At 62.7% G+C, this 55,679-nt stretch carries 59 protein-coding genes and 1 pseudogene (2 of these 60 cut by a window edge); 34 read left to right on the top strand and 26 right to left on the bottom strand.

Translation table 11 applies throughout. The features are described 5' to 3' along the window. Both C483_RS04555 and C483_RS04550 read left to right on the top strand, forming a co-directional pair. Positions 1–20, top strand: the 3' end of a protein-coding gene (locus C483_RS04555; RefSeq protein ID WP_006652181.1) for an ATP-dependent helicase. The gene continues 3,016 nt to the left of window position 1, outside the view; the window shows 20 of its 3,036 coding nt (coding positions 3,017–3,036); the start codon falls outside the window, past its left edge; its stop codon occupies positions 18–20. Positions 21–395: 375 nt separating this feature from the next. Next, complete coding sequence (locus tag C483_RS04550) at positions 396–1,277, top strand: amidohydrolase family protein (protein ID WP_049912428.1); 882 nt, start codon at positions 396–398, stop codon at positions 1,275–1,277. 318 nt (positions 1,278–1,595) lie between these two features. On the opposite strand, the gene C483_RS04545 is transcribed toward C483_RS04550, so the two are convergent. From C483_RS04545 to C483_RS04535, 3 genes are all read right to left on the bottom strand, one after another. Further along, positions 1,596–2,369, bottom strand: a complete 774-nt coding sequence (locus C483_RS04545) for an IclR family transcriptional regulator (protein WP_006652179.1) — start codon at positions 2,367–2,369, stop codon at positions 1,596–1,598. Positions 2,370–2,457: 88 nt separating this feature from the next. Next, entirely contained in the window at positions 2,458–3,045 is a 588-nt protein-coding gene (locus C483_RS04540; RefSeq protein WP_006652178.1) for an HD domain-containing protein, read from the bottom strand. Positions 3,046–3,052: 7 nt separating this feature from the next. Then, entirely contained in the window at positions 3,053–3,769 is a 717-nt protein-coding gene (locus C483_RS04535; protein WP_049912427.1) for an EthD domain-containing protein, read from the bottom strand. A gap of 244 nt (positions 3,770–4,013) precedes the next feature. Between C483_RS04535 and C483_RS04530 the strand changes: the two genes are divergently transcribed. Then, positions 4,014–4,982 (top strand): NAD-dependent epimerase/dehydratase family protein, encoded by a 969-nt coding sequence (locus C483_RS04530; RefSeq protein WP_006652176.1) that lies wholly within the window; start codon positions 4,014–4,016, stop codon positions 4,980–4,982. Positions 4,983–5,021: 39 nt separating this feature from the next. Here the strand turns inward: C483_RS04530 and C483_RS04525 are convergent, their stop codons facing one another. The 6 genes from C483_RS04525 to paaA form a co-directional block, all read right to left on the bottom strand. Beyond that, entirely contained in the window at positions 5,022–5,408 is a 387-nt protein-coding gene (locus C483_RS04525; RefSeq protein ID WP_006652175.1) for a PaaI family thioesterase, read from the bottom strand. Positions 5,409–5,552: 144 nt separating this feature from the next. After that, positions 5,553–5,729, bottom strand: coding sequence for a 1,2-phenylacetyl-CoA epoxidase subunit PaaE (gene paaE, locus C483_RS20355; RefSeq protein WP_006652174.1), 177 nt, complete (start codon positions 5,727–5,729; stop codon positions 5,553–5,555). Positions 5,730–5,731: 2 nt separating this feature from the next. After that, positions 5,732–6,160, bottom strand: coding sequence for a 1,2-phenylacetyl-CoA epoxidase subunit PaaD (paaD, locus tag C483_RS04520; RefSeq protein WP_006652173.1), 429 nt, complete (start codon positions 6,158–6,160; stop codon positions 5,732–5,734). A 7-nt stretch (positions 6,161–6,167) separates the two neighbouring features. Beyond that, positions 6,168–7,109 (bottom strand): 1,2-phenylacetyl-CoA epoxidase subunit PaaC, encoded by a 942-nt coding sequence (gene paaC / locus C483_RS04515; RefSeq protein WP_006652172.1) that lies wholly within the window; start codon positions 7,107–7,109, stop codon positions 6,168–6,170. Then, positions 7,109–7,426, bottom strand: coding sequence for a 1,2-phenylacetyl-CoA epoxidase subunit PaaB (paaB, locus tag C483_RS04510; protein ID WP_006652171.1), 318 nt, complete (start codon positions 7,424–7,426; stop codon positions 7,109–7,111). Before paaB ends, paaC begins: the two co-directional genes overlap by 1 nt. A gap of 2 nt (positions 7,427–7,428) precedes the next feature. Beyond that, positions 7,429–8,370, bottom strand: a complete 942-nt coding sequence (gene paaA, locus C483_RS04505; protein ID WP_049912426.1) for a 1,2-phenylacetyl-CoA epoxidase subunit PaaA — start codon at positions 8,368–8,370, stop codon at positions 7,429–7,431. A 95-nt stretch (positions 8,371–8,465) separates the two neighbouring features. On the opposite strand from paaA, the gene C483_RS04500 reads away from it, so the two are divergent. From C483_RS04500 to C483_RS19835, 3 genes are all read left to right on the top strand, one after another. Beyond that, positions 8,466–9,110, top strand: a complete 645-nt coding sequence (locus C483_RS04500) for a helix-turn-helix domain-containing protein (protein WP_006652169.1) — start codon at positions 8,466–8,468, stop codon at positions 9,108–9,110. A gap of 118 nt (positions 9,111–9,228) precedes the next feature. Continuing rightward, positions 9,229–10,518 (top strand): phenylacetate--CoA ligase PaaK, encoded by a 1,290-nt coding sequence (paaK, locus tag C483_RS04495; protein WP_006652168.1) that lies wholly within the window; start codon positions 9,229–9,231, stop codon positions 10,516–10,518. Positions 10,519–11,464: 946 nt separating this feature from the next. Beyond that, positions 11,465–12,292, top strand: coding sequence for a hypothetical protein (locus tag C483_RS19835; protein WP_152419821.1), 828 nt, complete (start codon positions 11,465–11,467; stop codon positions 12,290–12,292). 16 nt (positions 12,293–12,308) lie between these two features. Here C483_RS19835 and C483_RS20350 read toward each other — a convergent pair. Next, positions 12,309–13,062, bottom strand: a pseudogene (locus tag C483_RS20350) (IS6 family transposase). 107 nt (positions 13,063–13,169) lie between these two features. Between C483_RS20350 and C483_RS04490 the strand changes: the two are divergent. From C483_RS04490 to C483_RS04480, 3 genes are all read left to right on the top strand, one after another. Continuing rightward, complete coding sequence (locus C483_RS04490; protein ID WP_006652167.1) at positions 13,170–13,643, top strand: MaoC family dehydratase; 474 nt, start codon at positions 13,170–13,172, stop codon at positions 13,641–13,643. 5 nt (positions 13,644–13,648) lie between these two features. After that, entirely contained in the window at positions 13,649–14,437 is a 789-nt protein-coding gene (locus C483_RS04485; RefSeq protein ID WP_006652166.1) for an enoyl-CoA hydratase/isomerase family protein, read from the top strand. A 673-nt stretch (positions 14,438–15,110) separates the two neighbouring features. Next, the gene (locus C483_RS04480; RefSeq protein ID WP_006652165.1) at positions 15,111–15,650 is read left to right on the top strand and encodes an Lrp/AsnC family transcriptional regulator; all 540 of its coding nucleotides are present in this window, start codon (positions 15,111–15,113) and stop codon (positions 15,648–15,650) included. 90 nt (positions 15,651–15,740) lie between these two features. Here C483_RS04480 and C483_RS04475 read toward each other — a convergent pair whose 3' ends face one another. Then, on the bottom strand, positions 15,741–17,699 hold the full coding sequence (locus C483_RS04475; protein ID WP_049912425.1) for a 3-hydroxyacyl-CoA dehydrogenase/enoyl-CoA hydratase family protein: 1,959 nt from the start codon (positions 17,697–17,699) through the stop codon (positions 15,741–15,743). Between the two features lie 153 nt (positions 17,700–17,852). Then, on the bottom strand, positions 17,853–18,914 hold the full coding sequence (locus tag C483_RS04470) for a phosphotransferase family protein (RefSeq protein ID WP_006652163.1): 1,062 nt from the start codon (positions 18,912–18,914) through the stop codon (positions 17,853–17,855). A gap of 284 nt (positions 18,915–19,198) precedes the next feature. On the opposite strand from C483_RS04470, the gene C483_RS04465 reads away from it, so the two are divergent. Further along, positions 19,199–19,516 (top strand): hypothetical protein, encoded by a 318-nt coding sequence (locus C483_RS04465; RefSeq protein ID WP_006652162.1) that lies wholly within the window; start codon positions 19,199–19,201, stop codon positions 19,514–19,516. A 10-nt stretch (positions 19,517–19,526) separates the two neighbouring features. Here the strand turns inward: C483_RS04465 and C483_RS04460 are convergent, their stop codons facing one another. Further along, positions 19,527–20,240 carry an HAD family hydrolase gene (locus tag C483_RS04460; protein ID WP_006652161.1) on the bottom strand — a complete coding sequence of 238 codons (714 nt, stop codon included), beginning with the start codon at positions 20,238–20,240 and terminating at the stop codon, positions 19,527–19,529. Between the two features lie 303 nt (positions 20,241–20,543). Between C483_RS04460 and C483_RS04455 the strand changes: the two genes are divergently transcribed. From C483_RS04455 to C483_RS04445, 3 genes are all read left to right on the top strand, one after another. After that, entirely contained in the window at positions 20,544–21,344 is an 801-nt protein-coding gene (locus C483_RS04455) for an SDR family NAD(P)-dependent oxidoreductase (RefSeq protein ID WP_006652160.1), read from the top strand. A 69-nt stretch (positions 21,345–21,413) separates the two neighbouring features. Next, positions 21,414–22,424, top strand: a complete 1,011-nt coding sequence (locus C483_RS04450; protein ID WP_006652159.1) for a TIGR04024 family LLM class F420-dependent oxidoreductase — start codon at positions 21,414–21,416, stop codon at positions 22,422–22,424. A gap of 141 nt (positions 22,425–22,565) precedes the next feature. Next, on the top strand, positions 22,566–23,579 hold the full coding sequence (locus C483_RS04445; protein ID WP_006652158.1) for an AIR synthase family protein: 1,014 nt from the start codon (positions 22,566–22,568) through the stop codon (positions 23,577–23,579). Here C483_RS04445 and C483_RS04440 read toward each other — a convergent pair. Both C483_RS04440 and C483_RS04435 read right to left on the bottom strand, forming a co-directional pair. Beyond that, positions 23,567–24,730, bottom strand: coding sequence for an NAD-binding protein (locus C483_RS04440; RefSeq protein WP_006652157.1), 1,164 nt, complete (start codon positions 24,728–24,730; stop codon positions 23,567–23,569). The genes C483_RS04445 and C483_RS04440 overlap by 13 nt on opposite strands. 90 nt (positions 24,731–24,820) lie before the next feature. Further along, entirely contained in the window at positions 24,821–27,742 is a 2,922-nt protein-coding gene (locus C483_RS04435; RefSeq protein WP_006652156.1) for an AAA domain-containing protein, read from the bottom strand. A gap of 471 nt (positions 27,743–28,213) precedes the next feature. On the opposite strand from C483_RS04435, the gene C483_RS04430 reads away from it, so the two are divergent. Beyond that, positions 28,214–28,735 (top strand): SPW repeat domain-containing protein, encoded by a 522-nt coding sequence (locus C483_RS04430; RefSeq protein ID WP_241431472.1) that lies wholly within the window; start codon positions 28,214–28,216, stop codon positions 28,733–28,735. A 30-nt stretch (positions 28,736–28,765) separates the two neighbouring features. Here C483_RS04430 and C483_RS04425 read toward each other — a convergent pair whose 3' ends face one another. After that, entirely contained in the window at positions 28,766–29,110 is a 345-nt protein-coding gene (locus tag C483_RS04425) for a hypothetical protein (protein ID WP_006652154.1), read from the bottom strand. A 119-nt stretch (positions 29,111–29,229) separates the two neighbouring features. On the opposite strand from C483_RS04425, the gene C483_RS04420 reads away from it, so the two are divergent. From C483_RS04420 to C483_RS04410, 3 genes are all read left to right on the top strand, one after another. Next, positions 29,230–29,781 (top strand): hypothetical protein, encoded by a 552-nt coding sequence (locus tag C483_RS04420; RefSeq protein ID WP_006652153.1) that lies wholly within the window; start codon positions 29,230–29,232, stop codon positions 29,779–29,781. 157 nt (positions 29,782–29,938) lie between these two features. Beyond that, positions 29,939–30,427, top strand: coding sequence for a nuclear transport factor 2 family protein (locus C483_RS04415; protein WP_006652152.1), 489 nt, complete (start codon positions 29,939–29,941; stop codon positions 30,425–30,427). After that, positions 30,424–30,639 (top strand): hypothetical protein, encoded by a 216-nt coding sequence (locus C483_RS04410; protein WP_006652151.1) that lies wholly within the window; start codon positions 30,424–30,426, stop codon positions 30,637–30,639. The genes C483_RS04415 and C483_RS04410 overlap by 4 nt, the downstream gene beginning before the upstream one ends. A gap of 112 nt (positions 30,640–30,751) precedes the next feature. Here C483_RS04410 and C483_RS04405 read toward each other — a convergent pair whose 3' ends face one another. Both C483_RS04405 and C483_RS04400 read right to left on the bottom strand, forming a co-directional pair. Continuing rightward, on the bottom strand, positions 30,752–31,714 hold the full coding sequence (locus tag C483_RS04405; protein ID WP_006652150.1) for a zinc-dependent metalloprotease: 963 nt from the start codon (positions 31,712–31,714) through the stop codon (positions 30,752–30,754). 93 nt (positions 31,715–31,807) lie between these two features. After that, entirely contained in the window at positions 31,808–32,143 is a 336-nt protein-coding gene (locus tag C483_RS04400) for a hypothetical protein (RefSeq protein ID WP_006652149.1), read from the bottom strand. Positions 32,144–32,344: 201 nt separating this feature from the next. Between C483_RS04400 and C483_RS04395 the strand changes: the two genes are divergently transcribed. The 5 genes from C483_RS04395 (at position 32,345) to C483_RS04380 (ending at position 36,321) form a co-directional block, all read left to right on the top strand. Continuing rightward, positions 32,345–32,599, top strand: a complete 255-nt coding sequence (locus tag C483_RS04395) for an LSM domain-containing protein (protein ID WP_006652148.1) — start codon at positions 32,345–32,347, stop codon at positions 32,597–32,599. Next, complete coding sequence (locus C483_RS19355; RefSeq protein WP_004216919.1) at positions 32,596–32,772, top strand: 50S ribosomal protein L37e; 177 nt, start codon at positions 32,596–32,598, stop codon at positions 32,770–32,772. Before C483_RS04395 ends, C483_RS19355 begins: the two co-directional genes overlap by 4 nt. 402 nt (positions 32,773–33,174) lie before the next feature. Continuing rightward, on the top strand, positions 33,175–34,470 hold the full coding sequence (locus tag C483_RS04390; protein WP_006652147.1) for a threonine synthase: 1,296 nt from the start codon (positions 33,175–33,177) through the stop codon (positions 34,468–34,470). Positions 34,471–34,727: 257 nt separating this feature from the next. Beyond that, entirely contained in the window at positions 34,728–35,474 is a 747-nt protein-coding gene (locus C483_RS04385) for a class I SAM-dependent methyltransferase (RefSeq protein WP_006652146.1), read from the top strand. A 139-nt stretch (positions 35,475–35,613) separates the two neighbouring features. Then, positions 35,614–36,321, top strand: a complete 708-nt coding sequence (locus tag C483_RS04380; protein WP_006652145.1) for a phosphoglycerol geranylgeranyltransferase — start codon at positions 35,614–35,616, stop codon at positions 36,319–36,321. Positions 36,322–36,410: 89 nt separating this feature from the next. On the opposite strand, the gene C483_RS04375 is transcribed toward C483_RS04380, so the two are convergent. After that, positions 36,411–37,238 (bottom strand): SIR2 family NAD-dependent protein deacylase, encoded by an 828-nt coding sequence (locus C483_RS04375; protein ID WP_006652144.1) that lies wholly within the window; start codon positions 37,236–37,238, stop codon positions 36,411–36,413. Between the two features lie 87 nt (positions 37,239–37,325). On the opposite strand from C483_RS04375, the gene C483_RS04370 reads away from it, so the two are divergent. The 3 genes from C483_RS04370 (at position 37,326) to aspS (ending at position 39,419) form a co-directional block, all read left to right on the top strand. After that, positions 37,326–37,583 carry a DUF7557 family protein gene (locus C483_RS04370; protein WP_006652143.1) on the top strand — a complete coding sequence of 86 codons (258 nt, stop codon included), beginning with the start codon at positions 37,326–37,328 and terminating at the stop codon, positions 37,581–37,583. Then, positions 37,567–37,938, top strand: coding sequence for a type II toxin-antitoxin system VapC family toxin (locus C483_RS04365; RefSeq protein WP_006652142.1), 372 nt, complete (start codon positions 37,567–37,569; stop codon positions 37,936–37,938). The genes C483_RS04370 and C483_RS04365 overlap by 17 nt, the downstream gene beginning before the upstream one ends. Before the next feature lie 176 nt (positions 37,939–38,114). Next, positions 38,115–39,419 carry an aspartate--tRNA(Asn) ligase gene (gene aspS, locus C483_RS04360; protein ID WP_006652141.1) on the top strand — a complete coding sequence of 435 codons (1,305 nt, stop codon included), beginning with the start codon at positions 38,115–38,117 and terminating at the stop codon, positions 39,417–39,419. A 334-nt stretch (positions 39,420–39,753) separates the two neighbouring features. Here the strand turns inward: aspS and C483_RS04355 are convergent, their stop codons facing one another. Beyond that, entirely contained in the window at positions 39,754–40,734 is a 981-nt protein-coding gene (locus tag C483_RS04355; protein ID WP_006652140.1) for a hypothetical protein, read from the bottom strand. A gap of 169 nt (positions 40,735–40,903) precedes the next feature. On the opposite strand from C483_RS04355, the gene C483_RS04350 reads away from it, so the two are divergent. The 4 genes from C483_RS04350 to C483_RS04335 all read left to right on the top strand — a co-directional run bounded on the left by C483_RS04350 (position 40,904) and on the right by C483_RS04335 (position 46,665). Beyond that, complete coding sequence (locus tag C483_RS04350; RefSeq protein ID WP_241431470.1) at positions 40,904–41,590, top strand: helix-turn-helix domain-containing protein; 687 nt, start codon at positions 40,904–40,906, stop codon at positions 41,588–41,590. 82 nt (positions 41,591–41,672) lie between these two features. After that, entirely contained in the window at positions 41,673–42,512 is an 840-nt protein-coding gene (locus C483_RS04345) for a pantoate kinase (protein ID WP_006652138.1), read from the top strand. 349 nt (positions 42,513–42,861) lie between these two features. Further along, positions 42,862–45,798, top strand: a complete 2,937-nt coding sequence (locus C483_RS04340) for a DUF1508 domain-containing protein (protein WP_006652137.1) — start codon at positions 42,862–42,864, stop codon at positions 45,796–45,798. A gap of 90 nt (positions 45,799–45,888) precedes the next feature. Beyond that, complete coding sequence (locus C483_RS04335) at positions 45,889–46,665, top strand: 4-phosphopantoate--beta-alanine ligase (protein ID WP_049912423.1); 777 nt, start codon at positions 45,889–45,891, stop codon at positions 46,663–46,665. A gap of 218 nt (positions 46,666–46,883) precedes the next feature. Here C483_RS04335 and C483_RS04330 read toward each other — a convergent pair whose 3' ends face one another. Further along, entirely contained in the window at positions 46,884–47,534 is a 651-nt protein-coding gene (locus C483_RS04330; RefSeq protein WP_006652135.1) for a hypothetical protein, read from the bottom strand. A gap of 244 nt (positions 47,535–47,778) precedes the next feature. On the opposite strand from C483_RS04330, the gene C483_RS04325 reads away from it, so the two are divergent. The 3 genes from C483_RS04325 to C483_RS04315 all read left to right on the top strand — a co-directional run bounded on the left by C483_RS04325 (position 47,779) and on the right by C483_RS04315 (position 51,306). Continuing rightward, complete coding sequence (locus C483_RS04325; protein WP_006652134.1) at positions 47,779–49,056, top strand: DUF7344 domain-containing protein; 1,278 nt, start codon at positions 47,779–47,781, stop codon at positions 49,054–49,056. Positions 49,057–49,165: 109 nt separating this feature from the next. Beyond that, entirely contained in the window at positions 49,166–50,146 is a 981-nt protein-coding gene (locus tag C483_RS04320) for a tyrosine--tRNA ligase (RefSeq protein WP_006652133.1), read from the top strand. A gap of 212 nt (positions 50,147–50,358) precedes the next feature. Beyond that, entirely contained in the window at positions 50,359–51,306 is a 948-nt protein-coding gene (locus C483_RS04315) for a biotin--[acetyl-CoA-carboxylase] ligase (protein ID WP_006652132.1), read from the top strand. 36 nt (positions 51,307–51,342) lie between these two features. Here the strand turns inward: C483_RS04315 and C483_RS04310 are convergent, their stop codons facing one another. The 4 genes from C483_RS04310 to C483_RS04295 all read right to left on the bottom strand — a co-directional run bounded on the left by C483_RS04310 (position 51,343) and on the right by C483_RS04295 (position 54,661). Further along, positions 51,343–51,819 carry a universal stress protein gene (locus tag C483_RS04310; protein WP_006652131.1) on the bottom strand — a complete coding sequence of 159 codons (477 nt, stop codon included), beginning with the start codon at positions 51,817–51,819 and terminating at the stop codon, positions 51,343–51,345. Positions 51,820–51,904: 85 nt separating this feature from the next. Then, a complete protein-coding gene (locus C483_RS04305; RefSeq protein WP_006652130.1) occupies positions 51,905–52,948 on the bottom strand; it encodes an amidohydrolase family protein in 1,044 nt (347 codons plus the stop codon). A 104-nt stretch (positions 52,949–53,052) separates the two neighbouring features. Next, the gene (locus C483_RS04300) at positions 53,053–54,285 is read right to left on the bottom strand and encodes an HD domain-containing protein (RefSeq protein ID WP_006652129.1); all 1,233 of its coding nucleotides are present in this window, start codon (positions 54,283–54,285) and stop codon (positions 53,053–53,055) included. Between the two features lie 103 nt (positions 54,286–54,388). Further along, complete coding sequence (locus C483_RS04295; protein WP_006652128.1) at positions 54,389–54,661, bottom strand: DUF7385 family protein; 273 nt, start codon at positions 54,659–54,661, stop codon at positions 54,389–54,391. 169 nt (positions 54,662–54,830) lie between these two features. Here C483_RS04295 and C483_RS04290 point away from each other — a divergent pair, with 169 nt between their 5' ends. Together C483_RS04290 and C483_RS04285 are read left to right on the top strand one after the other, a co-directional pair. Further along, positions 54,831–55,091, top strand: coding sequence for a hypothetical protein (locus C483_RS04290; RefSeq protein ID WP_006652127.1), 261 nt, complete (start codon positions 54,831–54,833; stop codon positions 55,089–55,091). Positions 55,092–55,134: 43 nt separating this feature from the next. Next, complete coding sequence (locus C483_RS04285; RefSeq protein WP_049912416.1) at positions 55,135–55,365, top strand: Lrp/AsnC family transcriptional regulator; 231 nt, start codon at positions 55,135–55,137, stop codon at positions 55,363–55,365. A 34-nt stretch (positions 55,366–55,399) separates the two neighbouring features. Here the strand turns inward: C483_RS04285 and C483_RS04280 are convergent, their stop codons facing one another. Continuing rightward, positions 55,400–55,679 carry the 3' end of a Gfo/Idh/MocA family protein gene (locus C483_RS04280; protein ID WP_006652125.1) on the bottom strand. The gene runs 866 nt beyond the window's last position, so 280 of the gene's 1,146 nt are visible here — the last part of the coding sequence; its start codon lies beyond the right edge, outside the window; the stop codon is at positions 55,400–55,402.

The raw sequence follows: 55,679 nt of genomic DNA, 5'->3' as shown, positions 1-55,679 counted from the left end.
AACTTTCGTCCGGTTCGTAGCCATATGTGACAGATACTATTGCATGTCTGGTTAGTTATGAAATCTGCTGTGGACCAAGTCGATGGAGATTCTTTGAACGGTCTCAGAACACTGTACTACTGGTGTGTATGGGCCCAATTCCGCAGACAATCTATTTCGAAAACCTCTCGTAGATCGATTTGTGGATAGGGCAATCACAATCTGGTAGTTCCCCTTACAGCCCGAACTAAGCTATCTCTTGCGCTCCTTCCTCTTCTGGTACCCCTTTCACGCTTTCTGTGTCAATAGTATTTGCTTCTAGAGTACTATGAAAACATCTCTCTTGAATTATCGTATCTGGGTGCAGCAATACATTCGGCCGAAACTACATGTAGATGCGTGCCGTCGACCCGTACATGACCGTGCCGACGGTACTCGAGTCCGACGAGCCGCGCGCAATCGACATGCACGCCCACCAGCCGACCAGCGAGTTTCTCCACGACGCCGGCGGCCAGCTGATGCGCGACGCCGCCGACCGCTTCGGCGCGGATCTCGAGACGGACACCTACGAGAACATGCGCGCGGAGTACCATGAGGCCGGCGTCCGGAAGGCAATCCTGCTCGGCTGGGACGCCGAGACGAATACTGGCAACCCGCCCGTTCCGAACGACTACGTCGCCGACGTTCGCGACGAGTACGACGACTTCTTCATCGGCTTCGGCTCCGTCGACCCCCTCAAGGATGACTGCGTCGAGGAGGCGATTCGTTGCGTCGAGGACCTCGATCTGTCGGGGTTCAAGTTCCAGCAGATCGCGCAAGGGTTCGACCCCTCCGACCCCGAACACGAGGAACTCTGGGCGACGATCGAGGACCTCGGTGTCCCCGTCGTTTTCCACGGCGGCAACTCGACGCTCGGCGCGTGCTCGCCGGGCGGCCGCGGGCTAAAGATCAAGTACGGGAATCCGATGTTGATTGACGACGTCGCGGCAGAGTACCCTGATCTACAGATTCTCATCGCCCACCCGGCCTACCCCTGGGAGAAAGAACAGCTCGCCGTCTGCCAGCAGAAGGGCAACGTCTACATGGACCTCTCGGGCTGGATGCCGCGGTACATCGACGATCAGGTGCTCCACTACGCCAAAACGCTGCTCTCGGACAAAGTCATGTTCGGTACCGACTATCCGATGCTCGAACCCGAACCGTGGCTCGAGCAGTTCGCCGAACTGGAGTTCGACGAGGAAACCCAGCGGAAGATCCTCTGGGAGAACGCCGTCGACTTCCTCGGACTGGACGAGTGAACGGGGTTGTGGAGCGGGTACTCGAGTCCTTTCGGCTCACTCACCCTGCTACCACCCTGGGTTGTTCGAATAATGGGAACAGATCTGTGCCGAAATCAGGAGTCGCCGCCAGTGTCGGTATACAGTTCCAGTTGTGTACGCAGAGCAAGGCAGTATATTACGGATGTACACCTGTAATACGTGGGCGATTAAACGCCGGTTCTCGCGCGCAGATTACTGTTCTATCTGTTCGAACACACCTCCAGAATAGGGGACACTGGGGATCTAACTCGATCTTGCCACGAGTAGTGACGAAGCAGACACCCTGACGAGGCCCGTTCAGGCGTGAGCCAGATTGACCTCGACCTCGTTGACCGCACCGAGCAAGAGATCCGGCAGTTCCTGCGTGAGCAACTCGCCGCGAAGCCGGTTTGCGGGACCGGCGATGCTGATGGCCCCTATGGCGCGCCCATCCTCATCTCGAACCGGTGCACCCACCGCGTGAACGCCTGGGACCGACTCCTCGCGGTTGAGTGCGTAGCCCTGTTCGCGGATGGACTCGAGTTCGCCGCGCAATTCGCCTGGATCCGTAATCGTTTGCGGCGTCCGCTCGCTCAGTCCGTGGCCGTCGATAATCCGGTCGGTCTGTCCGTCGGGGAGGTTCGCGAGGATCGCTTTGCCGGCGGCGAACTGGTGTAAGGGCGTGCGATTACCGACGCGAGCGTGGGTCGTGACCGAGTGTTTCCCCGTTGCGCCGTAGAGGTGGACACCGATGTCGTCCTCCTCGATGACACACCAGACCTTCTCGTCAGTTTCGGCGGCGAGTTCGTCCACCTTCGGCCTGGCGAGGTCGTACAGCGGGTGTCGGTTCCGGACGTGAATCCCGTAGTCGAGAAACCAGGAACTGAGTCGGTAGCTGTCGCCTGCACGGACGATCAGGCCGCGGTCGACGAGCGTCTGGAGGTGGCGGTGTGCGGTGCTCTTTGCGAGTCCCAGTTCGGCTGCAATCTCGGTAACGCCCATGCCTGTCCGCCCGGCCTGTTTGAGCACGCCGAGCAGGTCAATCGCCGTCTCGACGGTTTCGACGGGCCGGTGATCCGAGTGTGCTGTCATAGCTGCACGCTCACGTGGAACTGCAAAAAGTGTGTTCCCGCTATTCGAACACGAGTGGTCTGTCCGCTCGTGAGCCGTCGGTAGGCAATCAGGACGTTTGCGAGTACTCCCCGACCCACTCCTGGAGCGTAATCCCCATCGCGGACTGCGTGATCGCGTTCGAGGACGCCGAGTTGGCGCTCTTGACGAGTTCGGCTTCGAGCGTTCTGGTCGGAACTTCGCCAAGGAAGTGCGGAATTGCACGCTGCACCGCGAGCGGACAGCCGACCTCGTGGGCGAGCGCGTAGCCCGAAATCGAGTGGGGAATCTCCTCGCTGACGTAGCGCGGATCGGGCTCGTCGAGCAGGTCGTCCGCGACGAACGGCGGATACTCGTAGCACTTGCCCACGTCGTGGAGGAGACACGCCGCGACGATGGTGTCGAGGTCGGGGTCGGCACCGTGGAACTCGCGTTGCTGGGCCGCCGAGTCGATCGCGATCCGCGTCACGCCGCGGACGTGCTCGACGTTGGTCACCTCGTCGATATTCCAGGCGTAGGGGATATCCGAGATATCCTGCCAGCCGCCGCGCTCGAGTCCGAGCGCCCACGCCTCGACGACCCGCTCGCGGAGGTCCTCGTCCTCGATGGACTCGAGTTCGGGGAAGACGTCACGGACCTGTGTTTCGAAGTCGGTCACCGTCTCGTCACCCCTCGTCTGTGACGAGTCGTTCGCGGCCGATGAGCCGCGGTCGCTCGTCGATTGCGAGGAAGTTGTTCACGTCTTCGCGGGCCTCCTTTGCCTTGCCACGGTCCGGATCGTAGTCGCGCGAGCCCTCGCTGCCGAGCGCGTCGTACAGCTTCTCGAGGTCGTCGAAGTAGAGTTCGGCCACGCCGTCGAACTCGGCGTTCTCGGGGTCGGTCGGGAGCACCGTGTTGTACTTCACGACGCCTTCGATCTCGCGGGCGATTGGGGTGTGGGTCTCCTGCCAGTAGTCGACGAACTCCTCGTGGGTCATCCCCTCCTGGCGGACGAGGAACGCCGAGTGCTTGTAGAGGCCGTTGGTATTGCTGTCAACCTCGTCTTTCTGGACGATTTCCTCGCCGATGAGCCGCGGTCGCTCGTCGATCGCGAGGAAGTTGTTCACGTCTCGCCGGGCCTCCGCCGCAACGTCTTTCGTCGGATCGTAGTCGCGCGAGCCAGGACTGCCAAGTGCAGCGTGTAGTTCCTCGAGTGTCTCGAAGTAGAGTTCGGCGATGCCGTCGAACTCGGCGTTTTCTGGGTCGGTCGGGAGCACCTGCTGGTAGCGAACGACGCCCTCGATTTCCTTCGCGATGGGTGTATGGTTGGTCTGCCAGTAGTCGACGAACTCCTCGTGAGAGAGGTCATCCTGCCGGACCAGGAGTGCGACGTGCTTGTACATCACGTGATCACGTTTCTTTTTCACGTACAGTGTCATAAATCGCACCGGCGAATTTCGTCTCGCGGTCGGATTTGATACCTGACCGAGCGTCGGTGGCGCCCTCGCTGGATGCACCCCACCGGTAGAGCAAAGTCACTAGCCAGCGACAGTGAGACCGTATGACAGAACCCCTCGCGCACAGCGGCTGTTCCGTTCGCGGGCCACTCCACACTGACCACAGTCGAGACGGCGTGGTGAGCGAGCGATGACGAGCGAGAACGCCACCGTACTGGTGACCGGCGGCACTGGTTTCATCGGGTCCTACGTCGCTCGTGACCTACTCGAGTACGGCCACGACGTGGTCGCCTACGATCTCTCGACGGACACGGAGATTCTCGAGAACCTCGGCGTCGCGGACGATGTCGAGGTCCGCCGCGGAGACATCTCGGAGCCGACAGAGGTCATCCGAGCGGTCAAAGAGACCGGCGCGACGCACATCATCCATCTTGCCGCGCTCCTGACGACAACGGCGCGCGAGAACCCGCGCGCGGCGGCCGACGTGAACATTCTGGGGACGAACAACGTCTTCGAGGCTGCACGCACGCTCGATGACCAGGTCGAGCGCGTCGCCTGGGCGTCCTCTGCAGCGGCCTACGCCCCGCCCGAGCACTACGACGCAGACTGGGTCGACGAAGGCGAACTTGTCTACCCGGACACGCTCTACGGTGCGACGAAGGAGTACAACGAGCACCAGGCGCGGGTCTACCACGAGGAGTACGGCCTCGACCACGTCGCGCTCCGCCCGACCGTCGCCTACGGTCCGTACCGCGAAACCGGCGGCTCGGCGTTCCTCGCGAATATCATCGAGAAGCCGGCGCTCGGCGAGCCCTACAGCGTCGACTACGGCGACCAGGCAATCGACTGGCAACACGTCGCGGATATCGCGCAGGCGTTCCGGAAGGCAGCGTTCACACCCGAGCACGAGCTCACTCAGCGCGTGTACAACGTCCGGGGCGTCCTCGCGACGGTTCGCGAGGCCGCCGAGGCGGTCGAAACCGTGCTCCCGGATGCCGAGATCGACGTCTCCGACGACGGCGAACTTCCCTGGACGCAGAATCTGGACATGACGGCGGCCCAGTCCGATCTGGGCTACGATCCCGAGTACGATCTCGAGTCCGGCTTCCGCCAGTATATCAACGTGCTTCGGGAGGAGCACGGACTCGATCCGGTCTGAGTCGCCGATTCTGATTGTGGCTGTTGTTGCTGTCGTGCGTTACCCCGTCTTGTACACACCGCGCGCATCCGCGACGTGTGTCTCGTCGTCGACCGCGTAGACGTCGACGTCGACCACGCCTACGTCGCTTCCACAGCGGACGACCTCTGCCTCGGCGTAGAGATCTCCCGTCCCGGCTGATAGGTAGTCGATCCGCATGTCGATCGTGGGCACGGGCTGGTCGACCAGCGAGACGAGCGCCGCCCCGCCGACGGTGTCTGCCAGCGTGAACGTGACCCCACCGTGGGCCATCAACTGGTCTTCGTTCCAGGAGAGGTCCTCGGTCATCTCGAGTTCCCCCTCGGCGTGGCCGTCGGCACACTCGGTGATAGTGATCCCAAGCAGTGATGCGAAGGGCATGCCCTCGAAGAAGGCTTCGGTGTCCATGCCTCACAGTGTCGTACGATCGATAATAAATGTGGCAGTCGAGTGGCTGGTTCTGCAGGCGGGTCGTGGCGCGTAGCACCGCTCTTGAGGCCGGCGAGTGATGCGGATTCGTAGTGGAACCGAGCGCGGCGGCGCAGTCAGCCTCTATCCGAACGCTTCGAACGGCTGCTCGCACTCGTTACAGTAGTGCATCGATCGACAGAGCGACGGCCCCTTCGGGTGTTCACGAACGGTGTTCGTCGAGTCACAGTACGGACACGTCGCGCCCGTCGTCTCGCCGCTCGTCGTCGTGCTCGGGTCCGGCCGGTTGTGTCCTCGCATGGTTAGATACTCAGCCCGAACTCCCGCAAATCTTCTTTCCCCTGTTCGGTTACCAGATCGACCGTCCACGGCGGATTCCAGACGAGCCGAAGGTCGGCGTCGTCGACGCCTTCGACCGCCGCTGCCGTCTCTTCGACCTCTTCGGTCAGCATCTCTCGCGCCGGACAGCCCGAGTAGGTGAGCGTCATGTCGACGGTCGCGACGCCCGCAGCAACACTGACGCCGTAGATCAGCCCGAGATCGACGATGCTGATCGGCATCTCCGGATCTTCGATCTCGTAGAGGGCGTCCCAGACCTCGGACTCGAGTCCGGTCGCGTTTGCACCAGTCGCTGGGAGCTCTGCGGCAACGTCGCCATCGGCCGATTGGTACTCGGTGTAGGCACAGGGCGTTGCGTCGGTCTCGGTCGGTTCTGGACTATTGCTACTCATTGTGGGCTCACTCCGGGATCTCCATGATCTTCGTTGGTTCGCTCCGCCCCAGTTCGCGGTAGGTGTGCGTGAAGTCGTCGTAGAGGTCGGCCCACGCGTCGGTGTGGGTGCCGTCCCGGCCGCGTTCGTCGGGGAGCATCTCCTGGGTGACCTCGAATTCGAACTCGCCGTCGCCGGTCTGCCCGCTCTCGGGAACGTCGAGGCCGAGCGACTCGAGGTATGGAACGACGATCGCGAGCCACTCCTCGCCGAGTTCCTCGAGTGTCGCGGTTCGGAGGCCGAGGTCGACGATGTCGGCCTCGACGTCGGAGCCGGCTGCTCGTGGCTTGTCGCCGCTCGCGTCGTTCGCGTCGTTCGCGCCGCGTGGCGGCGCGCACGACTCGAAGAGCGTCAGCGCATGCGGGAACAGCCGGTCGAGCGCCGCCTGCAGGCGTTTGTGGCCTTCTCCACCGTTGCTCTCGCCCTCGGCGAGCCGCTCGACCCAGTTCTGGGCGTGCTCGCGGTGATACCCCTCTTCCTGCTGAATCTTTGCAACCCGGTTCGCGATTGTCGGCGACGACGAGTCTTCGAGTGCCTCTAATCGAAGCTCCTCGGCCACGTCGTAGAGATACGACCGGAGCACCGCGTCCGCCCAGTCGCCATCTTCGAAGGGGAGCTCGACGAGCGTACTGTGGCGGAACTCCGCCGGATCGCGCTCGTAGACGAGTTCTCGCTCCGTGTATCCGAGGTCACCAAGCACGTCGTACCAGAGCCGAGCGTGTCCCAGTTCGTCCTGTGCGTTGTTCGCCAGCGCGAGATCCGACTCGAGTGTCGGCGCGCGGACCTGCCACTCGGTGTAGCGTTCGGCGAGGACGAACTCGTCGTCGGCGAGGCGTTTGATCAGGGACTCGAGTGCCCGGCGTTCGCGAGCGGTTAGTTCCTCGGGCTCACTGAAATCTGGTGTCGCCATCAGTCGTCACCTCGCTGTTTCTCGGCGGTCGCTTGCTCGTCTTCGGACTCGACGACCTCGCGAGCGTCGGTGCCGGTCGTGTTGTAGGCGGTCGCCCAGCGGTAGCTCTTGTCGGTCGTGCCGCCGAAGGCGACTTCGTCGCTGCCGATCTCGCCGATTTCTTCGCGTGGGACGACCCAGAGGCTGTTCGTGGGTTTGCGCCGGCCGTGTTGGATGGCGGCGAACTGTTTGGCCATCTCGCGGTCGGGTGCGTGGACGTTGCCACAGTGGGTGTGGTACTCGCCGGTCTTTGCCTGGCGGAAGACTTCCCAGATCATGGTCAGTCGGCCGCCTGTGGCTCGTGGCCACGGGCGGTGGCTGCGTCTGCTTCGATCGTCTCACAGACCCAGTCGACGGCCTCCTGAGCCTGCTTGCGGCCGTTGATCTGCCCCAGTCCTGGCTCGTACTCGTTCTTTGCGATGGTGAAGAACTCGTCCCAGTCGAGGTCGTCCTCCTCGACGGCGTAGGTGCCGTCGTCGCGCTCGCGAATTCGCGGCTCGTCGGGAATCTTGAGGCCGTACTTGCGCGCCTTCGGGATGTACTGATCGAGGAAGGCGTTTCGGAGGTCGTCGTTCGACTGCTGTTTCAGCCCGACCGAGGCGGCGAAGTCGTGGTGCGTGCTCTTGTCGTCCGTCGGGCCGAAGAACTGGATGATACGCGGCCACCACTCCTCGAAGGCCCCCTGAGTCAGCTGCTGCTCCTTTCGCGAGCCGGTCATCAGTTCCTTCAGGATGTCTTCGCCGTGTTTGACGTGGAATCCCTCCTCGAAGCACACCTTGTCCATAGCGTGGGCGTAGGGCTCCCAGCTGGTCCGTCGCAGGGTCGCCTGCCGGCGCATTGCGGCTCCGTCGACGAAGAACGAGATCATCGGCACTTCGACCCAGCTTTTAAGCGGGTAGTGGAAGCAGTTGAGGAATTTCCCGTCGCCGTTGGCGAGGTCATCTAGCATCTCCTCGCGGGTCTTCACACCGAGCGATTCCGCGGCGCGGTAGAGCAACTGCCCGTGGCCGATCTCGTCCTGGACCTTCGCAGAGAACGCCAGCTTGCGGTCGATGCTCGGCGACTGGCGGATGAACGGCCGCTCGAGGTACGCCCCCATAATTTCGCTGTTGGCGTGGAACTCGATCATCCGGGTTGCCGCCTCCCGATACTCCCTGGGAAGGTCGTCCGCGGGGCTGAACTCCCGCGGCCCCGCGCGCTCTTTTACTGTGTCAAGATCCATCATACCACACTAGTGGCCGGAAACGCCCTTAGCGATTCACTGCCATATACACGGGTTTTAAATATGCTAGCAGTGTCCGGTACACCACAGCGATCATGATTGAGGAGTGTCTCGCCGTCGAATTTCGCGTCCACCACGACGACTGCCCGCTCGCCGAGGCGACCCGCGCCGTCGGCGACGGGATCGACGTCGACGCCCGCCCGCCACAGCGACGAGACGACGGCTACGACCTCCTCCAGTTCAGTTCCACCCAGTCCGACGCGCTCGTCGAGCAACTCGAGTCCGACGATCGCATTCGCTACCTCCACGTCTCTCGAACGAACGGCCGATACCGGTACCGCTGTCTCTCGAAACAGCCCTGCGTGGTCCACCGGCTCGTCGACGCCGGTCTCATCGTCGAGACCCTGCAGTATCGCGACGGCGCGGCCATGATCTTCGGCGCTGTGGTCGGTCGGGACGTTCTCAAGGGCGTTATGGAGGCCGCGGGCGAGACGGTCGGCGTCCGACTCGAACGCGTCTACCCGCTGCAGGCCGAGGCCAGGGAGACGCCGACCCAGCGGTGGGACCTCACCCCTGCTCAAGAGGAGTGTATCCGGACGGCACTCGAGATGGGCTACTTCACGATTCCTCGCGAAACGTCCTCGGAGTCGGTTGCGACGGAACTGGGGATCAGTAAGTCGGCATTTCTAGAACGGCTTCGGCGGGCAGAAGAGGCGCTGTTTCGACAGATTTTCAGTTGAACTCCGGTGTCGATTCGTCGCTGTACTTCGGGCATCATCGGATCGTTTTCCTCCCAAAACAGTGGTGTGTTCTCACACCCCACTACTTTTATCGGCCGCCGTAGATGTTTGATTGGATATGGGTTACACGCAGCGCGAGACGGCTCCGCGGACGGAACTCAGGGAGTTACAGAACGAGCGACTTCGCGAAACGGTTCGAACCGCCTACGAGACCGTCGACTTCTACCGCGACGAACTCGACGCGGCCGGCGTTGCGCCCGAGGACATCCAGACGGTCGAGGATATCCACGCCCTGCCGTTTACCACGAAGGAAGACTTCCGCGCCGAGTACCCGGACGGCCTGTTCGCCGTCGACGACGAGGACGTACAACGGATTCACGCTTCCTCGGGGACGACCGGGAAGCCGAAAATTGTCCCCTACACCGACGCTGATATCGACGTCTGGAGCGAAGTTGTCGCCCGCTCGCTCGCCGCAGCGGGCGTCGAACCGGGCGACACTGTCCAGAACGCCTACGGCTACGGGCTGTTCACCGGCGGTCTCGGCCTCCACTACGGCATCGAGGAACTCGGCGCGACGGTGATCCCGATCGGTGGCGGTCAGACCCAGCGACAGATCGAACTCCTCCAGGATCTCGAGAGCGACTCGCTCTGCTGTACGCCGTCGTACTCACTGTACCTCGCGGAGACGGCGGCCGAGATGGACATCGACGTAGCAGACCTCCCCGTTTCGACGGTTATCTTCGGTGCCGAACCCTGCACCGATCCGATGCGTGAAGAGATCGAGGATCGCCTCGGTGTCACCGGCATCGATCTCTACGGCCTCTCGGAGATCATCGGCCCCGGCGTCTCGATCGAGTGCCACGAGGCCCAGGACGGCCTGCACATCTGGGAAGACCACTTCTACCCCGAGGTAATCGACCCGAAAACCGGCGAGGTGCTGCCCGAGGGTGAGGAGGGTGAGCTCGTGCTCACGACGCTCTCGAAAGAGGCGCTCCCGGTCCTGCGCTATCGGACCGGCGATCTGACGACGCTGACCACCGACGAATGCGACTGTGGCCGAACGATGGTCCGCATGGACAACGTCACCGGCCGCGCCGACGACCTCATCATCGTTCGCGGGGTCAACTGCTACCCGAGCGAAATCGAGGACGTTGTACTCGAGTTCGATGCCGTCGAGCCGTACTATCGGATCGACCTCACGCGGGAGGACGGCCTCGACAGGATGGCGGTGACGGTCGAGCACGAGGGCGGATTGAGCGCCGCCGAGCGCGAGACGTTGCGTGACCGACTGCTGACGCGACTCGAGAACGTGCTGTCGTTCACGCCGGACGAGTTGACGCTCGTTGGGCCCGGTGAGATCGAACGGACGGAGGTCGGGAAGGTACAGCGGGTGTACGACCACCGGTAGTATTTGCGCACGTTGGGCGGATCGTTTCGGTCGGCGTTGAAGCTGCAACCGCAATCGAACTACAGCCGGAATTGAAGCCGAGACCGCAGTCGTAGTCGCTGTTATAACTGAAACTAAGCCCGTAACCACAATCGGGGTCGAAGCCGCTGCTGTCGGCGATATCAACCGATCCGTTCGTTGCGCCGGATGGCACCGTCTAGTTGAGTGCCTTCTCGGCTGACGTGCGGTGGTCAAGCGCCTGATCCGGGTGATTCCTGTTATACTGGTGGACGAATCGACTGATCCATCGCTTGGAACTGGCTGAACTGCTCAACCAACTCGTGTGGAAGCGGTCGGTTCATATTTTCAGCGTCTGAAACCACTTTGCGGTGTGGTTTCGCTCGCGTCGGTTGAGTTGACCGCCAAAATCTAATCGAGTGAGGCAGTCAGATAGCCNTTGCGGTGTGGTTTCGCTCGCGTCGGTTGAGTTGACCGCCAAAATCTAATCGAGTGAGGCAGTCAGATAGCCGAAGCCATCGACCAGAAACACGGCCCCATAGAGGTCGTGTTTTTCGCTCACTCGGTGTAAGAGCACTGCTGCAGGATCGGTTCAACGACCAGAACACTTCTACGTCGGGTACGAGTTTCGGTTTGATGTCGACCGACGCATACAACCACCGGCACTGCCTGTTGACGCAGATCGCCATCTCGTCTGCGACCAAGATAAATTATATTCTCTCTTTGTGGTTACGATATGATTCTTTGTTCGAATATATCGAACTGCACCGACCAGACCCAGCACATTTTAGCGACGAAACAGCCACCATGTCGAGATTTCGCCTTGATAGATAATCAACCAATCTGGATGATATAGAAGAATAGGGATATATAAACTAAACAGCGTCGATCTTCAAATATAGATTGGGGTCGGTAGATTTAATATATTGTACATAGGACACTGATATGTATGAGGGAAAAAACCGACAAAATAATTCGACGTAATGTCTTGAAAAAGGTTGGCGCTTCATCCATCGGCATTGGAGCCATAGCTGGTAGCGCAAGTGCAAATGCATCTGGCGGAAACAACTCCGATTCCGATGACGAAGTTGAGCCTCAGGGTGAAGGTGACTTGGATAGCCTTCATTTCGTTCATGATCCAGTCACTAAAGTCGTAGACGAGTACTATACCGGAGACGATATCGTTGAGGTAAATGTCACCGCTAAAATTGAGGCAGACGAGACCTTTAGGCCAAGTGGTTCACAATCCGCTTTGACATTTTTCTGGGAAGAAAGTTCTTGGACGCTTCATGACCCGTCTGGCTTTAAACCAGAGCATCATTGCAATAATCGTTTCAAAGAGGAGATCGGTTCGCATCGTGAATTGGATGGAGATGAACTAGTTAATCCTGATGCAGAAACTAACCACGGGGATGATCCCGATGATTTTGACCGGTTTTCTATCGTATGGGAAAATGCGATGCAGACATATAATTGTACAAGCGACTGGTTCTGTAACGGGCAGGACAAATCGTATGGGGCATATGAGTCCGTTATATGGGCCAGGATCTATCTCCTGAATCAGAATTCGAATAATAGTCCTGGCGACATTAACGTTGAGGCTGCTTACTTGCCCACTGGCAGTTTTGATGTCGTAGAAGACATTAGCATATCCGCTGGAGGTGTTGTTTCTTACAGTGGTCTTGGTGGATGGTTCAATCCAAGCGAAGCTACTGAAGATGAGCGAATGTACTGCTGTGACGAAGATGGTGGAAGGATAAGTTCGGAAGACATATAGATTCGGCCGGTGCCGTTTAGTTGAGCACCTCTTCGGCTAGCGTGCGAGGGATCGAACGCCTGATTCGGCCAGTTCCAGTTACAGTGGTGGACGAATCGATTGATCCATCGCTTGGAACTGGCTGGACTGCTTAACCAACTCGTGTGGAAGCGATCGGTTCATATTTCAGCGTCTGAAACCACTTTGCGGTGTGGTTTCGCTCGCGTCGGTTGAGTTGACCGCCAAAATCTAATCGAGTGAGGCAGTCAGATAGCCNTTTGCGGTGTGGTTTCGCTCGCGTCGGTTGAGTTGACCGCCAAAATCTAATCGAGTGAGGCAGTCAGATAGCCGAAGCCATCGACCAGAAGCACGGCCCCGGAGAGGTTGTGTTTTCGCTCACTCGGTGTAAGAACGCTGTTGCAGGATCAGTTCCACGACGACCAGAACACTTCTGCGTCGAGCACGAGTTCAATTTGATGTTGATCGCCGCATACAACCACCGTCACTGCCTGTTGACACGAATCACCATCTCGTAGATGATCCGTGACGGCTGCCCCGTCGGCGGGTCCGGCCGGCGATCGGCCAGCCGATGCGTCTACGCCTAGATAGCGCCGTGTAAGCGCTCGATACTGAGCCACCGCAAGACGGTGGTTATTTCTCTCATCGGTAATCCGAGCGAGCGCAGGCGCACCCCAACGCACGCCCATCAGGATGTTCGGTATACGCTAGTTCTCCCAAGCCTCAGGTCCGTCCACGTCGAGTGTTTCTTTGAGCATGTCGGCGAGTTGCATGGACATTTCTCGCTTCCACCTGCTCGTTCCTCGGATCCTCATCTAGACAGTGACCGTCGACCCGTCTTCGTGACAAACTATTTGTAGACTGGTTCGAAGCTCTAGGTATGGCATACAGTTACGAGCCACACTACTTCGAGGACTTCGAAGAGGGCCAGGAGTTCGAAAGCGTCGGTCGGACCGTCACGGAAGCCGATTTCGTCATGCACTCGGCGCTGTCGGGCGACTGGACCGAACTGCATACGAACAAACACTACGCCGAAGACGGCCCCTTCGAGGGGCGCATCGCCCACGGCCCGATGACGTTCGTTCAGGCGACCGGCTTCGTCTACCGGACCGGGATCGTCGAGCGCACCGCATTCGCCTTCCTCGGGATGAACTACATGGACCTCCCGAACCCGGTCTACATCGGCGACACGCTCTCACTCGAGATGGAGGTCACCGAGAAGAAGGACGTCAGTAGCCGCGACGACGCCGGGCTCGTCGTCCTCGATACCGTGATGACGAACCAGGACGACACCGTCGTCTTCGAGGGCGACATGAAGTTCCTCATCAAGACGAAGAGCGGCGAGTCGGCCTAACATAGATGCGGGTTCACGACGACAATGCCGTCCGCTACCTCACGTTTGACCGCCCCGACAGCCGGAACGCGTTCACCGCCGACGTCGCCCGCGAACTGGCTGCCGAACTCGAGTCCCTCGACCCAGGCGAACTCGACGCTGCGGTGCTGACTGGCGAGGGGCAGGCCTTCAGCGCCGGCGGTGACATCGAGGCGATGGCCGAGCGCGACGAGACGCCACAGGAGGCCGCCGACCGGGTTCGGGAAACCGTCGGCCAGGTGGCCGAACAACTGCTGACAAGTTCGGTGCCGATCATCGCGAAAGTCAACGGCGACGCCGTCGGCGCGGGACTCTCGCTCGTCGCCGCCGCGGACTTTGCCTACGCCGCCGACTCCGCCAGATTCGGCGCGACGTTCATCAACGTCGGTCTCGTCCCCGACATGGGCGGCTCGGTCACGCTCCCGCAGCTCGTCGGGCTGCGCACTGCGAAGGATCTCGTGCTCACCGGCCGACTGATCGACGCCGAGACAGCCGCGGACCTCGATCTGGTCAACGAAACGGTCCCCGACGACGATCTCGACGACCGTGTTGGGGAGTGCATCGAACTGCTCGCCGCGAAACCGACCGCCAACATCGGCCTCGCAAAACGCGCTATCCACGACAATCTGGGCCGGTCGTGGTCGGATGGACTCGAGTACGAGGCTATTACCCAGTCGCTGGCGTACGGGACGCCGGCTCACGAGGAGGGCGTGGATGCGTTCCTGAATCGGCGGACGCCGTCGTTCGATGGGAGTGGGCGTGAGGACTCTGGCTGAGCACATTGGTATCTGACATATATTGAAATCAGTCATGAATGTCGGTTTGGATGCCAGAGTAGGTGTTAGAGTGAGCGTTCGATTTGGTGCCAGAGTGAGTGCCAAACCGAGTAACGGTGTCTTCTTGGAATCCGCGCTGGAGGTGAGACGAAGGATCCGAAATCAATGATCAGTACTCAGTTCGGCAAGCCCAATTGCAGGCCACTGTCAACGCGTTCCGCGGACATTTTTGGTGTTCCGTAGGGGTTGTGTTCAGAAACGGGTTTGCTCTGCCCGGAGCAGACCGTTTGTCTCCCCACTCCACGAGACTTCCCGAGTAACCTACCCTTCGTTCCTGTTTCTCTCTTGTGATTGTTTGGGAACATGTATGGAATATTGTCTGTTTCTATTCCTCTCTCCTAAGTGATCATTCTTGGCCACTCCCAAAGTGACTTTACAATGGAAACGAAACAGAGTCACTGTCTGAACGATCGGGCCGGTTGGCGGGTGATTCGCGAGGCTACTCGTGGCGAACAGAACCCGTCGGCCAGCACTCGACTGCAGTCAGGGTCGGTAGAACGGATCTAACCGACACAGTCGCACACTCACGACAGCGCCACAGCCGGACGACAACACACACGCATACACACTCACAGCACAACAGACCCACAGCAACACACTACCCACAACACAAATGTCATACGAATCCACGAACGACGACGCACCGAGCTGGGAGTTCAAAGACCGCGACATCGCCATCCTCTGTGAACTCTCGAACGACCCGCAACTCTCCTCGCGCGAACTCACGACCGTACTCGAGGAGCAGTACGATATCGACGTCTCTCACGTCACCGTCAGCGAGTCCATTCGCCGGATGCGCGACGAGGGCGTGTTTCGGGAGGCGATCATCCCGAACGAGGAGTACTACATCTTCGCGCTGTTCGAGTTCAAGTTCAACGCGGAGAACTTCGCCGACCGCTGGCGGGACGCGATGGAGCACATCAAGCAGGACAAGCACACGCTGTTTTTCTTCCTCTCGGACGGCGAGTACCAGTGGAAGACGGTGATGATGTTCCGCAACCGCGAGGAGGTCTCGCGGTGGATCCACGAGTGTTACACGGAGTACGGCGACGTGATCGCGAACGTGCGCAACTCGGCGGTGCACAACGTCCTCAAGTTCAAGACGGATCCGCGGATCTACGAGGATTTGGGAGAGGAGCGTGAGGACGGGTGACGAGTACGAAATAGCGACAACGGATAACGAATAACGGTACCGAACAGAGAAGAACGGCTATTCGATTCAGTTCGAATCGACTCGAGTCCGTTATTTCCCGTCGAACTCCGGCTCGCGATCCTCGGCGAACGCGGCCGTCCCCTCGCGCATGTCTTCGGTCGTGAACAGGAGCCCGAAGCCCTGGCTCTCCATCGCGAGGGCGGCCTCCAGGCTCGCGTCCTGACCCTCATTCATCACCTTCTTTGCGACCTTGAGGCCGATCGGCGGGCCGTTGCGCAGGTCGTCGACGAACTCGGCGACCGTCTCGTCGAACTCGTCGCGGTCGACTGCGCGGTTGACCAGTCCCCACTGCTCGGCGCGCTCGGCGTCGATATGGTTTCCGCGGAAGACGAGTTCCTTCGCTCGCGTTTCGCCGAGTACGCGCATGAGCCGCTGCGTGCCGCCCCCGCCGGGAATCAGCCCGAGGCCGATCTCCGGTGCACCGAACGACGAGCGCTCGGTTGCAAGGCGCAGGTCACAGGCCAGCGCGAGTTCGAGTCCGGCCCCGAGACAGTAGCCGTCGATCTTGGCCACGACGGGCCGCGGGAAGTCGTTGACCGTCTCGAACGCGGGTGTCACGTCCATCATGTCGGTCGGCTCCGTGCCGCCGAAGCCGCCGATGTCCGCACCGGCGCTGAACGCGCGGTCGCCGACCCCTTCGATAGTGACACAGCGCACGTCGTCGGTGTCGACCGTCGAGAACAGATCGTCGACCTCCTCGAGTAGGTCGCCCGAGATGGCGTTCATTCGGGAGGGGCGATCGAGTTCGATTGCGAGCACGCCGTCGTCCAGGTCGACGTTGATGTTGTGGTACGAATCCAGCGCGCCGTCGTCGGTGTCGTACTCGTAGAAGCCCTGTCCGGCGTCTTCGCCGGTTTTGTCCTCCTCGACGAGCTCCTCGAGATAGGAGTGTGGTTCGAATCGGTCTGCGCCGGTCTCCTCGTGGAGCGTCTCGAGTTTCTCGAGGACGGTGTCCAGTCCAATTTTGTCCGCGCGGCGGCAGATGCCTTCAGGGAAGCCGAGGCCGAGCTGGACACCGGTGTCGACTTCCTCTGGTTTAGCGACGCCCTCGCCGACGAGGAACGCGGCACGGTTGATCATGCGCGCTTCGACGCGGAGCCAGTCGAAGTCGCCCGCCTCCTCGGGCTGGTAATCCGCGCCGTCGCCGTTTTCGTAGTCGTAGAACCCCTTCCCGGTCTTCTGGCCGAGTTCCTCGGCCTCGACTTTCTCCTCGGTAATCGGTGGAATCGGGCTCCCGCCCTCCTTGCGAACGTGATAGCCCACGTCGATCCCGGTCAGGTCGGCGAGTTCGAACGGCCCCATCGGGTAACCCCGCTCGTGAGCCATCGTGGCGTCGGCCTCGCGGATGGTCGCCTCGCCCTCCGAGACCATGAACGCAGGTTCGCCGCCGAACGGGCCGACGATGGTGTTGACGACGAAGCCACGAACGTCCTTGCGGACGTAGATCGGCGTCTTGTTTATCGACTCGACCCACTCGTAGCCGGCGTCGGCGACCTCGTCGGTCGTCTCCTGGCCGTAGATCACTTCGACGAGGTCCATCTTTACCGGCGGATTGAAGAAGTGGAGGCCGAGCACGCGCTCCGGCGAATCGAGAACCTCCGCGATATCCGAAATCGGTAGACTCGAGGTGTTCGTCGCGAGCAGCGTATCTTCTGTCGTGAACTCCTCCAGATCGCTGAAGATGTCGTGTTTCAACTCGAGGTTCTCGGGTGCAGCCTCGATGACGAGGTCCGCATCGGCGACCGCTTCTTTCAGGTCGGTTGTCGTGTCGATCCGGTCGAGGACGGTATCGGCCGACTCGCCCAGCAGGTCCTTCTCTTCGAGTTTCTCGAGACTCCAGGCGATCTGCTCGTAGCCGTCGTCGACGAGGTCCTGCTCGATGTCGCGCATCGTGACCTCGTAGCCGCCCATGGCGGTGACTTCGGTGATGCCGTGGCCCATGTTCCCCGCGCCGAGGACGGCAACGCGGTCGATGCTGTCGAATGACATACGCGATTCGTGGGCCGGGAGCGCCTTAACTCCACCGACGAACATTACCATCGTTAAGTTCAAACAGGACAGTGTAACAGCTGTTCGCTCTCGGCCCGCTGGTGTGAACTCGAGTAAGACTGCGCTGGATTGGCGGTCTGACCGACGGCGCGGTTAGAGCGGTTCTTCACCCTCGATAATCCGCTGTGCGCGCGCTGCAAGTGCGGGAACGCGCTCTTCCATCTGCGGGTACATCGAATCGTCGCTGTTGCCCTCGAGGAACCGCCGGAAGAACATCTCGCCGAGGCCGGCGAGCTTGTACACCGCGAGCGCCCGGTAGAACCGCTCGTGCTCGAACTCGAAGCCCGTCTGGGCCTCCCAGCGGTCGACGAGTTCGCGGCGCGTCGAGTACCCCTCGCGTTCCATGAACTGGGTCGTCAGCTCCGGAATCACCGGCTCGGGGTCTTTCGCGTCGCGCCAGTAAGAGAGCATCCAGCCCAGATCGGCCCGCGGATCGCCGAGCGTCGCCATCTCCCAGTCGAAGACGCCGATCAGCTCCGGCGAGTCACCGGGGCCGAACATGACGTTGTCGAGCTTGTAGTCGCCGTGGACGAGCGTGTGCGGGTGCTCGTCGGGCGCGTTCTCCTGGAGCCACGAGCCGACCTCGTAGAGGGCCGGCACCTCGCGCTCCTCGGCTGTCACCTCGAAGGCCCACATGAGCTGCTGGCCCCAGCGTTCGACCTGCCGGTCGGTGTACCCCTCCGGATACCCGAACTCGCCGAGACCGACGGCCTCGTAGTCGACAGCGTGGATCGACGCCAGCGTGTCGACCAGTTCCTCGCCGATCTGAGCCCGTCTGTCAGGGTCGACGAACCGCTCCGGCTCGTCCGCTCGAAGGACGTCGCCCTCGAGTTGGTCCATAACGTAGAAGTCGCTGCCGATGACGTCGTGGTCGTCGCAGGCGAGCAGCGGTTCGGGAACGGGCACGTCGGTGTCGACGATGGCGTTCGTGACGCGGTACTCCCGGAGGACGTCGTGTGCGGTGTCAGCAGTTTCGCCCGGCGGTGGCCGGCGGATGACGAGGTCGCGGTCGCCCCAGGTGACGAACAGCGTTTCGTTCGAGTGGCCCTCCTGATGGCGGCTGATCTCGTAGGTCTCGACCGGACCGAGTTCGTCCGTCAGGTAGGTCGCCAGCGCGTCTTCGTCGACGAGTCGCTCGTAGTAGGTTTCGCTCATGGGATGCGTTGATCGTGCTGTCGGTCTGTGCTGCGGTCTGGCTCGCTGGTCGGTACGGCCGCGGGTGTGGATGTGGAATCGCTGGTCGCGCTCGACATTATCGGTACGACCCTACCCTCGTTCTTCTTAACGAAAATAGTTACGCCACACAGTATGATTTACATTGTTCGCAACTTTCGAGGCGGTACGGACAGCGCTGTGGCCGAAATCGTCGGCAAGGCGGCCACAGCGAGTCGTTCGCCGCCGGGCCGAAGACATATGTTGCTCGTACTGGACGATCCGCTATGGGTCGTCTCAGGACACTCAGTCGCATCACCGACGGCGCGACGGCAGTCTGGAACCTCGCGGCCGCCGCCCGCTCCGAACGCGGTCTCGTGAGCAGTTACTTCCTGATCGGGCTCTGTGCCGGATTCCTGTACCGCGGGCTGCAACGGCGCTACGTCGGCCGCATCCGCGATCATCCGGGCCGATACGCACTTCTCACGGTCAGCTGGTGGCCGATCGGAGCCGCACTCGTCTGGACGGCCGACGACGAGGCGACACTCCAGTCTTTCGCCGCGGGGCTCAGTCTGGGCTCGCTGCTGTACGCTGGGACCCACTAGACGCGACCTCCTATCGTCCCGCAGCGCCGACGATCTCGAGTACCTCCAGCGGCGAGACGATCCGATAGGAAACCGCAGGTCCCTCCTCGGCCCCGAACGCGACGCCGTGCATCCCCACCTCGGCGGCCCCCTTCACGTCGTGGTCGTACCGATCACCGATCATCAGCGACCGCTCGGGCGAAACGTCGGCTTTCTCGAGTGCGGTCTCGAAAATCGTAGCATCTGGCTTCGTCCGGCCCACTTCCTCGGAGGTCGTGATCGAGTCGAACTGTTCGCGGACGCCGAACTGCGCGAGCATCTCGCGGCCGGCCTCGTCGTCGACGTCGCTGATGACGCCGACGTGGAGGTCGCTGTCGGCGAGTGTTTCAATCGCCTCGACGACGCCCGGCACCGGCTCGATGGTCTCCTGGACGGTTTCCTCGAACGCGGGTCGCCACGCCTCACGCGGGACGGGCTCGTCGGCGACGGCCTCGAATCCCACCGCGTAGGCCTCGCGCGCAGCTCTGAACTCGGTGCCGTCGCGGCTTCGGAAGCACTCGCCGACCGCCGTCCGCCAGGTTTCGACCGCCTCGTCGGCCGGTGTCTCGAGTTCGTGGCGCTCGCAGAATTCCTCGATGGCCGCGGCGTGGGCAGCCTGGACGGACTCGAGGTCGAGGATGACGCCGCCGATGTCCCAGAAGACGGCCTCCCACTCGTCGGGTTCTTCGTCAACGCCGCTACTCACGCTGCTCCCCTCCGTTACGGGAGATTGTGGACTGACCGCCGTGGGACCATCCCACGTGATAAGCAGCGGGAGCGATCGACTGTCGATGCGTACTGGCTGACCGTCTGCTGTGCCGTCGTGTCCGTATTCCTCTCATCGGTGGGGTCTCCTGTGGTTGCTTGCTTCCAATCGCGTCTCTGGCTCTCACTGTCCCGGTGAGTACTTAACAATACGGGTTGTGGCCCTATCTTTATTAACAATGTCTGCATATGGGTTGGTGTTGCTAACAATGGTAGCGAAACTGCGGCAGACGGGTGAGTGCGTATGAGCACAAGACCGGAGACCGACACGAGCACGGCACAGTTCAGCGTCGACGGCGACGTCGCCATCATCACCGGCTCCTCGAGTGGGATCGGGAAAGGAATCGCGAAGCGATTCGCAGCGGACGGCGTCGACGTGGTGGTCTGTTCGCGCGAACAGGCAAACGTCGACCCGGTCGCCGAGGCGATCAACGACAGCGAACGCCCAGGTGAGGCGCTTGCACTCGAGTGCGACGTGACCGACCGCGAGGCCGTCGAGGCACTCGTGGAGGCGACCGTCGAGCGGTTCGGTGGCCTCGACGTGCTCGTGAACAACGCGGGCGCGTCGTTCATGGCGGATTTCGACGACATTTCGCCGAACGGGTGGAAGACCATCGTCGACATCAACCTCCACGGGACCTACCACTGCACCCACGCGGCAGAAGCGTACCTGAAGGACGGCGGCGGCTCCGTCATCAACTTCGCGAGCGTCGCGGGCCAGCGCGGCTCGCCGTTGATGAGCCCCTACGGCGCGGCCAAGGCGGCGGTCGTCAACCTCACGACGACGCTGTCCTACGAGTGGGCTCACGACGACGTACGCGTCAACTGTATCGCGCCGGGCTTCGTCGCGACGCCGGGTGTTGAAAGTCAAATGGGCGTCTCTGCCGAGAACATCGACCGCGAGGAGGTCGCACGGCGCATCGGTACCGTCGACGAGATCGCCGACATTACGCAGTTCCTCGCCAGTCCGGCGGCCTCCTACGTCGTCGGCGAGACGATCACTGCACAGGGCGTTCCACAGCTCAGCGAGGATCGCGAGATCTAAACCGCCCTCGCTATCGCCACCAGTTCCCACACACTCAAATCACTGTCAGCCGATTATGAACCAGATCCAATGACTGAGAGAGACGTTCACCTGCCGGTTGCCGCCCAGCCCAGCGTCGATTCGCTCGTCGAATACGCCCAGACAGCCGAAGCGGGCGGTTACGACTGCGCCTGGCTCCCCGAAACCTGGGGCCGGGACGCGGTCACCGTCCTGACCGCGATCGCCGAACGCACCGACGAGATCGACATCGGCTCGAGTATCGTCAACACCTACTCGCGCTCGCCTGCGCTACTCGGCCAGACCGCTGCCACGCTGCAGGAGGTCTCCGACGGCCGCTTCCGCCTCGGTCTCGGCCCGAGCGGTCCCGTCGTGATCGAGAACTGGCACGGCATCGAGTACGGCAACCCGCTCAAGCGAACCCGCGAGACCGTCGACATCGTCCGTGCGGTGCTCTCGGGCGAGCCGGTCGAGTACGACGGCGACTACTTCTCGCTGTCCGGCTTCCGACTTCGCTGTGAGGTGCCCGACCCGTCCCCACCCGTCGAGGTGACCGGGATGGGTCCCAAGGCCGTCGAACTCGCCGGTCGCTTTGCCGACGGCTGGCACGGCATCATGCTCACTCCCGAGGGCGTCGCCGACCGCATTGAGGACATCGAGCGCGGTGCCGACCTCGGCGACCGCGACCCCGACGACGTCCAGGTGACGATCGGCGTCACCTGCTGTGCACTCGAGGACGCCTCCCGCGCCCGAGACCTCGCGCGCCAGCACACCGCGTTCTACATCGGCGGGATGGGGACGTTCTATCGGGATGCACTCGAGCGCCAGGGGTACGACGAGGCACCCGAGATTCACGACGCCTGGCAAGAGGGTGACCGCGAGCGCGCGCTCTCCCTCGTCGACGAGGCGATTCTGGACGATCTCTGTGCGGCCGGCACCCCGGCGCAAGTCCGCGAGCAGGTCGAGCGCTACGAGGCGGTCGACGGGATCGACGCGGTCGCGGTGAGTTTCCCGCGCGGTGCCGAGGAGTCGGACGTGACGCAGACGATGGATGTGCTCGCGCCCGCAGAAAGCGGGAACTGAGCGACGGCTACGACTGAACCACGGTCCGTTCGGACAGTTGCACCAGCGTGGCTGTCGAGTTGAGTTTTAGAATCAGTCGGGAGAACGAGCCCGTTTGTAAACGTCGACAGGTACAAGCCGTCCTTCCTCTCATTCCGTGATATGCCCGGGAAGGTATCGCCGGACGACTTGCTCGCACATGTCTTTGATCGGACGGGGGCCGACGCGGACGAAACGATCCTGCAGGGGCCTGCAGACGGCGAGGACGCCGCTGCCATCGACTGGCCAGGCGGGACGCTGGTCGTCAGCTCCGATCCGATCTCGCTCGCGGCCTCGCAGGTCGGCTCGCTCGGCGTCTACGTCGCCTGTAACGATGTCGCCGCCTCGGGAGCAGATCCGCGCTGGCTGACCGTCGTCATCCTACTCCCCGACGAGAGCGTGCCGATCGAGACGATTACGACTGATCTGGACACCGCCGCTAGCGAAGTCGGCGCATCCATCGTCGGTGGCCACTCCGAATACGTCGACCAACTCGAGCGCCCGCTGGTGTCACTGACCGCGATGGGTGCTGCCGAGCGGTTCGTCCCGACTGGCGGTGCCGAACCCGGCGACCGCGTCATCGTCACGAAAGCCGCCGGCGTCGAGGGTACCGCGATTCTCGCCGCCGACTTCGGTGACGAACTCGACGTGGACGAAGCGACCCGAAACCGCGCCGAGTCGTTCCTCGAGGAGATCAGCATCGTCCCCGACGCCCGCATCGTCCGGGAGTTCGCGACAGCAATGCACGACCCGACCGAGGGCGGCGTCGCCGCGGGGCTACTCGAGCTCGCCCGCGCGTCGGACGCTCGGCTCGAGGTGGACGCGGACGCGATTCCAGTTCGCGGGGAGACCGCACAGCTGTGTGCGGCTGCAGACGTCGATCCGCTGCGGATCTTCGGCTCTGGTGCGTTGCTCGCGACCGTTCCGGACGACTCAGCCGAGGCGTGCCTGCAAGCGCTCTCGGATGCAGGTATCGAGGCCGAATCGATCGGTGTCGTTCGCAACCGCGATACCGACACCGACCCCGACCCCGACGGCGAACCGGCGCTCGACCTCGGCGGCGAGACGATCACGGAACCGATCCAGGACGATCTCTATCCCCTCTGGGAGGCCGCCGACGCGGCTCAGGACGAGTAGGCCTCGTTTTCTCCTGCTCCAAGCGTCGCGTCGACCGCCGCGTTCGTCAGTACCTGCGCGGGCGAGAGGACCACGTCAGCGCCGGCCCGCTCGAGTGCCCCCGCCGACGCATCGTCCGTAATCGCAACGATTCTCGCGTCTGTTCTATCACGTGCCAGCAACACCGCGTAGCTGTCCCGGGCAGCCTGGCCCGTCGCCACCAGCACTGCATCGGCCTCGTCAAGACGGGCGGACTCGAGTACGTCCTCGTCTGTCGGATCGCCGGTGATTATCGTCGTCTCACCTGTTTGGCCTCCAGCTATCCGTTCATCATCGTCGTCGCTGTCCGTCACCACGAGCACCGACGACTCGCGACTCGCGAGTTCGGCGACGACGTTCGAGACCGGGCCGGCGGTTCCGAGGACGACGATGCGCTCGTGGGGAGTCTGTTCTCTCGCGTGTGCCGCCGCCCGCTGGCCGGTTCTCGTGAGGCGCGCCTGCAGGCCGGGACCGAACAGACTGCCGGCGGCGACGGCGACGGTCGTCGGGCCGAGGATGGCGAGCGAGATGGCGAACAGGCGGCCGGCCTCGCTCGTCGGGTGGACGTCGCCGTAGCCGACCGTGCTCGCCGTCACAACCGTGAAGTACGCTGCGTCGACGACGGTGTGCAGTTCGCTGAACTGGTGTCGGAGTGCGTACGCACCGGCGATGCCGTAACAGCCGACGCCGACGATGGCGACGAGACTGCCCAGTTGTGTCGGCGTGAGTGCACTCGAGCGGGTGAACCGCGCGCTCGTAAACGCCAGCACGATCAGTCCGCCCATCGAGAGGATAACGAGCGGGACCGACAGCAGTCGAGACTGGACGACGCCATGTGCGGCCGCGAGCACGATGAGTACTGCCGCGACGAGGTAGGCCAGACGGTACCCCCGCCGCATTCCCCAGGCGGTCACGAGCAGTGCGAAGCCGAGGACGGTGCCGCTGAACTCCGAAGCGGACTGGAGAAGACCAACCGTGCCGTCGGCATCGACAGACGGCTGTGTGATGATCGCGAGCAGGCCAGTCGCGATGGAGACCACTGCGATGGCGGTGACGAGCCAGACGACGGCCCGCGCACTGGGTTGGTGCTGCTGGGTGGCTCGTCGAAGAGAACGGTGCGTCCGATCGAGCATAGCAATCACACACCGGCGAGCGCGGTAAAACTAGTCCTGCGTCCCGGTTCGACGCTCGTGACACCGATCGGGATTGATGACCGACCGCTGTTAGCGTTGCGCCCACTCGAGCATCCGCGCGTACACCGGGTCCGTCTCGAGTGCGTTCGGATCGCCGACGAGCACGAGCGCGCGCTTCGGCCGGGTGAGGGCGACGTTGATCCGCCGGTAGTCGTCGAAGATGGGGCCCTCGAGCGTCCTCGTCGCGGTGAACGAGACGATGATGACCTCCTGACTCGAGCCCTGGAAGCGGTCGACGGTGTCGACGGCGACCGCCTCGGGGACGTGTCTCGATATCTCCGAGACCTGTGCGCGGAAGGGGGCGATGACACCAATATCTGATGGATCGAGGCCGGCGGCACGATAGTCTTCGATCAGGTCAGCGATGCGAGCGGCCTCGGTGCTGTCCGTGTAGCGACTGCCATCGCCCTCGACCGCGACAAAGGAGACTGCGTCCCGAATGTTGGCTGGCAGGTCCTCGCGCGAGACACCGGTAAGGTCGTCGAGCGTCCGCCCCGCGACCTCGCCGTCCGCGGGCCGGAGCTTGCCGTCGTAGAACTCCTGCGAGGCGAACGCCTGAATGCGCTGGTTCATCCGGTACTGCTGGGTGAGCATGACGCCGGCCTCGGGGTGGAGCTCGACGAGGCGCTCGAACAGCGACTCCGTCAGATCGTTCTCGGCCCGGACAACCGGCGGAAGCTGCTCGTGATCCCCGACGAGCACGAACCGATCCGCGAGGTTGACCGCCGCGAAGGTTCCCGGCTCCGTCAACTGGGCGGCCTCGTCGACCAGCGCCACGTCGAAGGCCTGCTCCTTCATAACCCGCGAGCCACAGGTTGCGGTGGTCGCAGCGACGACCTGCGCGTTCTGCAACGCGGCGGCGCGGTCGCCGGGATCGCCCGAGCGGTCGAATCGGTAGGGCTGCATGTCCTCGCGGACGCCGCTTTCGGAGCCGACGCGGATGATTCGTTCCTCGTCAATGACGCCCTCGAGCTGGTCGAGCAGCGCCTCCAACGCGTTGTCGACCGCGCGGTTCGTAAACGCCGAGAGGAGGACGCGCTCGCCGCGCTCGACCATCGCACGGATCGCGCGGGCGATGGTGTAGGTCTTCCCGGTCCCAGGCGGGCCGTGGATTAGCGCGCAGTCCGCCGCGCCGACGGCCTTCCGCACGGCCTCGTCCTGGGCCTCGTTGTTGTCGATGAACACCTCGTCTGGCGAATCAAACACGGGTTCTTCCCGGCCGAATAGCACGTCCTTGCGCCGCTTATCACCCTTCAGGAGCGCGTCGTGCAGCGCCGCGAGAAGCCGGTCAGTGGTGAGTTCGGACGGATAGACGTCCAGTCGGGTAACCTCGACGCGCTCGTCGGCCGTGAGCACCACCTCGTCCTCTCCCAGCCGTTCGATTCGAGCGAGTTCGGAACTCCCGCGAACCGGATGCCCATCGCTCGCGAGCACCAGATCCCCCTCCCGGAGCTTCGAGGTCGCACTTCCCGTCCGGCGCGCGCGGAGTTCCCAACGGCCCTCCTCGAGTGCCCGACTCTCCTCGAACGCGAGGTCGATTAGTGCGCGGTCGTCGTCGGCTCGTTCCTGGGCGTCCTGCTCCCAGAGTTTGGCGAACTCGCGGTGGACCTCCCGCCGCTCGTCCTCGATGGCGTGATAGAAGCGATCGAAGAACTCGCGTTCCTCCGCGGGGAGTGACTGGCCGATCTGGCCGGCTTTCGATTCCTGGTCGAGCCGCCCCGAGACGACCATGCAGGTATCCTGCTCGAAGCAGTACTCACACTTCGCGTTGCCCTCGTAGCCGGTGGGGATGTCGCCTTTGACTTCCATCGCGGCGATTTCGTTGCGCAGGCGAACGACGAACTTGAGCAGGCCGCTGCCCATCGAGAACTCCTTTGCGGGCGTGAGGTCGCCGGTTTCCTCGTTGCGGTCGAGCGCCGAGTTCTTGGTGTAGAGAAGCGTGCCGGTGTCGACGTCGCCGCCGTGCTCCTCGAGGAGCAGCGCGTAGCAGGCGGCCTGCACCTTGTCCTTGAATCGGGGTTCTTTCTTGAGGTTCTTCCCGGTCTTGAGTTCGACCGGCGCGCCGCGGCGGATGGCGTCAGCGCGCCCGCGGATGCCGAACGTCTCGCTGATGAGCAGCTGTTCAGAGCGCCAGCTCCCCTCCGCGGGCTCGAACGCCCGCTCTGAGTTGTCGGTGGCTGTCGTCGCCCTGTCCTCGTCGGTCAGGCGACCCTGCTCAAGCCAGCCCTCGATCGCTTTCGCGTTCTCGCGGACGTCCTCGGCAGCACCGTCAGCCGTCTCACCGAGCAGGCCGAGTTCGAGGCCGCGCTCGTCGACGCGGGCGTCGATGGACTCCTCCAGGTCGCGCCCGCGAAGCAGGTCGCCGAACACCTCGTGGACGAGGGTCCCTTTCACCACGGGGTAGTTCAGCGGCACGCCGGAGAGCTTGTTCAGGAAGTAGAGGCGCGGACACTCGACCCAGTTGCGGATCGAGGTCACGTTGACGTGGAAGCTCGGCTCGACGACGACGTAGGAGTCGCCGGTCGTCTTGTACTGCTGCTCGCCCTGGTACTCGTCTTCGGCGGCGTTCGTCACGAGCAGTTCCATTCCGGGCTCGAGTAGCTCGGCGGATTCGGTCCACTTGTTCCACAGCGTGACGGTGGTAGGGTCGATTTCGTCGTCCGTGCCGGAATCGGCGTCTGTGTCTGCGCCTGCATCGGTCTCGGTATCGGTGTCGAATCCAGAGCCCGGCTCGGACCCGGAACCGGTATCGAGTTCGCCCAGCGTTACCTGTCCACCCTGGTCTGCACTTTGCGCGCAATTCTCGTCGGCCGCCGCAGCGTCGTTCCCGTCGTCGACTCGGTCGGTCGCTGTCGCCAGCCGAACGGGAACTTCGGCGAGCTCACTGTCGCCGTAGCTCGTTGATACCGTTCGCACCTCGACCTCACCCGCGACGGTTCCGCGTACGTACACGGCTCTCTAGCAGTACCGAACGATCAAAAACGCTATCGGTCGCGACTCGGCGTCGGTCACTTGTACCCGCAAAACACCACTCCCGCTACGGACCCACGACACAACTGGCGGTCATTTCAACCCAGTTTAGCTGCATCAGCGGGGCTCATCCGCCCGCCGTTGCCGTAAGAGTCCCTTACCTGTGACGAGACCGGCTCGCAGAATCGAAACGGTCGTGGCCGCTTTTGCCCATTGACCGAGTTGGCAGTGACGATGAGTGACCCCGACCAAAACCCATCCGGTACCGACCGGTCCGCGACGAACACGGACCAGCCGTCGGACCGAGACCGTCCTCCTGGCGATTCCGATCCCGACCCCGACCCCGATCCAGTCGACGACCACGCATCGGATCGTGAGCCTGAGACCAAGCGACGCCAATCCGAGAACGATCCAGCGGCGAACGTGACCGAGAACGAGAACACGGATTCAGGAATGGACTCAGGTACCACCAGCACGGACTCGAGTGCAACCGTCGAAGCCGACGCCGAACCAGTCTCCGAGGTCGACTCCGGAACCGGTGTTGGCGACAATCCAGACGACCGCGACCCGCGGGACCAGCACACCCAGATTGTCAGCGAGGAGCGGCGCCGGAATATCTCGCTTATTAGTGCCGTCATCGCCGTCCTCGGGCTCTGGGTAGCTGCCTCGCTACTCATCTACGACGCACCAGAAGCCGCCTTCTGGAACAACGTGCTCGTGGGCGCTGTCGTCTTCGTTGCCGGCGCGTACAACTACTACCGACTTGCGACCGACGTACCGCTGAGTGTTGGTGTTGCGACGCTGGCCGCAGTGCTCGGTATCTGGCTCATCATCTCCGCGGCGCTGTTCGAGATGCTCGGCGGACTGTTCTGGAGTACGCTCGCTACCGGCTTGCTCGTCGCCGGCCTCTCGGGATACAACGCCTACGAGGCACGCGAGGCACAGTTGGTGACTGGTGAGGAAACAGGGACCTAATTCGACACGGTCGCTCCAGGATTGCTCGCCCTATCGGTAGACGGTTTCCAGTTCGGGTTCTGATTCCGATTCCGGTTCCGCCTCCAGTTTCACCTCAGAATCGACCTCTGACTCCGGCTCGTTGGGAGTCCCCAAGCGCGCACTCGACTCGAGTTGGCGTAGCCGATACTCGGCGGCGTGGTGGCCCATCGCGACGACCGAAAAGCCGAGCATACCGATCGCAAACGCGATCGACACGATCGGCGAAACGCCGTGTACGTAGCTGTTTCCGAGCTGTCCGACCGCGAGCGCGAGCGGCGCGACAGAGAGCAACGAACTCGTCACTGGCGTCGCGCGAAACAGTTCGAGGAGCGAAGATTTGTGAGTTCCTGCCATACGCAACCGTTCGTTACGTGTCCTTCTGCGGCGGCGCTGTATTCCTTTTGATTTTGCCGGCTGACGTTCGCCGGGACCGATACGTTCTTTCTCCCGCCGTCCCAACAGCACACGATAGTATGCGGATTCGCGAGTGGCAGGACATACTCGAGGACGTCACCGAACGCGATGTCGATCCCGACGACTGGCGCGCAGTCGCCGGCGACCGGGCCGGCGGCGTCGGCGAAGATATGTACCTCGGACATCCCCGCGCCGGCGTCTTCTTCCTCAAGACGTACGCGAAGAACCCCTACGAGGTCCGTGGCGTCGGGACGCAGGTCGCGCGCAAGCTCGACGACGAGATCGGGTCGTTCATGCCCCAACAAGAGTCGGGTGGCCGCTTTGCCGTCCAGTCCCCGCCAGAGGACGAAGACCAGGCCGAAACTGTTTCGAAGCGTCTCCAGACGGTTCTCGAGACGCACTCGGATGCGCCGACCCGGCCGCAGGATCTGTTCGACGACGTGATGGAGGCACTCGAGAGCCCCGCGTTCGGACCGATGGAGTACGATCAGTACGACCGGCCCGACGAACTCGAGGACCTCTCTGACCGGTTCGAGGAGGCCGACGAGCTGTTGCACGCCGAACTCGAGGACCTGATCGAGACGGACGAGGTCGATCGGGGCTTTATGTGAGCTGCGCGCCATCACCCCTCCTCCCGGTATACCGCTACACCTACCGCTATTCCCTCCCCCTGATCTCACCCCTACACAAATTCCTCTTTCGACCCCTGCAATCGCGTCCAGCGCACCTTTGCAGCCAGCGGGCAGAAGGTGAGGGAGACCACGAACTATGTCGACGACACCAGCACCAACCGACGACCCCGAGACGACCGTCCGCGCGTACTACGACGCTCTACGAAACGGCGATCCACTCGAGTCCTTTTTCGTGGAAGACGAGTCGACGGTAAAGTTCGGCATCAGCGACCGACTGTTCGGATACGAGGCGGTCGCGGATGCGCTGGAAGAACAGACCGAGACGACCGAGGACTGGACCGTCGAGAGTTCGACTCTCACGGTCGCCGAACACGGCGACCGGGGTTGTGCGACGTTCGGAGATGAGGTGACGATGGCGTGGACGGACTCGAGTAGCGGAGAGCGTCGCGAGTTTCGAACCCGGTGGAGTGGGACGCTGATTCGGCTTCCAGCGGAGGACGGGGTGCGTGAGGGGGAGGGAGAGGGTGAGAGCAATGAAGAAGCGAAAGCGAAAGCAGAGCGCACCACGGACGAAAGTGAATGGGTATTTGGGTCGATGCACGTGAGTACTGACGACGAGGTATGAGCGGGCGACGTGACCCACGGCGACAGGCAGCGCACGGAAACAAGCAACAGCTCCGGCGACTCGGGCTCGCATTCGTGTTGCTGGTCGGACTCTCCGGTGGCACGATGGCGCTACAAGGCGGTGCGTCGCTGCAGGTGGTCGCCCTCTCGACGCTCGGCTTTCTGGTTGCGGGCGGTGCGTTGCTCTGGTATTTGCAGTGGATCGTGAGCTAGCACAGATCGTGGACGGCGAATCTGCCGGATGTGAAGGATGTGAAAGCAGTGACGACAGTAAAGACAGTGAAAGCAGTGACGACGGTAAAGCTAGTGATGCCAGAAGAAGCGCTCAGCGTTCGACCCGCCGAATCCACAGCCCCGGCGAATCGAGTTCGTCGTGCGTCGGCAGGTTTTCTGGCTGTTCCCAGACCAGACTTGCCGTCTCGAGGTCGCGACTGGCGATGACGTGCTCGAAGAACTCCTTGCCGCGCTCGTACTGGCGCTGCTTGAGTCCGAGGCCGAGCAACTGTCGGAACAGTTTCTGTAGCGGGCCACGACCCTGCCGGCGCGCGTCGAATTTCCGGCGCAGGTCCTCGTACTCGTCGTCAAAGGCGTGGTCCATCAGGAGTTCGGCATAGCCCTCGACGACGGTCATCGCGGCGTCCAGGTCGCGGAACGAATCCCGGTCGAACGAGCCGTCTGAGAGTGCGGCGATGCCTGACTCCATTCGGTTCTCGAGATGGTCCGAGAGCCACGGCGCGGCACCGAACTCGGCGGCATGAGTCACCTCGTGGAACGCGATCCAGCGACGGAATCGGTCCGGATCGACCTCGAGCACCTCCGCTGCGTTGCGGATATTCGGCCGAACGAAGTACAGCGCGTGGTCGTCCGCCGGCCGTTCGGCGAGCAAGAGCGGATCGTACTGTCCCAGCACGTTCCGGCCGAGAAACGCGAGGAGGACCGTCATGGTGCCCGTGTTGATCGTACGGGCGATTCCCGGGAACGTCTCGGTGTGGGTCTCGAGCGTGCCCATCACGCGCTCGAAGGTGGCGACGTTGGCGTCGATCCAGTGATGGCGGTTCTGGATCTCGATCGTCTCCGGCACGTCGAACTCCATGTCGGCGACCGACCGGACGGCCGCACGGGCGTCGCGAACGTCGCGCGCATAGCCCTCGCGCTCGCCGGACTCGAGTGCGAGCGAGCCCGGGTCGGTCGCCGCCTTCGCAGCGTCGGCCGCGGACTGCCAGTCGATTGCGTCGTCACCGGTCCCGGAGGCGCCGGCGACGGTCCGGGCGCTACGATAGAGGTTCACGTAGGTCAGTACGACCGGGAGGCGCAAAAGCGTTCGGCTGCGGTCGGATAGATCGGGTGGCTCGTGACTGAGGCCACCGAATTACTCGACGACTCAGTCGACAACGACGTCGGGTTCGGTTTCAGGTTCGTACTCCGGTGGCTCGTCGTCGCCGCCGCGATACTTTTTCACGGCGACACCCGCAGCGACGAGCAACGCGAGTGCGATGAGCGCGCCGATGAGACTCGAGCCGGAGTCGTCATCGTCGGTCTCAGTGTCCGCGTCGGCATCGGACTCGAGTACACCCTCTTCTTCCTGTGCGGCTTCGGCGAGCTCGGCCTGCTCGTCGTCTGTGACGGTCCCGAACGGGAGGAGCGAGCCGATGGAGCGCGGTCCGACCTGTTCGCCGTCGACGTACAACTCGATAACGGTGAATTTGACGTCACCCATGGGAGGTGAGTCAACGAGCGACCACTTATCGATTCGGTTTGCACGGATCTGAGTGCGAATGTGGAACGTGAGTTGTCTCACGGCGGCGAAAGCAAGTACTCTGCGTACACCGAGCAGTCTGATTCCCAGAGAGTGAGCGGACCGCACGCACACGGGCACTGGACCGGTACGATTAAGTGTCCGTCAACTGCGGTCTTTCGTATGAGTGGACGACCGCTAGACGTCCTCGAGGCGTCGCTCGGCGAACGCGTGACGGTACGACTCAAGAGTGGCGACGAGTTCGCCGGCGAACTCGCTGGCTACGACCAGCACATGAATCTCGTCCTCGAGGTTGCCGCGGACGCCGCCGATGGCGCTGACAGCGACGACGAGGCTGAGACGGAATCACCAGCAGTAGAGCCGGTCGAAGACACAACCATTATACGCGGCGATAACGTCGTTTCGATCACTCCATGACTGGTGCAGGAACCCCGAGCCAAGGAAAGAAGAACAAGACGACCCACACCAAGTGTCGTCGCTGCGGAGAGAAGTCCTACCACACGAAGAAGAAGGTCTGCTCGTCCTGCGGCTTTGGCAAGTCCGCCAAGCGCCGTGAGTACGAGTGGCAGTCGAAAGCCGGCGACAACTGAACGACCCGCAGACGATCCTGTCGACATCTGTTTGCTGTTCGACGATTGCGGGTGCCGGTTTTCGGTTTCCGGTTGCAACTCCTGACTACTGAGTCCCAACTGTGTATTGACTACTGAGTCTCGAGTTCCGAGTCCCGGGTCTCGAGTATTGGTTATTGAGGGTCGTGTCCCGAGTTCTGCCTGGTCGGCCCTCCCCACTGAATACAGCCCTCGCTCTTCGAATCAACGACACCTTCTCAGGACACACTCCACGGTGGGGGTGTCCCTGTTCGGTTCACCGTTCCTGCTCGTTCACCGGACGAACGCCCGCACGTCCCGTCGCACGAACATCCGATCAGTCGAGCGTCCGAAGCTCGCTCCGGTTTAGTGGCTACTATAGGTCTACACAGCGAACGCCCGCGTATGACCAACGAGGCGGACCCGGACCCAGACCCGGACACAGAGTCAGCGTCGGATGCGGAGCCAGTCGCGGAGACAGAACCACAGACCGAACCCCCGGTCGAAACCACCAGCGCCTTCACCGGACTCGAGTGCTACGACTGCGGCGGAACGTTCGATGCCGACGAGGTGACCCACCGCTGTCCCGACTGTGACGGCATTCTCGATCCGACCTACGACTACGACGCGATCGGTGCGGCACTCGACCGCGAGACGCTCGAGTCGCGGACATTCGACTCCATGTGGCGTTACGAGGAGCTGCTGCCGTTCACTCGCGACTCAGCCGTGACGATGGACGAGGGCGCGACGCCGCTCGTCGAGTGTCCCAAACTGGCCGCGGAGATGGGCGTCGGGCGCGTCCTGATCAAGGACGAGGGCCGAAACCCGACGGGAACCTTCAAGGACCGCGGACAGACGCTCGCTGTCACGGCCGCGGTGCGCCACGGCGCGAGCGAGGTCGCCCTCGCCTCCGCTGGCAACGCCGGACAGTCCGCCGCCGCCTACGCCGGCCGTGCCGGCCTCGAGTCGAACGTCTACCTCCCCGCCCGCTCAGGGTTTACTAACAAGGCGATGGTCAACGTCCACGGCGGCGACATGAACGTCGTCGGCGGTCGGATCGGCGACGCCGGTGCAGCCTTCGAGGAGGGGCTCGCGGAGCACGACGAGTGGTATCCGCTCCAGACGTTCGTCACGCCCTACCGCCACGAGGGCAAGAAGACGATGTTCTACGAACTCGTCGAGCAACTCGAGTGGGAGGTGCCGGACGCGATCTGTTATCCGACCGGTGGCGGGGTCGGGCTGGTCGGGATGTACAAGGCGGCCCAGGAGTACGTCGACCTCGGGCTCACCGACGACCTGCCGGGCTTCTACGCGGCCCAATCGGCTGGCTGTGCCCCGATCGTCGACGCCTTCGACGAGGGTAAGGATGTCCACGACCCGGTCGAGACGCCGGACACCATCTGCGGCGGCATCGAGATTCCGGACCCCGGCGCGAGCCCGTGGATACTCGAGGCGCTGCGCGAGAGCGACGGCGGTGCGGTGGCGACGGACGATACCGAAATCCTCGATGCGGCGATCCAGGTAGCCCAGCACGAAGGCATCGAGATGGCTCCGACCTGCGCGGCCGCAGCTAGCGGCGCGTGGGCGCTCGCAGAGCGCGGGGAGTTCGACGGCGACGAGACGGTCGTTATCCTGAATACGGGAACGGGGAACAAGGACGCGGACGTGCTGCGTAGTCACCTGATGAGTCAGGGAGTATAGGGCTGTTTCGCTGTTCGTCTCCGTTTTCGACCTGCAGTTGAGCGGGGTCGAAAAGAGCGGCGTCGAAATGAGGGGTGTCAAGAGATGACGAGAGCCGTGCTGGACTCTACTGTTGGATGATACCACACCACAAACACGTACTTGTTAACAGTGTGCATTGAACCGGTATGACCGCTGCCGACTCGTTCGATAGCATCGCNTGTTGGATGATACCACACCACAAACACGTACTTGTTAACAGTGTGCATTGAACCGGTATGACCGCTGCCGACTCGTTCGATAGCATCGCACCCTTTTACGACGCGGTCCACACCCAACAGGCCGACATCGATTTCTACCGTGATCTCGCACTCGAGTGCGACGGCCCCGTTCTCGAAGTCGGCTGTGGCACTGGCCGAATCTATCTCGAACTCCGTCGGGCCGGCGTCGATGTCACGGGTATCGACGTCTCTGCGGACTCGCTGGACGCACTCCGCGACAAAGCCGCGCAGGACGACCTGGCAGTCGATGTTCGCCAGGCCGATATGCGTACGTTCGATCCCGAACCCGGCCGCGAGTACGACCTCGTTATTATCCCCTTCCGGGCGTTTCTCTACCTACAGACGGTCGACGACAGGCTGGCGGCACTCGAGTCCCTGCACAGTGCGCTCGGCCCCGACGGCCGACTGGCGCTCAACGCGTTCGTTCCCGATCCGGAAATCGTCGCCGAACACTACGGTGAGTGGCGAGCACGGGAGCTCGAAGTCGACGGCGAGCGCTACACCCACCGGACCAGATCCACCGTCGTCGACGCCGTCGAACAGCGCGTTCGCGTCCAAACGGAAGTCCTCGACGCAGACGAGTCACTGGTCGTCGACAGCAGCCACGAACTGTCGCTCGTTTCGAAAGCCGAGTTCGATTTGCTCTTTCGCCTCTCGCCGTTTGCCTCGTGGGACGTGTTCGGTGGCTTTGAGTTGGAGTCACTCGAGACGGCGACGCAGGAGATGGTCTGGATCGCGGAGTAAGGGCAGGAGTTCACGGAGTGCTGGTAGGAGCGGCGGCTGGCGGTTGGCGGCCACGAGGCGCTGCAAATCGGTGCCGACGATGCTATCAAAGATGGTTCGTTTCGTAGCGTTTTTCTCACCCCTCGGGAAACGAGGCGGTATGACTGCCGAGACGCCCTGGGAGGAGTGGGACCATATTCTCAAGATAGACCCCGACAAGGAGTTACCTGACGGGATCACCTACGGCGATCTCTGTGCCACGGGCACCGACGCGATCGAAGTCGGCGGCACGATGGGGATCACGGAGGAGAACATGGAGGCCGTCGTCGATGCCTGCGCTGAACACGACGTGCCGCTCTATCAGGAACCATCGAGTCCTGACGTCGTCATCGACAATCGGGCGCTGGAGGGGTACCTTATCCCGACCGTTTTCAACGCTGGCTCACCGTTCTGGATCACTGGCGCGCACAAGGAGTGGGTACGCATCGACAACGGCCTCGACTGGGACCGAACCGCAACGGAGGCCTACATCGTGATGAACCCGGACGCGGACGTGGCGACCTACACCGAGGCCGACTGCGATCTGGACGCTGACGACGTGGCGGCCTACGCCGAGGTCGCAGAGCGGATGTTCGGCCAAGAAATCGTCTACGTCGAGTATTCGGGCATGCTCGGCGACGAGGACATCGTCGACGCCGCAAGCGGTGCAGTCGACGACGCGACGCTGTTCTACGGCGGCGGCATCCACGACTACGACTCGGCGTACTCGATGGCCCAGTACGCCGACGTGATCGTCGTCGGCGACCTCGCACACGACGAGGGCGTCGACGCGGTTCGGGAAACGGTCGAGGCGGCCAACGACGCCTGAACCCGGTCTGAGCTTGTTTTTCGTAGACGTACGCTGTCTGTCTCAGCCGCGAGATCCGTTTCACCCGCCAGGTTCGTTTCACCCGCGAGTCACGCCGACGCTTTCGAGTCGACCAGTTCCTGCAGCCGTGGCAACACCGTCGTCACATCGTCGCGCAGGCAGACGTCCGCCACGCTGTCGACCGGCGTCGACTCGAGGTTGACGATCCCCACCGTCGCGCCGTTCGAGGCGGCGATCCGTGGCAACGAGGCTGCAGGCTCGACGACCAGCGAGGAGCCGATGGCGAGAAACACGTCACTCTCGCGCGCAAGCGATCGGGCGCGCTGGAGGACCGTCTTCGGAAGCTGTTCGCCGAACAGCACCACGTCCGGTTTGTGGATGCCACCGCACTCGCAGCGCGGCGGGAGTTCACCGTCCTCGGCTCGCTCGACGATCGGATCGCTGTCCACTCGAGTCCCGCAGTCGGTACAGCGAACGCGCCTCGCGTTGCCGTGCAGTTCGAGGATCGACTCGTGGGTTGTGAACTCGTCGCCATCGGTTTCTCTTTCGGCTTCGCCGGTCTCGCCGCCGCTGCTCGCTCGAGTCGCCGCCTTCGCGTGGAGCCCGTCCGTGTTCTGCGTGAGAACGGACTCCAGCACCTCGTCGCGAGCAAATTCGGCGAGCACGTCGTGTGCCGCGTTGGGCTCGTACTGCTCATCGAACATCGTTCGGTAGAGGTCGACGCGGTCGGCCCAGAAGCCCGCGGGATCGCGCTGAAACCGGCCGTAGGTGAACTGCCCTTCGTCGAAGGCGTCCCAGACGCCGTCGTCGCCGCGGAAGGTGGGGACGCCGGAGGGTGCGGAGATTCCGGCACCGGTGAACGCGACTGCCGTCTCCGCGTCGTCGATGCTGGACGCCAGGTGTTCGAGGTCGGTCATACCAGACCACAGTCGGTCGGCGGCAAAAATAGGTCGGGCTGTGCGGACAATTATTATGAGCACAGAACTACTACCACAGATACACAGATGGGGTCCAAGACGATCAGTCTTCGAGAGGAGACGTACCGTCGTCTCGACCGGGCGAAACACGAGAACGAGAGCTTTAGCGATGTCGTCGATCGGTTACTCGTCGATGACGACGACCCGTTGCGCGAACTCATCGGCTTCGTTGATGAAGACGAACTTGATGCGGTGAAACGCAAATCGTCGTCGTTTCGTCGTGATTTTGCTGGTCGATTCGACGAGGAAGCAGAGACGGGAGATTCGAATGGTTCTTCTCGATAGTTGCTTCCTCATCGATCTCTTCGCAGCGGACGACGCAGCGATTGCGAAATTAGACGAGTTCGATTGGCGTGACGCGTCACTCTCGACACTCACAGTGACTGAAGTCGGACGTTGGCTTCCCGAGCCACGCCGCGACCGGTTCGAATCGATTATCGGGCGCGTCGACGTGCTGCCGTACGGGTTCGAGGAATCTCGGCGAGCCGTCACTGAACACGGGCGACTGCAACAGCGTGGCCAGCCGATCGGCGCAGTCGACACGATGATCGCTGCCACGGCGATCGAAGCCAATAAACCGGTTCTTACGCGCAACGTTTCGGAATTCAAGCGCACACAGGCGTCGGTCACCCCGTACTGATCTTCTTTTTCGTCACGCCTACTCGAGACACCACCTGCCGATCCAGAACGATTGCGCTTAAGTTGCGGCGACGGGAATNCCCCGTACTGATCTTCTTTTTCGTCACGCCTACTCGAGACACCACCTGCCGATCCAGAACGATTGCGCTTAAGTTGCGGCGACGGGAATCGGGTGGTATGCAGGACAGAACCTACACTGCCGACGCCGAACCGGGCGACGACGCGACCGTCGCCGGTTGGGTGCACGAGATCCGTGACCTCGGCGGGATCGCCTTCCTGATTCTCCGAGACGCAACTGGAAAGATCCAGGTCAAGTTCGAGAAGGACGAGATGGACGACGACCTCGTCGATACCGGTCTCGGCGTCTCCCGCGAGAGCGTGGTGAGCGTCACCGGCACCGTCGAGGAGGAACCCCGCGCCCCGACGGGCGTCGAGGTCACTCCCGAATCGGTCGACGTCATCTCCGCCGCGGACCCCGAACTGCCACTCGACCCATCGGGGAAGGTCGACGCTGACCTCTCGACCCGCCTCGACAACCGCACCCTCGACCTGCGCAAGGACGAGGTTCAGGCTGTCTTCGAGATCCGCGCCGAGATCCTGCGCGCGGTCCGCGAGCAGTTCCGCGAGTTCTACTGTACCGAGATCAACACGCCGAAGATCGTCGCGACGGGTACCGAGGGCGGCACGGAGCTCTTCCCGATCACGTACTTCGGCGAGGAGGCGTTCATGAACCAGTCCCCGCAGCTGTTCAAGCAGCTCATCGCGGGCTCCAACGTCGAGCGCGTCTTCGAGATCGGCCCGATCTTCCGCGCCGAGGAGCACAACACACCACGCCACCTGAACGAGGCAACCTCGATCGACTTCGAGGGCGCGTTCTGCGATCAGAACGACGCTATGGACGTCGCCGAGGGCATCGTGAAGGCAGCCTACGAGGCAGTCACAGAGAACTGCAGCGAGGAACTCGAGGCGCTCGGCCTCGAAGACGAATTCGAGGTTCCCGAGGGCGACTTCCCGCGGCTCAGCTACGAGGAGGCCATCGAGCGCATCAACGCGACGGGCGAACTCGACGAGCAACTCGTCTGGGGCGACGACCTGCCAACCGAGGGCGAGAAAGCGCTCGGTGACGACGTCGGCGGCCACTACTTCATCACGGATTGGCCGAGCGAGATCAAGCCGTTCTACATCAAGGACCACGACGACGACGAGCAGCTCTCGACCGGCTTCGACCTGATGCACCCGCGGATGGAGCTCGTTTCGGGTGGCCAGCGTGAGCACCGCCACGAGCACCTGATCGAGGGCTTCGAACAGCAGGGACTCGACCCTGACCAGTTCGAGTACTACACGAAGATGTTCAAGTACGGCATGCCGCCCCACGCCGGCTTCGGCCTGGGTGGCGAGCGCCTGATCATGACGATTCTCGGACTGGATAACATCCGAGAGGCTGTGTTGTTCCCACGCGACCGGCAACGGCTTTCGCCGTAACGGTCGCGTGGGTGTTCGCGGGACCTGTGGTCCCGCGCTATTCCCGCGAGACCGCCAGCGGCTGAGCCCGTAAGAGCTCGCCGATGGTCGGCGAGCGGGAGCAGGGAGGTCGCGGATCGTCCGACCGTGTTCCCGCGCGATCGTCAACGTCTGAGTCCGTAGACGAAGACGTTGAGAGCTAGCAAGTCGTTGCGAGCGTTAGCGAGCAACGTCTTGCGAGACCGCCAGCGGCTGAGCCCGTAACCGGTACAACGACCCTCACTACAGGCGGGTCGCGGCTCCACTCTTCGATGCAGTTCTAACTCGGTAGCGACGAGTGTGTTCGACGCCGTAGTCACCACCAGCCGCCGTTATCATCGTCATCATCGTCGTCGCCACCGTCACCACAGTCGCCGTCCAGAATCGCGTCCGCGATATCCGCACCGACCGCCTCGTTCCCGAGGAAGTCCATGTGGCTACTCACGTCATCCGTCACGTCGACATCCGTGTAGTTCGATGCCGGATCACAGTCCGCGCCCTCGTTCCCGAGCGCGGTATCGAAGAGCCCGCCGTACGCAGCGCCAACCGTCGAGTCGTTCTCCGAATGGTAGTTGCGAACCTCGCAGGCGTTCTCGAGTCCGTCGTTCCACGGATCGCCGCAAACCTCCGAGCCGTCGGCCGCAGCGCCGAGCGGCGCGACCGTCTCGAGTTCGTAGCCTGAGCTCAGCTTCGTCGCCGTCCAGAGGACACACCGCCCGCCGAGCGAGTGGCCGACGAATCGCAGGTTGCCGCCGCCGTCGTCGTAGAACTCCTCGGCAAGCTCCGCGGCGACCTCGCCCACGTCTTCGGTATCCGACTCGGCACCGAAGTAGTTGAGCGTGCTCGCGGGCCACTCGAGTACGACGGCCTCGTCGGGTTCGTAGCCGCCGTCTTCGATGGTGTCGAGGACGTCTTCAGCCTGGCTCTGTGCGGTGGAGTCGCCGAACCAGCCGTGGATGAAGACGTAGACTTCGTCGGCGACGGGGAGGCTGCCGTCGGCGCTCCAGCCGAAGAACCCGTCGTCGATTTCGATGGTCTCGACGTCGCTGAAGAGTGCGGCAGCGGGGGTCGAGGCGGCGGTTGCACCTGCCAGACCGGCGACGGTTGCGCCGGTGGCGGCGAGGAGTGATCTGCGGGTTGTTGGTGTCGACGTGTCTGCGCCGTCGCGTGAGTGGGTCTGCTCGGTTGGATCTGTCTCAGGAGGTGTTTGCTTGTGTGCCGTCCCGGAAGCTGTCTGTTCGTGCTCTGCCTCAATCGATCCGCGCTCGGTCGTCGTGTGGATGTTAGGTGTTGCCATAGCGCATTCGGACCGTTGCGCGCCGTATGCAAAGCCGCAATTCTTCACGGACGAATCCGTTTATATTCGGGGCCGAATCACAGGGAACAACGACTGTCTTGATACGATGTCTATCATGGTGGCCGAAGTGTGCGGAACGTTTTTACCAATGGTTATTGTCGTGGGCTGTATGAAACGAGTGACATATGTTGTCACTCCACAGGAGGAGTACTTCGACCCGACGGAAACGCGGTGGCGAGACCGTGGGGTGACGCTCGAGGCGATCCACGACGTTGACGTTCTCGCAGACGGGACGATCACGGTGTTTCTCGAGGTGTCAGGTGCACCCGCACAGATCCGTGCGAGCTTCGATCAGACGCTACCACGACTGCACGACAGCGAGGTAATCGTCACACCGGAGGCGACGATGGTGCAGCTTCGGTACCAGCCGACGGCGTTCAATCGCGCAATTCTCGAACCGCATCGAAACTACGGCGTGATCGTGGAGTATCCGATGCGGTTCGTCGACCCCGACCGCTCGTCGTTGCGCGTGACGGTCGCCGGGCCAATGGCGGACGTCCAGCAACTCGTCGATGAAACCCGTGAACTCGCGGAACTGACGGTCGAGAACGTGACGCGGTATGACCCAACGTCGAACCCCCCGTATCACGATCTCACCGCTCACCAGCGGGAGGTGTTACAGACCGCACACGAACATGGCTACTACGAGGTCCCTCGGGAGGCGACCTACAGCGATATCGCGGCGGAACTGGACTGTTCGGCGAGCGCCGTCGGTCAGACACTGCGCCGGATCGAATCTGCGCTCGTCGGTGCGACCGTTTCGAGTACCCTGGCCGGTCGGGAACGAGAAGTGTGATGGAAACGACAAAACGCCAGCAGCAGCGGTCGTAGTCGCCCAAATCCGCAACGTTATACTGTCCGAGTCGCAAGGGTCGCCAATGCGCGAGGAGGCGACGGCGTTCGTACCAGGGCACATTACGGGCTTTTTCAGCGCTCATCCCGCTGACGATCCGACGATGGCCGGATCGCGGGGGGCAGGGCTGACGCTGACCGACGGCGTGACGGTGACGGTCGAACCGGTAGCCGAGGAGGCCTCGGAGTCGATCGTCATCCTCGACGGGGAAATGATCGAGATCGAACCGGTCGACATCGTTCTCGAAACGCTCGACGTAGTCGCTCGTGTCGAGGCTGAGTCGGATCTACCGCTTGGAGCGGGGTTCGGTATTTCGGGTGCAATGGCGCTCGGAACGGCGCTTGCCGCGAACCGTGTGTTTGGCTGTAAGCTATCCCGGAACGAACTCGTCACGATTGCCCACGGCGCGGAAGTACAGGCTGGGACGGGACTCGGCGATGTCGTCGCCCAGGACTGTGGCGGGATTCCAATCCGACTCGAGCCGGGTGGGCCACAGGAGAACAAACTCGATGCGATTCCGGCGCGTGCCCGTGTCGAGTACGTTTCGTTTGGAGAGTTGTCGACAGCAGACGTGCTTGCGGGTGAGACGGACCAGTTGACGGCTGCAGGGAAGGAGGCGCTCTCGCGCGTCGTCGAGGAGCCGACGCTGCTGTCGTTCATGTACGCCTCGCGCCTGTTCGCGCGTGAGGCTGAACTGCTAACGGAGGAGGTCGCACATACGATCGGTGACGTAACAGACGTTAACGGGCAGGCATCGATGGCGATGCTTGGTGAGACGGTGTTCGCCCTCGGAACCGGGCTCTCGGATGCTGGCTACGAGCCGTCCGTCTGTGCGACCCATCCCGCGGGTGCGCTGTTGCGGTAGGTCGTCGTCAGTTTGGACAGTTGCCCGCTCGCATCGCCCGTCGTCTCGACTGTTCATTTATCCGGGTACACTTCTCGGCTACCAGACCAGTTTGTTGGCTTATTTTTGGGTACCAAGACAGTCACAACACAGATATGTTCGATAACAAGGGTGGCTGGTATCGCTTCAAGCAGTCCATTCGTTTCAGAGACGTCCGTTTAGCCGCCACTCCCGGCCGATCACCACACCGGTTCTAAAAATCAAAGTTGAAACCGTTGTCGGCCTTCTAAACAAATTCTTACATATCTGCCTGTTGCCAGGTGGCCGGAGGTTTATTATGGTGGGTTGCAGTTCTCCGCTCACATTTCGAATGTCTTCACCAAGTGACGTTCACCACAAACTGTACCGGCTGTACGAACGCTACGTCGGGGAACCCGACTCGACGAAGGACGTTTACGGCTACTGGCTGTTTATTGTCGGTTACGTTATCGCCGCAGCCGCCGTGTTTACGTTCGTCGTCGGCTATGCGGGTGACGCAGACACGTACGGACTGATCAGAATGTCTGGCGTCATCGCCGGGACAGGACTTGCACTCTGTCTGTTCGGGATCGTTCTCATGCTTCCAGTTCGGAAACGGGGGATTCAGGTGAGTGCGCTGGGACTGCTGATTTCGTTTGGCGGCGTTGCGTTCTTCGCGTGGGCGTATCCGTACAACTGGCGAGAGCTCGGCACGGACTACAGCGTCCACGTCATCCTCGTCTACACGATCGGTGTCGGCATTATCGCGGGTGTCACCGCACTAGTCCCCGTCCTGACTGGTCGGAAGGGGATGTTCGTCGAAGAGGAGGGCGACACGGAAGATCCACCGATTCTCACCGGCGACGCGCTGGAGGGTGCCCAGTTCGCCGTCTTCCGTGACGAGAACGGCGACTGGAAGTGGAACGTCCTCCACCTCGAAGCGCTGGCGACGAGCAACGAGAGCGCTGTGACCCGGCCGAAGGCGACCGAGGGCATAGAGCGTGTCCAGTCGCAGATCAGTTCTGCCGGACTGATGGAACTCACCACGTCCGCGTTCCGGCTCTACGAGGATAGAGACGGAAGCTGGCAATGGACGCTCGCACGGGACGACGGCAGCGTCGTCGGCACCTGTGCTGGCGAGTTTAGCGAGCGCGATGGTGCAGAGGAGTCCGTGAGCTTCCTCAAGGATCGCGGACCGACGGCCGACGTGATCGAAATCGACGGTGCAGCGTTCACGTACGCCGAAGAACGCGACCAGTGGCACTGGCAACTGGTCGACGACGAGCGGATGCCGCTGGCCTCGGGCGCAGACGGCCACGGCACGCAGGAGAACGCCGAGACGGCCGCACGGACGTTCGCCGAGCGATTCGACCAGGCACGCGTGCTCGACCTCGAACACGTCGGTGCCGAACTCTACGAGCGGACAGGCGACAACGGCGCACACGGCTGGTCGTGGCGCTTCGTCGACAATCAGGATTCGCCGCTCGCCGCCGCAACCGATGCGTACGACGCCCGGCGGGACGCAGAGGAAGCTGCGGACGCACTGCTTTCGGAACTCGGGACTGCGTCGGTGACGGTTGCCGGCGAACCGACCTACGAACGCTATCAGACCGGCGAACAGTGGCGCTGGCGGCTCATCGACGAGTCCGAACACGTCGCTGCCCAGAGTCCGAGCGACACCGAGACGGAGGCTGACGCAACTCACGAAACCGATACGTTTGGAGAGCACGCCCGCGACGCCGACGTCGTCGAGATCGAGGACGCGGAGTACGAGGTCTACCCGACCGACAGCGAGGAACTGACCTACGACGAGGGCGACGCCCTGCCTGCAACGTCCGACGAGCAGCAGATGGTTTCGACCGACGGCGGGACGGCGACTGCGGACAGCGACGGCGGTGCGGGCGGCGCAGACGACGGTCGCTCCTGGCACTGGCGGCTCGTCACCGAAGACCGCGACGTCATCGCCGGAAGCACCGAACCCCACTACGACGCCGAGACGGCGACCGAAGCGATCCAGCGCGTTCGCGAGCAGGCGAGCGAAGCCGAACTCATCGAGTTCGAGGAGGCCGCCTTCCAGGTCTACGAGGCCGACGACGGCGAGTGGCGCTGGCGGCTCATCGACGAGGACGGCAACGTCCTCGCAGACAGCGGCGCAGAACACACCTCCCGCGGCGAGGCCGCAGAAGCGATGATGACGCTCAAAGAGCAGGCACCGGACGCCGAACTGCTCGAGATCGAGACCGCCGCCTTCGAACTCTTCGTCAACGAGGACGACGAGTGGGGCTGGCGGCTCATCGACGAAGCCGGTCAGCTCGTCGCCGAAGATCCGTCGACGCACCCCACCCGCGGTGCCGCACGCAAGGCGATGAACCGGCTCCTCGAACATCTCGACTCCGACGTGCGCACGATGGACGAGGCGATCTTCCAGCCGTACGCAGCGGACGACTGGCACTGGCGGTTCGTCCTCCCGACCGGCGAAACGGTCGCCGTCGCCGGCGACACCTACGCGACCCGCGACGAACTCGTCGACGCTATCCCTGCCGTTCGCGACGCAGCCGAAACCGCACAGGACTACACGATCGGCACCGTCACGATCCAGCTCTACCGCAGCGGCGACTGGAGCTACCGACTCCTCGACCGTGATCGCGAGGAGATCGCCGACGCAACCGACACCTACGCGGAACGCGACGCCGCACTCGAGATCGTCGAGGATCTCAAGGCACACGCCGACGATGCACCGATCTTCACGATCGAGGACGCCGCGATCCGCGTCACCGATGACGAGGAAGGCTGGAGCTGGGACCTCGTCGACCGCGAGCGCACCGTCCTCGCAAGCGCCGTCGACACCGCAGCGAGCCGCGAGGAACTCCACGAGGAGATCGAAACCGTCCGCCAGCTCGCACCGATGGCCGGCCGCGTCGACTTCGACGTCGCCTCGTTCGAACTCGTCGCCGACGAGGACGAGCGCTGGCAGTGGCGGCTCATCGACGAGGACGGCCGCACAGTCGCCACCGGCTCCGAATCACACGAGTCGAGCGAGGCCGCTCGCGAGGCACTCGAGAACGTCCGCGAACTGATCGACGCAGCGAGCATCCTCGAGATCGACAGCGTCTCGTTCGAACTCCACACTGCGGAGGACGAAGACGGCTGGGTCTGGCGGCTCGTCGACGAGTACGGCTCGACGATGGCCCAGAGCACGCAGGTCTACGAGTCCCGGACGAACGCCCGCGAGGCGATGAACAACGTGAAAGCCGAAGCACCAGAGGGCTGGATCACGTTCACGGAGTAATTGCGCTGTAGCACGGCGTCGAACGACTGATTCCGACGCCGTTTTTTGCAGATCGGTCTCCTTTTTATCGACGCACTCGAGTACTCGATCGTGAGCGAGTACGACACCGTCTCGGCAGATGTTCAACACGAGGAGGAGATTCCGGAGGATCATCCCAGATATCAGGATCTGATTACCCGCCACCGGATCGAGAACGGTGTCGAGAAGGGGATTACGCACTTGCAGGGGATGCACGCGGAGGGACGTGGCAGCGCGTTCGATTACCTGCTGGGTGAGGAGACGATTCCGAGCGCCGACGCGGCAGAGCGGGCGGCGGCGGCCCACCTGCTGCTCGCCGAAAAGCCAGTATTATCGATCAACGGGAACGTCGCCGCGCTCGTGCCTGGGGAGATGGTCGAGCTGGCCGAGGCGGTGGACGCCGATCTCGAGGTGAACCTCTTCAACCGGACGCCGGAGCGAATCGAGGCGATCGCCGACCATCTGCGAGAGCACGGTGCCGAGGACGTGAAGGGGCTGACTGCGGACGCTCGTATTCCGAACCTCGACCACCAGCGGGCGAAGGTCGACGCCGACGGCATTTATGCGGCGGACGTAGTCGTCGTCCCGCTCGAAGATGGCGACCGTGCAGAAGCTCTCCAGGAGATGGAGAAAACCGAGATCGTGATCGACCTGAACCCGCTCTCGCGCTCGCCACAGGTCGCCGAGGTTCCGATCGTCGACAACATCATCCGAGCGGTGCCGAACATGACGGCACACGCCGAGGAGCTTGCGACGGCGAGCGAGGACGAACTGGTAGCGATTATCGAGGAGTTCGACCGCGAGCACGCGCTGGCGGCGGCTGAGGAACGGATCCGAAACGGTGTCTAGACGGGAGTACGAGCCTTGATTTGTCGTGGTCCCTGTTCTCGTTTTCGAGTTATTGCAGCACCCATCGTTCGGTCTCACTCAGCGGAGGCAACGCCACCGAGAGAGGCGGACCTGCCAGGGCGTCACGAGTGCCATCCCGAGGCAACTCAGGGGGAGGAGTCAGAGCAGGCTGCTCACCGCCACTTCAGGCCGGAGAGACAACAGAACAACAGAACACGCTACTGATCGACGATCCGCGGCGAGACGCCGTCACGTTCCTCGTCCCGTTCGATCGTCAGTGATCCGTCACCGCCGACGAGCGGCAACCGCGACCTGACACCGGCCACCGCCTCCTCGAGTTGGTAGTACGACAGCGAGAAATACTCGCTCGCCTGGCGGGCCGGCGAGTCGTCGATCTCGAACTCGATGCCGCGACCCTCGAGTTCCTCGCCTGCGTAGTTCGTGAGCCAGCGGCGGGCGAGGGTGACGCCCTTCTCGGCGTCGTAGCCGTGCGTGGCGTAGTGTTTGTACGGATGGCGGATCCACGAGCACTCCCAGTGAGCGTAGACATCGACGCCGGCCTCGTTCTCGAGTTCGTGCAGGACGACGTGGACCTGATAGGACGAGAGCGGTGAGGGTCGCCAGACCCACGACCCCTCGGAGGTGTTACCGTCGGCGCGCACCTTCAGCGCCGCGATTGGATTACGCGAGAAGCCGAGCGAGGAGAGGACCTCCTCGATGGTCTCCTCGGAGCAGTGGGCGGTGAGCGCGTACTCGTCGGCAGAGGTGTGGCTGACCGCGTAGCCGTCGAAACTGCCCTGTAACAGGTAGTGTATCTGCGGGACGAAACTGCGGCGAACGGCGTTGACGAAGTCCTCTGTGTACCCCATATAGGTGCAAAATCACGCGCTCGAAGGGGATGAGTGTTCGGCAGGCACCCGTCGCCAGCAGGGACTCGTTCCCCGCAAAATCCATCGCTGATAGCGTCGCTGATAGGTATCCGTTCTCCAAAGACCTGTTGCGGACAGAAATCTGTCACAGAGACGGTTGTACTAACTCGAGTCATGCCAGATGGACAGTCAGGGTTGCCGCCTGCTCAAGGATTTTTTGCCGTTGCAAACAGAACAGTTGTCGATGGACTATGGTCTCGGAACAACAAACGGCGATGACAGTCCGTTGGCTTCGCTCTTCTCCGCGCTCGCTCGCGAACCTCGTCGACACCTTCTCGGTGTGCTGTACGAACACGATTCAGCATCGCTGTCTCTCACAGACTGTGCGACACGAATCGCGTCCAGAGAAGCAGGGTTACCGCGCCCGAACGTCTCGGACGACACCGTCGAACAAACGCTGGTCTCGCTGTATCACGTGCATCTCCCAGTTCTGGCCGATGCCGGCCTGATCGAGTACGACATCGCTGATGCTGGCGACCACAGCGACATTGCACTTACATCCCACCGCGCATATCGCGATTCTGCGATCATCGACGTGATCGAATCGTCGGAGACGGCACGGGACTCGTCGCTCGATGCGCTGTTCGATGCACTCAGTGACCCTCGACGGCGTCGCGTTCTTGCGTGTCTCAACCACTCGTTCCAGGCGATTCACCTCGAAACGCTCGCACGCGACGTTGTGAGGAAAGAACTGATCGAAGCAGAGACGGCGGCAGAGGCAAAGACAGAGGTAGAGACAGAAGCAGAGGCAGAGACAGAGACAGAACCAGACGGCGACACCGACACCATTCTCAAACACCTTCGCCACACCCACATCCCATCTCTTTCGGAGGCCGGACTGATCGATTTCGACCCTGAAACAGAGACAGCCGCCTACAACGGCCATCCGAATCTCTGTGTCTCCTGGCTGCACTCGGTACTCAACCAGGACTTTCGAACCCACCTGTCGACTGACCCGCCAGTCACGGACTGGCCACTCACCATCGACCTGCCGACATCATCTACTGTCCAAGTAATCGACGGTCGTGACGGCATCGTGGCGTATAGCCAGTCGCTCCTCGAGCGAGCTGAGGAGGAACTGTTCTCGGTCTTCACCTCGCCGCGGCTACTCGAGTCCGGCTGCTTCGCGCGCGTTATGGACGCCTCCCGCCGTGGGGTCGATGTCTATCTCGGGACGACTGATCCGGTCGTCCGGGAACTCGTCCGAGAGAACGCGCCGGCAATTTCCCTCTGGGAACCGACCGACGAATGGCTGACGCTCTCCGTCCAGGACGAGACTGTCGGTCGCCTTCTGTTCGCCGACCGCGAATCGCTCGTGTTCGGAACGCTTCGCGAACAGCGAGACGACCACCGCTATGCGGAAACGGCGCTAGTCGGCGATAGACCGGCCGCCGAACAGTTGCTGGGACCGCACCTCGACCGGATCGATCAGAAAGTGCAGGACCTCGAGTCCGCCTCGTGATCGGACCGGCCGCCGTTGAATCTCGATCCTCATGACTCACGACCCGTCCGCTATGCGAACATCGTTCAAGAACGCATAAGCCTGTTCGTTGATTCAGGTGAGACAAGCCATGGAGACGTACGATCTGATCACGCGAAACGCCGAGGAAGTCGTGACCGACGAGGAGGTGCGCGAGCTCGCCGACGAGCCGGACGGAACGCGCGCCTACGTCGGCTACGAGCCCTCGGGCGTGCTCCACCTCGGGCACCTGCTCACCGCGAACAAACTCATCGACCTCCAGGAGGCGGGCATGGAGGTCGTCGTCCTCCTCGCGGACGTCCACGCCTACCTGAACGGGAAGGGGTCCTTCGAGGAGATCCGCGAGACCGCAGAACAGATGAAAGCCCAGTTCGTCGCCTACGGACTCGACGAGGACAACACCGAGTTCGTCTACGGCTCCGAGTTCCAGCTCGACGAGGAGTACACCCTCGACCTGCACGAACTCGAGTTGGCGACGACGCTCAATCGCGCCCAGCGCGCGATGGCCGAGATTCAGGGCGGCGAGACCGCGAAGGTGAGCCACGTCGTCTACCCGCTGATGCAGACGCTCGACATCGAGTACCTCGACCTCGATCTGGCCGTCGGCGGCCTGGACCAGCGCAAGGTCCACATGCTCGCCCGCGAGGAACTCCCAGAGCTGGGCTACGACGTACGACCGGCACTGCACACGCCCATCGTCGCCGATCTTACCAGCGGCGAGGGCAAGATGTCCTCGAGTGAGGGCGTCACCATTTCGATGGAAGACTCTACAGAGGAACTCGAGGAGAAAGTCAACTCGGCGTTCTGCCCGCCGACGCGTGATCCCGAGGGTGACCTCGAGAATCCCGTGCTCGAACTGTTCGAGTACCACGTCTTCCCGCGCTTCGACGAAATCGTCGTCGAGCGCCCCGAGGAGTACGGCGGCGATCTGACCTACGAGGACTACGAGACGCTGGCGGCTGATCTCGAGTCCGGCGATCTTCATCCAGCCGACGCGAAGGGGACGCTCGCGACGTACCTCGACGAACTCATCGCGCCGGGTCGCGAGAAGCTGCGCGAGATTCGGGACTGATACTGCCGACAGAACTATTCGAAGATCGGGCGCACTACTGTGGCCGTCCCCGAAGGTGACGGCCACGACTTCGCGACCGACTTCTCGCTGATTTCTGTTCGGCAGTATGAACAGCGGCGGACGGAGCGAGACGGCTCGCCCTGCTCTCTCCCTCGTTCCAATTCGAATCCTAATCCTGCTGATTAAAGTGCAAGCGCGACCCGCGTTCGCGCATGAACGAGACGCGACGCGCAATTCTCGACGCGATTGCTGACGGCCCCGTCTCCGGTCCCGAGCTTGCGGACTCGCTGTCCGTCTCGCGGGCTGCCGTCTGGAAACACGTCGACGCGCTCCGTGAGGCTGGCTTCGAAATCGAGAGCAATTCGTCGGGGTACGAACTCGTCTCGGCGGACGCCTACAGCGGTCCCGCAGTCGAGTTCGGCCTCGAGGCCCCCTTCACTGTCGAGTACCACGACGCAGTCGGGAGTACGAACGCAGTAGCGCGTGAGCGCGCGATCGACGGCGCAACCGACGTGGTCGTCCTCGCAGACGAACAAACCGGCGGTCGCGGCCGACTCGAGCGTGAGTGGTCCTCGCCCGCGGGTGGCGTCTGGCTGAGTATCGTGACGCGCCCGGCGATCACACCGGCGCGCGCGCCACTCTACACGCTCGCTGCCGCCGTCGCGACGACCCACGCAGCGCGCGAGGCAGGTGTCGACGCACGTATCAAGTGGCCAAACGACGTGGTCGTTCCCGTCGACGAGGACGGCGCGTACCGAAAGCTCGCGGGGATCCTCACCGAGATGGAGGGCGAAACCGACCGCGTCGAGTGGCTCACCGTCGGTATCGGCGTCAACGCCAACCTCGATGCAGACGGCTTGCCCGAGGGTGCCACGACGATCCGCGACGAAGCAGGCGAGGACGTCAACCGGCGCGTGTTCGTCCAGCGGCTACTCGAGGAGTTCGACGCTGCGCGGGCCGACCTCGACGGCGTTGTCCCGGCCTGGCGTGACCTCGCGCTCACGCTCGGTCAGCGCGTCCGTGTCGACCGATCATCGGGGGAACTCGTCGGTGAGGCAGTCGATATTACGGATTCCGGCGCGCTCGTCGTCGAATCAGACGAGTCAGGAGAACGAGACACGGTCGCTGCTGGCGACTGCGAGCATCTACGACCGGTTTGAGAACGTCGCTGCGTCGTCTCGCGACTGGCTCTGTCACTATTCTACTGCAACCTGCGACTCACCAGGCTGCTCTGGTACCTCCGGTGGATCGACCTGCACCGTCAGCACCGGTACCGGTGCCTGCCGAACCACGCGTTCGGTCACACTGCCGAGAAGCAATCGGTCGATCCCACCTCGTCCGTGGGTTCCCATCACAACCAGATCACACGTCGACGGCCTCGCTTCCTCGACGATCACCCGACTCGGCGACCCCTCGAGTATCGCCGTTTCGACCTCGATATCGTCCGGCGCGAGTTCCCTGACCCGCTCGACCGCCGCCTCACCCTCGTCGCGCAACGCGTTGCTAATCCCATCCCAGGCAGTCTCCATCGGCAACCCCCCGTACCCGCTGACGTTCACGACGTACAGCGCCCTGATCGTCGCATCGTGGGCGCGCGCCAGGTCGAACGCGTACTCGAGTGCGCGTTCGCCCTCGGCGGAGCCGTCCGTCGGAACGAGGATACAGTCGTACATTGTGCTATGATAGTATATGGCATGGCTGCTATAAGAACGTTTTCGTGAAAATCGTGACCCTCAATCCGTCTGAAGTCGGGATAGGTTACTCTGCGGAGGGCGTCGTATCCGTGCTGACCTCGCGTACGTCGTCGACGCCGGCCCGTCGCACGACGGCGCGGACGAGGTCCTGTGCTCCCTGGAGGTTGGCGGAGTCGCCATCCAGGACCTGCAGGCGTGCCTCTCGACCGGGTTCGATCACGCCGTAGTCGAGGCCGGCGATCTCGGCTCCGTTGATCGTCGCCATCCGCAGAATTTCGGTCGCGGAGAGGTCGGAGAGCTTGGCGAGGAACGCCATTTCGCGGAACATCGACGGCGAGTTCAACATGACGTTGTCGGTGCCGAGCGCGAGCGTCGTCCGCTCGGCGAGTGCAGTGTATGGAGAGAGTCCGACGCCAGTAACCAGATTCGAGCGCGGACAGACGGCGATCGGCACGTTCTGTTCGTCGATCCGGTCGAGATGGTCCGGTTCGGGGTGGACCATGTGAACGAGGAAATCGGGCTCCAGATCGAGCGCTGGATCGATGTCGCTCGCGTCGACCTCTCCCGCGTGGATGCCAAAGGGTTTGTCCGCCTCACGAGTCGCCGTCCGCTCCTCGCCGAACTCGGCGTCGTTGGCACCGCTCGCGCCGAAGCCGTCCCCGGCGTGCATTGCGTCGATGGAGCCGCGAGCGAACGCGAGCGCGTCGACGGCTCCATCTGCGGCAGTGGCTGCCTCTCGGAGCATCTCCACGCCCGCTACGTCTCCCTCGCGGAAATCGAGACAGGCCGCGGTCCCGCTTCGGTGCATGAACTCGAGTGAGGTGGTCATCGCGGCGACGAGTTCCTCGCGCGAGGCGGCCCGGAGCAGGCGGTGTTTCAGGCCGTCGGGTGGAGCGACGAGTTCCTCGAGCGAGAGACCGCCACCGGCCTCCTTGGCGATGGAGTCGCCGATGTGGGTGTGGGCGTTGACGAACGCCGGGAGGATGATATCAGTGGAGTCGACGGATTCCTCCTCGATAGCCTCGATTCGCCCCTGTTCGTCGATGATGAGTCGCCCCTCGACGGGAGTGAACTCGCGGCCGCAAAGAATCGTGCCCGTTCGTTCCATACGCGTGTGTTCGTGGGCAGTTCCATCAACGGTTCGTTCGATTCCGGTTGAACGGTTCGTTCGGCTCCGGACTGGCAGAGAGCAGTGCTGGGTCGGTTTCGGTTCTACTCCGCGAACTGATCCAGCGTCGTATCCAGCCCATCTCGAACTTCACTGACCAGCGCGCCGTCGATATCGAGTCCCAGTACGTCGACCGCGGCGTGGCCGACCCGCTCTTGCAGTTCCGGCGGCGAATAGACGCCAAGCCGCCACTGAGAGTACTGCGCCGCTCGCAGCGCCTCGACCAGCGGGGACTGCTGCTCGAGTCGGCGAATGTCCCCGTTCACCATCACGCGCGAGGACGACTCGGTCATCGACGGCCGGCTCGGCACGTCGAGGATGACGCTCGACGGATCCACGTCCGCTCGTACAGCGATATCCTGTTCGAACTCGCGGATCGCCTCGTGTTCGGCCTCGATGACGCCACCCGGCACGTCGTCGATTTCGGCCCAGACAGCCCGCTTGAACAGGTCCCGCTGGTCGTAGCGCCGAGAGAATTCCTGTGTCGCCTCACACGAGCGCAGCGCGACGATCAGGTCGTAGTCGTCCATCCGCTGCAACGTTGCCGCGTCGACGTCAGCCTCGGGGGACTCGAGTAGCCGCTCGCTGGCCCGCCGGAGCATCGCCTTGCTGATCCGGGCGACGCTGTGGCTGTAGACGGTCGGATTCATCAGCGCGCGGGCGACGAGTAGGCTCTCGGCGGCCTGGACGTTGCCCTCGTCGAGGACGAGTTCGTCGTCGACGAAGACGAGTTCACGGATCAGCCGGCCGTGGTCGATGGTGCCGTAGGGGACGCCGGTGTGGTGGGCGTCGCGGACGAGGTAGTCCATCCGGTCGACGTCGAGTTCGCCGGAGACGAGCTGGCCGAAGCGGCCGTCGCCGGCGACGAGGTCAGCGACGGCGTCGGGGTCGATGTCGTGCTCGCGCAGGACGTCGCCGACCTCGCCGTCCGCGAGGAGGGTGTGGACGTCGTCGTGATAGCGACCAGTCCGGCGGTGAGTCAGGGACTCGAGGTTGTGGCTGAACGGGCCGTGACCGACGTCGTGCAGCATGGCTGCGGCCTGGACGCGGTCCGCTTGCTTTCCCTCAACGCCGAGGTGGTCGAGGGCTTCACAGGCGATGTGGTAGACGCCGAGGCTGTGTTCGAAGCGGGTGTGGTTCGCGGAGGGGTAGACGAGTGAGACGGTTCCCAGTTGCGCGATCCGCCGCAGTCGCTGGACGGCGGGGGTGTCGACGAGATCTCGGGCGACGCCGTCCACGGAGATGTGGTCGTGGACGCTGTCCTTGATGATCTTCATACCCGCCGTTGCGGCGCTATCGTAGAAAAACTGTCGTGAACGCCCGAGAACGCGGTGGACGAATCTGTTGAGTAGTGGTGTGATCAGTCCGACAGTCGTCCGGTCAGTGCGTACACAACAGCAACTTCTCGGCGGTACGGGCGAGACAGAACGGTCGCTCCGCCGGCGACTCGAACGTCGTCGTCTCCTCCTCAGTGACGAATAGCCGGTCGAACTCGTGGCCACAGGCCGGACACAACAGTCCCTCCCGGTTCTCGAGTGTCCGTGTCGTTCCCGAGTCCGTCAGGAGTTTGAGCTTCGTTCGGTAGTCGTGCATCGTAAAGCCGTTCTCGAGGTCGATTCGGCCCGTCTCCTGCGTGGCTCGTCGATCCGCCATTTCGTAGTAGTGACTCGCGTGAGGATACATAACCGTTCTCGCCGGCGTTGGTGCTGTTGTGGTACTTACACGAGAAACGACCAGTGTGCTGGAACCGACACTGGCACAAAAGCGGCCGTCACCTGACGCGTGCGCTTTTACACGCCTCGCCGTCGTTGGATCAGGTTCGATGACAGAGCTTACCATTCCGCGGGACGCCAACACCGATGAGGCCTCCGCACTGGTCAAGGAACACGTCGAGGTTGGTGACCACGTCGAAGTCCGCGAAGCGGATCGTACTGGTGGCGATGATCCCTCGATAACTGGCGAGGTGACGGGGGTCGAACCCGGCTATCTCGAACTCGACGGCAAATCTCCCGACGAGGGCAGTCCGCGATACGATGAGATGCGTACCGTGACGAGAGTCGACGCCGACACCGGCGGCCGCTGAGCTATGCCGTCGTCATCTATCGTTCCAGCAGGGGCGAGCACACATGATTGAGGCATACGTGATGATTACGGCTGCCGCCGGAACCGCCCGTACAGTCGCCGAGACGATCGATGAACGGGACGAAGTTAGCCGTGCACGCGTCATTGCCGGCGAGTTCGATGTCATCGCCGAGGTCGAAGCAGAGTCGAATCAAGAGCTGCTGTCGGTGATCACGGAAGACATTCAATCGGTTGAAAACGTCGGTCACACGCGGACGTGCATCGTTCTGGAGTGAGTGGGGAGGGTTTCAGCGGTTCCGAACAGGGCCGTTAGTCGACCGAGACCCACTCGCCGCGCTCGTCGCTCTCTTGAATCGCCGTGAGCACGCGCTGGGCCGCCAGCCCGTCGTCGAAACCCGGACTGAACGCACGCCCCTCCGACACAGCGCTCAGGAACTCGTAATTCTCGTGGACGAACGTGTGCTCCCAGCCGAGGACGTGGCCCGGTGGCCACCAGTGGTCGACGTACGGGTCGTCCTCGTCCGTGACCAGAATCGTCTCGTAGCCGCGGTCGCCCTCACCCAATACTTCGAGTTCGTTCAACCGTTCG

Origin of the sequence: Natrialba hulunbeirensis JCM 10989 (genome assembly GCF_000337575.1) — an archaeon.
Classification (GTDB): domain Archaea; phylum Halobacteriota; class Halobacteria; order Halobacteriales; family Natrialbaceae; genus Natrialba; species Natrialba hulunbeirensis.
Note: the sequence above shows the minus strand (reverse complement) of the source record. Positions and strands in the feature narration are given on the sequence as shown.

Coding starts and splice junctions, on each gene's coding strand:
- C483_RS04550 (WP_049912428.1), top strand. CDS start 396: ATGACCGTGCCGACGGTACTCGAGTCCGACGAGCCGCGCGCAATCGAC.
- C483_RS04545 (WP_006652179.1), bottom strand. CDS start 2,369: ATGACAGCACACTCGGATCACCGGCCCGTCGAAACCGTCGAGACGGCG.
- C483_RS04535 (WP_049912427.1), bottom strand. CDS start 3,769: ATGTACAAGCACGTCGCACTCCTGGTCCGGCAGGATGACCTCTCTCAC.
- C483_RS04530 (WP_006652176.1), top strand. CDS start 4,014: ATGACGAGCGAGAACGCCACCGTACTGGTGACCGGCGGCACTGGTTTC.
- C483_RS04525 (WP_006652175.1), bottom strand. CDS start 5,408: ATGGACACCGAAGCCTTCTTCGAGGGCATGCCCTTCGCATCACTGCTT.
- paaE (WP_006652174.1), bottom strand. CDS start 5,729: ATGCGAGGACACAACCGGCCGGACCCGAGCACGACGACGAGCGGCGAG.
- paaD (WP_006652173.1), bottom strand. CDS start 6,160: ATGAGTAGCAATAGTCCAGAACCGACCGAGACCGACGCAACGCCCTGT.
- paaC (WP_006652172.1), bottom strand. CDS start 7,109: ATGGCGACACCAGATTTCAGTGAGCCCGAGGAACTAACCGCTCGCGAA.
- paaB (WP_006652171.1), bottom strand. CDS start 7,426: ATGATCTGGGAAGTCTTCCGCCAGGCAAAGACCGGCGAGTACCACACC.
- paaA (WP_049912426.1), bottom strand. CDS start 8,370: ATGGATCTTGACACAGTAAAAGAGCGCGCGGGGCCGCGGGAGTTCAGC.
- C483_RS04500 (WP_006652169.1), top strand. CDS start 8,466: ATGATTGAGGAGTGTCTCGCCGTCGAATTTCGCGTCCACCACGACGAC.
- paaK (WP_006652168.1), top strand. CDS start 9,229: ATGGGTTACACGCAGCGCGAGACGGCTCCGCGGACGGAACTCAGGGAG.
- C483_RS19835 (WP_152419821.1), top strand. CDS start 11,465: ATGAGGGAAAAAACCGACAAAATAATTCGACGTAATGTCTTGAAAAAG.
- C483_RS04490 (WP_006652167.1), top strand. CDS start 13,170: ATGGCATACAGTTACGAGCCACACTACTTCGAGGACTTCGAAGAGGGC.
- C483_RS04485 (WP_006652166.1), top strand. CDS start 13,649: ATGCGGGTTCACGACGACAATGCCGTCCGCTACCTCACGTTTGACCGC.
- C483_RS04480 (WP_006652165.1), top strand. CDS start 15,111: ATGTCATACGAATCCACGAACGACGACGCACCGAGCTGGGAGTTCAAA.
- C483_RS04475 (WP_049912425.1), bottom strand. CDS start 17,699: ATGTCATTCGACAGCATCGACCGCGTTGCCGTCCTCGGCGCGGGGAAC.
- C483_RS04470 (WP_006652163.1), bottom strand. CDS start 18,914: ATGAGCGAAACCTACTACGAGCGACTCGTCGACGAAGACGCGCTGGCG.
- C483_RS04465 (WP_006652162.1), top strand. CDS start 19,199: ATGGGTCGTCTCAGGACACTCAGTCGCATCACCGACGGCGCGACGGCA.
- C483_RS04455 (WP_006652160.1), top strand. CDS start 20,544: ATGAGCACAAGACCGGAGACCGACACGAGCACGGCACAGTTCAGCGTC.
- C483_RS04450 (WP_006652159.1), top strand. CDS start 21,414: ATGACTGAGAGAGACGTTCACCTGCCGGTTGCCGCCCAGCCCAGCGTC.
- C483_RS04445 (WP_006652158.1), top strand. CDS start 22,566: ATGCCCGGGAAGGTATCGCCGGACGACTTGCTCGCACATGTCTTTGAT.
- C483_RS04440 (WP_006652157.1), bottom strand. CDS start 24,730: ATGCTCGATCGGACGCACCGTTCTCTTCGACGAGCCACCCAGCAGCAC.
- C483_RS04430 (WP_241431472.1), top strand. CDS start 28,214: ATGGACTCAGGTACCACCAGCACGGACTCGAGTGCAACCGTCGAAGCC.
- C483_RS04425 (WP_006652154.1), bottom strand. CDS start 29,110: ATGGCAGGAACTCACAAATCTTCGCTCCTCGAACTGTTTCGCGCGACG.
- C483_RS04420 (WP_006652153.1), top strand. CDS start 29,230: ATGCGGATTCGCGAGTGGCAGGACATACTCGAGGACGTCACCGAACGC.
- C483_RS04415 (WP_006652152.1), top strand. CDS start 29,939: ATGTCGACGACACCAGCACCAACCGACGACCCCGAGACGACCGTCCGC.
- C483_RS04410 (WP_006652151.1), top strand. CDS start 30,424: ATGAGCGGGCGACGTGACCCACGGCGACAGGCAGCGCACGGAAACAAG.
- C483_RS04400 (WP_006652149.1), bottom strand. CDS start 32,143: ATGGGTGACGTCAAATTCACCGTTATCGAGTTGTACGTCGACGGCGAA.
- C483_RS04395 (WP_006652148.1), top strand. CDS start 32,345: ATGAGTGGACGACCGCTAGACGTCCTCGAGGCGTCGCTCGGCGAACGC.
- C483_RS19355 (WP_004216919.1), top strand. CDS start 32,596: ATGACTGGTGCAGGAACCCCGAGCCAAGGAAAGAAGAACAAGACGACC.
- C483_RS04390 (WP_006652147.1), top strand. CDS start 33,175: ATGACCAACGAGGCGGACCCGGACCCAGACCCGGACACAGAGTCAGCG.
- C483_RS04385 (WP_006652146.1), top strand. CDS start 34,728: ATGACCGCTGCCGACTCGTTCGATAGCATCGCACCCTTTTACGACGCG.
- C483_RS04380 (WP_006652145.1), top strand. CDS start 35,614: ATGACTGCCGAGACGCCCTGGGAGGAGTGGGACCATATTCTCAAGATA.
- C483_RS04375 (WP_006652144.1), bottom strand. CDS start 37,238: ATGACCGACCTCGAACACCTGGCGTCCAGCATCGACGACGCGGAGACG.
- C483_RS04370 (WP_006652143.1), top strand. CDS start 37,326: ATGGGGTCCAAGACGATCAGTCTTCGAGAGGAGACGTACCGTCGTCTC.
- C483_RS04365 (WP_006652142.1), top strand. CDS start 37,567: ATGGTTCTTCTCGATAGTTGCTTCCTCATCGATCTCTTCGCAGCGGAC.
- aspS (WP_006652141.1), top strand. CDS start 38,115: ATGCAGGACAGAACCTACACTGCCGACGCCGAACCGGGCGACGACGCG.
- C483_RS04355 (WP_006652140.1), bottom strand. CDS start 40,734: ATGGCAACACCTAACATCCACACGACGACCGAGCGCGGATCGATTGAG.
- C483_RS04350 (WP_241431470.1), top strand. CDS start 40,904: ATGAAACGAGTGACATATGTTGTCACTCCACAGGAGGAGTACTTCGAC.
- C483_RS04345 (WP_006652138.1), top strand. CDS start 41,673: ATGCGCGAGGAGGCGACGGCGTTCGTACCAGGGCACATTACGGGCTTT.
- C483_RS04340 (WP_006652137.1), top strand. CDS start 42,862: ATGTCTTCACCAAGTGACGTTCACCACAAACTGTACCGGCTGTACGAA.
- C483_RS04330 (WP_006652135.1), bottom strand. CDS start 47,534: ATGGGGTACACAGAGGACTTCGTCAACGCCGTTCGCCGCAGTTTCGTC.
- C483_RS04325 (WP_006652134.1), top strand. CDS start 47,779: ATGGACTATGGTCTCGGAACAACAAACGGCGATGACAGTCCGTTGGCT.
- C483_RS04320 (WP_006652133.1), top strand. CDS start 49,166: ATGGAGACGTACGATCTGATCACGCGAAACGCCGAGGAAGTCGTGACC.
- C483_RS04315 (WP_006652132.1), top strand. CDS start 50,359: ATGAACGAGACGCGACGCGCAATTCTCGACGCGATTGCTGACGGCCCC.
- C483_RS04310 (WP_006652131.1), bottom strand. CDS start 51,819: ATGTACGACTGTATCCTCGTTCCGACGGACGGCTCCGCCGAGGGCGAA.
- C483_RS04305 (WP_006652130.1), bottom strand. CDS start 52,948: ATGGAACGAACGGGCACGATTCTTTGCGGCCGCGAGTTCACTCCCGTC.
- C483_RS04300 (WP_006652129.1), bottom strand. CDS start 54,285: ATGAAGATCATCAAGGACAGCGTCCACGACCACATCTCCGTGGACGGC.
- C483_RS04295 (WP_006652128.1), bottom strand. CDS start 54,661: ATGGCGGATCGACGAGCCACGCAGGAGACGGGCCGAATCGACCTCGAG.
- C483_RS04290 (WP_006652127.1), top strand. CDS start 54,831: ATGACAGAGCTTACCATTCCGCGGGACGCCAACACCGATGAGGCCTCC.
- C483_RS04285 (WP_049912416.1), top strand. CDS start 55,135: ATGATTGAGGCATACGTGATGATTACGGCTGCCGCCGGAACCGCCCGT.